This window comes from Pseudomonas sp. FYR_2, from assembly GCF_043106425.1.
GTDB classification, from domain to species: Bacteria; Pseudomonadota; Gammaproteobacteria; order Pseudomonadales; family Pseudomonadaceae; genus Aquipseudomonas; species Aquipseudomonas monteilii.
On sequence record NZ_JBICMM010000048.1, the window covers coordinates 173,015 to 229,503 of the forward strand.

General features: G+C 62.9%; 53 protein-coding genes and 1 pseudogene (2 of these 54 running past the window's edge). 28 read left to right on the forward strand and 26 right to left on the reverse strand.

The genetic code is table 11. The features are described from left to right. From ACF8R4_RS21715 to cobG, 5 genes are all read right to left on the reverse strand, one after another. On the reverse strand, nt 1-19 hold the start of the coding sequence (locus tag ACF8R4_RS21715; protein ID WP_060498538.1) for a hypothetical protein. Its footprint begins 671 nt before the window's first position; 19 of the gene's 690 nt are visible here — the first part of the coding sequence; it begins with the start codon at nt 17-19; the stop codon falls past the left edge of the window. A 99-nt stretch (nt 20-118) separates the two neighbouring features. Further along, nucleotides 119-1,816 (reverse strand): precorrin-3B C(17)-methyltransferase, encoded by a 1,698-nt coding sequence (gene cobJ / locus ACF8R4_RS21720; protein ID WP_164525123.1) that lies wholly within the window; start codon nt 1,814-1,816, stop codon nt 119-121. Then, on the reverse strand, nt 1,804-2,538 hold the full coding sequence (locus ACF8R4_RS21725; RefSeq protein ID WP_177337099.1) for a precorrin-2 C(20)-methyltransferase: 735 nt from the start codon (nt 2,536-2,538) through the stop codon (nt 1,804-1,806). The genes cobJ and ACF8R4_RS21725 overlap by 13 nt, the downstream gene beginning before the upstream one ends. After that, nucleotides 2,535-3,161: a precorrin-8X methylmutase gene (locus ACF8R4_RS21730; protein ID WP_016489386.1), complete on the reverse strand. Its 627-nt coding sequence runs from the start codon at nt 3,159-3,161 to the stop codon at nt 2,535-2,537. The genes ACF8R4_RS21725 and ACF8R4_RS21730 overlap by 4 nt, the downstream gene beginning before the upstream one ends. Beyond that, nucleotides 3,154-4,485 carry a precorrin-3B synthase gene (gene cobG, locus ACF8R4_RS21735; protein WP_392493432.1) on the reverse strand — a complete coding sequence of 444 codons (1,332 nt, stop codon included), beginning with the start codon at nt 4,483-4,485 and terminating at the stop codon, nt 3,154-3,156. The genes ACF8R4_RS21730 and cobG overlap by 8 nt, the downstream gene beginning before the upstream one ends. 180 nt (nt 4,486-4,665) lie before the next feature. On the opposite strand from cobG, the gene cbiE reads away from it, so the two are divergent. The 17 genes from cbiE (at nt 4,666) to ACF8R4_RS21820 (ending at nt 22,473) form a co-directional block, all read left to right on the forward strand. Continuing rightward, a complete protein-coding gene (cbiE, locus tag ACF8R4_RS21740; RefSeq protein WP_164525125.1) occupies nt 4,666-5,877 on the forward strand; it encodes a precorrin-6y C5,15-methyltransferase (decarboxylating) subunit CbiE in 1,212 nt (403 codons plus the stop codon). After that, nucleotides 5,870-6,964: a cobalt-precorrin-5B (C(1))-methyltransferase gene (locus tag ACF8R4_RS21745; RefSeq protein ID WP_060498542.1), complete on the forward strand. Its 1,095-nt coding sequence runs from the start codon at nt 5,870-5,872 to the stop codon at nt 6,962-6,964. The genes cbiE and ACF8R4_RS21745 overlap by 8 nt, the downstream gene beginning before the upstream one ends. Further along, on the forward strand, nt 6,961-7,752 hold the full coding sequence (locus tag ACF8R4_RS21750; protein WP_392493433.1) for a cobalt-precorrin-6A reductase: 792 nt from the start codon (nt 6,961-6,963) through the stop codon (nt 7,750-7,752). The genes ACF8R4_RS21745 and ACF8R4_RS21750 overlap by 4 nt, the downstream gene beginning before the upstream one ends. 440 nt (nt 7,753-8,192) lie before the next feature. After that, nucleotides 8,193-8,630, forward strand: coding sequence for an NfeD family protein (locus ACF8R4_RS21755; RefSeq protein WP_104833875.1), 438 nt, complete (start codon nt 8,193-8,195; stop codon nt 8,628-8,630). Nucleotides 8,631-8,656: 26 nt separating this feature from the next. Next, a complete protein-coding gene (locus ACF8R4_RS21760; protein ID WP_016712216.1) occupies nt 8,657-9,511 on the forward strand; it encodes an SPFH domain-containing protein in 855 nt (284 codons plus the stop codon). A 120-nt stretch (nt 9,512-9,631) separates the two neighbouring features. After that, nucleotides 9,632-10,021, forward strand: a complete 390-nt coding sequence (locus tag ACF8R4_RS21765) for a DUF2946 domain-containing protein (RefSeq protein WP_060498544.1) — start codon at nt 9,632-9,634, stop codon at nt 10,019-10,021. Nucleotides 10,022-10,067: 46 nt separating this feature from the next. Continuing rightward, complete coding sequence (locus ACF8R4_RS21770) at nt 10,068-10,553, forward strand: copper chaperone PCu(A)C (RefSeq protein WP_060498545.1); 486 nt, start codon at nt 10,068-10,070, stop codon at nt 10,551-10,553. A gap of 22 nt (nt 10,554-10,575) precedes the next feature. Further along, a complete protein-coding gene (locus ACF8R4_RS21775) occupies nt 10,576-10,995 on the forward strand; it encodes a DUF2946 domain-containing protein (protein ID WP_060498546.1) in 420 nt (139 codons plus the stop codon). 66 nt (nt 10,996-11,061) lie between these two features. Continuing rightward, nucleotides 11,062-13,128, forward strand: coding sequence for a TonB-dependent copper receptor (locus tag ACF8R4_RS21780; protein ID WP_392493435.1), 2,067 nt, complete (start codon nt 11,062-11,064; stop codon nt 13,126-13,128). Between the two features lie 58 nt (nt 13,129-13,186). After that, complete coding sequence (locus tag ACF8R4_RS21785; RefSeq protein ID WP_392493436.1) at nt 13,187-14,554, forward strand: PepSY-associated TM helix domain-containing protein; 1,368 nt, start codon at nt 13,187-13,189, stop codon at nt 14,552-14,554. Nucleotides 14,555-14,791: 237 nt separating this feature from the next. Continuing rightward, nucleotides 14,792-16,198, forward strand: a complete 1,407-nt coding sequence (gene cycA / locus ACF8R4_RS21790) for a D-serine/D-alanine/glycine transporter (RefSeq protein WP_060498549.1) — start codon at nt 14,792-14,794, stop codon at nt 16,196-16,198. 185 nt (nt 16,199-16,383) lie between these two features. Further along, a complete protein-coding gene (gene urtA / locus ACF8R4_RS21795; RefSeq protein ID WP_392493437.1) occupies nt 16,384-17,649 on the forward strand; it encodes an urea ABC transporter substrate-binding protein in 1,266 nt (421 codons plus the stop codon). 138 nt (nt 17,650-17,787) lie between these two features. Next, nucleotides 17,788-19,275: an urea ABC transporter permease subunit UrtB gene (gene urtB / locus ACF8R4_RS21800; protein ID WP_060498551.1), complete on the forward strand. Its 1,488-nt coding sequence runs from the start codon at nt 17,788-17,790 to the stop codon at nt 19,273-19,275. After that, a complete protein-coding gene (gene urtC, locus ACF8R4_RS21805; RefSeq protein WP_060498552.1) occupies nt 19,275-20,354 on the forward strand; it encodes an urea ABC transporter permease subunit UrtC in 1,080 nt (359 codons plus the stop codon). The genes urtB and urtC overlap by 1 nt, the downstream gene beginning before the upstream one ends. Beyond that, nucleotides 20,351-21,208 carry an urea ABC transporter ATP-binding protein UrtD gene (gene urtD / locus ACF8R4_RS21810; RefSeq protein ID WP_082426368.1) on the forward strand — a complete coding sequence of 286 codons (858 nt, stop codon included), beginning with the start codon at nt 20,351-20,353 and terminating at the stop codon, nt 21,206-21,208. The genes urtC and urtD overlap by 4 nt, the downstream gene beginning before the upstream one ends. Nucleotides 21,209-21,227: 19 nt before the next feature. Continuing rightward, entirely contained in the window at nt 21,228-21,926 is a 699-nt protein-coding gene (gene urtE / locus ACF8R4_RS21815; RefSeq protein ID WP_060498553.1) for an urea ABC transporter ATP-binding subunit UrtE, read from the forward strand. Between the two features lie 31 nt (nt 21,927-21,957). Continuing rightward, complete coding sequence (locus tag ACF8R4_RS21820) at nt 21,958-22,473, forward strand: GNAT family N-acetyltransferase (protein WP_164525127.1); 516 nt, start codon at nt 21,958-21,960, stop codon at nt 22,471-22,473. Nucleotides 22,474-22,603: 130 nt separating this feature from the next. Here ACF8R4_RS21820 and ACF8R4_RS21825 read toward each other — a convergent pair whose 3' ends face one another. Beyond that, nucleotides 22,604-22,909, reverse strand: a complete 306-nt coding sequence (locus ACF8R4_RS21825) for a chaperone modulator CbpM (protein ID WP_060498555.1) — start codon at nt 22,907-22,909, stop codon at nt 22,604-22,606. A gap of 2 nt (nt 22,910-22,911) precedes the next feature. After that, a complete protein-coding gene (gene cbpA, locus ACF8R4_RS21830) occupies nt 22,912-23,868 on the reverse strand; it encodes a curved DNA-binding protein (RefSeq protein ID WP_019098567.1) in 957 nt (318 codons plus the stop codon). A gap of 164 nt (nt 23,869-24,032) precedes the next feature. On the opposite strand from cbpA, the gene ACF8R4_RS21835 reads away from it, so the two are divergent. Continuing rightward, complete coding sequence (locus tag ACF8R4_RS21835; RefSeq protein ID WP_060498557.1) at nt 24,033-25,304, forward strand: Hsp70 family protein; 1,272 nt, start codon at nt 24,033-24,035, stop codon at nt 25,302-25,304. Between the two features lie 133 nt (nt 25,305-25,437). On the opposite strand, the gene ACF8R4_RS21840 is transcribed toward ACF8R4_RS21835, so the two are convergent. Next, complete coding sequence (locus tag ACF8R4_RS21840) at nt 25,438-26,445, reverse strand: AI-2E family transporter (RefSeq protein ID WP_060498558.1); 1,008 nt, start codon at nt 26,443-26,445, stop codon at nt 25,438-25,440. 70 nt (nt 26,446-26,515) lie between these two features. Beyond that, nucleotides 26,516-26,803 (reverse strand): PsiF family protein, encoded by a 288-nt coding sequence (locus tag ACF8R4_RS21845; RefSeq protein ID WP_060498559.1) that lies wholly within the window; start codon nt 26,801-26,803, stop codon nt 26,516-26,518. A gap of 386 nt (nt 26,804-27,189) precedes the next feature. Between ACF8R4_RS21845 and ACF8R4_RS21850 the strand changes: the two genes are divergently transcribed. Beyond that, entirely contained in the window at nt 27,190-27,981 is a 792-nt protein-coding gene (locus ACF8R4_RS21850) for a DMT family transporter (protein WP_392493440.1), read from the forward strand. Here ACF8R4_RS21850 and ACF8R4_RS21855 read toward each other — a convergent pair. After that, on the reverse strand, nt 27,978-28,868 hold the full coding sequence (locus tag ACF8R4_RS21855) for a triacylglycerol lipase (protein ID WP_060498561.1): 891 nt from the start codon (nt 28,866-28,868) through the stop codon (nt 27,978-27,980). The two genes, ACF8R4_RS21850 and ACF8R4_RS21855, sit on opposite strands and share 4 nt — an antisense overlap. 123 nt (nt 28,869-28,991) lie before the next feature. Here ACF8R4_RS21855 and osmE point away from each other — a divergent pair, with 123 nt between their 5' ends. Further along, nucleotides 28,992-29,333 carry an osmotically-inducible lipoprotein OsmE gene (gene osmE, locus ACF8R4_RS21860; RefSeq protein ID WP_016712236.1) on the forward strand — a complete coding sequence of 114 codons (342 nt, stop codon included), beginning with the start codon at nt 28,992-28,994 and terminating at the stop codon, nt 29,331-29,333. 42 nt (nt 29,334-29,375) lie between these two features. Further along, nucleotides 29,376-29,906 (forward strand): bacterioferritin, encoded by a 531-nt coding sequence (locus tag ACF8R4_RS21865; RefSeq protein WP_016712237.1) that lies wholly within the window; start codon nt 29,376-29,378, stop codon nt 29,904-29,906. 111 nt (nt 29,907-30,017) lie between these two features. On the opposite strand, the gene ACF8R4_RS21870 is transcribed toward ACF8R4_RS21865, so the two are convergent. After that, nucleotides 30,018-32,084 (reverse strand): AsmA family protein, encoded by a 2,067-nt coding sequence (locus ACF8R4_RS21870; RefSeq protein WP_164525128.1) that lies wholly within the window; start codon nt 32,082-32,084, stop codon nt 30,018-30,020. 341 nt (nt 32,085-32,425) lie between these two features. Here ACF8R4_RS21870 and ACF8R4_RS21875 point away from each other — a divergent pair. From ACF8R4_RS21875 to ACF8R4_RS21885, 3 genes and pseudogenes are all read left to right on the forward strand, one after another. Continuing rightward, a pseudogene (locus ACF8R4_RS21875) lies at nt 32,426-32,686 on the forward strand (phage infection protein); the annotation flags it as partial. Nucleotides 32,687-32,819: 133 nt separating this feature from the next. Continuing rightward, the gene (locus ACF8R4_RS21880) at nt 32,820-33,455 is read left to right on the forward strand and encodes a TetR family transcriptional regulator (protein ID WP_019098907.1); all 636 of its coding nucleotides are present in this window, start codon (nt 32,820-32,822) and stop codon (nt 33,453-33,455) included. Between the two features lie 43 nt (nt 33,456-33,498). Next, nucleotides 33,499-34,596, forward strand: coding sequence for an AGE family epimerase/isomerase (locus ACF8R4_RS21885; protein ID WP_060498563.1), 1,098 nt, complete (start codon nt 33,499-33,501; stop codon nt 34,594-34,596). A gap of 123 nt (nt 34,597-34,719) precedes the next feature. Here ACF8R4_RS21885 and ACF8R4_RS21890 read toward each other — a convergent pair whose 3' ends face one another. The 6 genes from ACF8R4_RS21890 to ACF8R4_RS21915 form a co-directional block, all read right to left on the reverse strand. Continuing rightward, nucleotides 34,720-35,487, reverse strand: coding sequence for an SDR family oxidoreductase (locus ACF8R4_RS21890; protein ID WP_060498564.1), 768 nt, complete (start codon nt 35,485-35,487; stop codon nt 34,720-34,722). A gap of 593 nt (nt 35,488-36,080) precedes the next feature. Beyond that, nucleotides 36,081-36,797: an ABC transporter ATP-binding protein gene (locus tag ACF8R4_RS21895; protein ID WP_016712243.1), complete on the reverse strand. Its 717-nt coding sequence runs from the start codon at nt 36,795-36,797 to the stop codon at nt 36,081-36,083. Next, entirely contained in the window at nt 36,794-37,669 is an 876-nt protein-coding gene (locus ACF8R4_RS21900) for an ATP-binding cassette domain-containing protein (protein WP_019098909.1), read from the reverse strand. Before ACF8R4_RS21900 ends, ACF8R4_RS21895 begins: the two co-directional genes overlap by 4 nt. Then, the gene (gene livM / locus ACF8R4_RS21905) at nt 37,666-38,967 is read right to left on the reverse strand and encodes a high-affinity branched-chain amino acid ABC transporter permease LivM (protein ID WP_060498566.1); all 1,302 of its coding nucleotides are present in this window, start codon (nt 38,965-38,967) and stop codon (nt 37,666-37,668) included. The genes ACF8R4_RS21900 and livM overlap by 4 nt, the downstream gene beginning before the upstream one ends. Nucleotides 38,968-38,969: 2 nt before the next feature. Further along, on the reverse strand, nt 38,970-39,884 hold the full coding sequence (locus ACF8R4_RS21910) for a branched-chain amino acid ABC transporter permease (protein ID WP_014592581.1): 915 nt from the start codon (nt 39,882-39,884) through the stop codon (nt 38,970-38,972). Nucleotides 39,885-40,038: 154 nt separating this feature from the next. Beyond that, nucleotides 40,039-41,175, reverse strand: coding sequence for a branched-chain amino acid ABC transporter substrate-binding protein (locus tag ACF8R4_RS21915; protein ID WP_060498567.1), 1,137 nt, complete (start codon nt 41,173-41,175; stop codon nt 40,039-40,041). Between the two features lie 448 nt (nt 41,176-41,623). On the opposite strand from ACF8R4_RS21915, the gene pncB reads away from it, so the two are divergent. Then, nucleotides 41,624-42,829: a nicotinate phosphoribosyltransferase gene (gene pncB / locus ACF8R4_RS21920; protein WP_060498568.1), complete on the forward strand. Its 1,206-nt coding sequence runs from the start codon at nt 41,624-41,626 to the stop codon at nt 42,827-42,829. Nucleotides 42,830-42,832: 3 nt separating this feature from the next. Then, nucleotides 42,833-43,660, forward strand: a complete 828-nt coding sequence (nadE, locus tag ACF8R4_RS21925) for an ammonia-dependent NAD(+) synthetase (RefSeq protein ID WP_200928840.1) — start codon at nt 42,833-42,835, stop codon at nt 43,658-43,660. Nucleotides 43,661-43,775: 115 nt separating this feature from the next. On the opposite strand, the gene azu is transcribed toward nadE, so the two are convergent. After that, the gene (gene azu, locus ACF8R4_RS21930) at nt 43,776-44,225 is read right to left on the reverse strand and encodes an azurin (protein ID WP_025752457.1); all 450 of its coding nucleotides are present in this window, start codon (nt 44,223-44,225) and stop codon (nt 43,776-43,778) included. 349 nt (nt 44,226-44,574) lie between these two features. Here azu and ACF8R4_RS21935 point away from each other — a divergent pair, with 349 nt between their 5' ends. After that, the gene (locus ACF8R4_RS21935) at nt 44,575-45,162 is read left to right on the forward strand and encodes a TIGR00730 family Rossman fold protein (RefSeq protein WP_060500400.1); all 588 of its coding nucleotides are present in this window, start codon (nt 44,575-44,577) and stop codon (nt 45,160-45,162) included. A gap of 45 nt (nt 45,163-45,207) precedes the next feature. Here the strand turns inward: ACF8R4_RS21935 and ACF8R4_RS21940 are convergent, their stop codons facing one another. Continuing rightward, nucleotides 45,208-47,508, reverse strand: a complete 2,301-nt coding sequence (locus tag ACF8R4_RS21940; protein WP_392493443.1) for a YgiQ family radical SAM protein — start codon at nt 47,506-47,508, stop codon at nt 45,208-45,210. A 346-nt stretch (nt 47,509-47,854) separates the two neighbouring features. On the opposite strand from ACF8R4_RS21940, the gene ACF8R4_RS21945 reads away from it, so the two are divergent. Beyond that, nucleotides 47,855-49,522, forward strand: coding sequence for an ATP-binding cassette domain-containing protein (locus ACF8R4_RS21945; RefSeq protein ID WP_392493444.1), 1,668 nt, complete (start codon nt 47,855-47,857; stop codon nt 49,520-49,522). Nucleotides 49,523-49,638: 116 nt separating this feature from the next. On the opposite strand, the gene dnaB is transcribed toward ACF8R4_RS21945, so the two are convergent. The 7 genes from dnaB to rnr form a co-directional block, all read right to left on the reverse strand. Beyond that, entirely contained in the window at nt 49,639-51,036 is a 1,398-nt protein-coding gene (gene dnaB / locus ACF8R4_RS21950) for a replicative DNA helicase (protein ID WP_060500398.1), read from the reverse strand. Nucleotides 51,037-51,149: 113 nt separating this feature from the next. Then, a complete protein-coding gene (gene rplI, locus ACF8R4_RS21955; protein WP_003249568.1) occupies nt 51,150-51,596 on the reverse strand; it encodes a 50S ribosomal protein L9 in 447 nt (148 codons plus the stop codon). Nucleotides 51,597-51,616: 20 nt separating this feature from the next. Continuing rightward, complete coding sequence (locus ACF8R4_RS21960; RefSeq protein WP_060500396.1) at nt 51,617-52,480, reverse strand: hypothetical protein; 864 nt, start codon at nt 52,478-52,480, stop codon at nt 51,617-51,619. A gap of 33 nt (nt 52,481-52,513) precedes the next feature. Beyond that, entirely contained in the window at nt 52,514-52,744 is a 231-nt protein-coding gene (rpsR, locus tag ACF8R4_RS21965) for a 30S ribosomal protein S18 (RefSeq protein ID WP_003249563.1), read from the reverse strand. 28 nt (nt 52,745-52,772) lie between these two features. Next, entirely contained in the window at nt 52,773-53,198 is a 426-nt protein-coding gene (gene rpsF, locus ACF8R4_RS21970) for a 30S ribosomal protein S6 (RefSeq protein ID WP_003249557.1), read from the reverse strand. Nucleotides 53,199-53,505: 307 nt separating this feature from the next. Further along, nucleotides 53,506-54,252 carry a 23S rRNA (guanosine(2251)-2'-O)-methyltransferase RlmB gene (gene rlmB, locus ACF8R4_RS21975; protein WP_060500394.1) on the reverse strand — a complete coding sequence of 249 codons (747 nt, stop codon included), beginning with the start codon at nt 54,250-54,252 and terminating at the stop codon, nt 53,506-53,508. Continuing rightward, nucleotides 54,249-56,489, reverse strand: partial view of a ribonuclease R gene (gene rnr, locus ACF8R4_RS21980; RefSeq protein ID WP_060500392.1) — the 3' portion only. 345 nt of this gene lie beyond the right edge of the window; only the last 2,241 of its 2,586 coding nucleotides appear in the window; its start codon lies beyond the right edge, outside the window — the gene reads right to left on this strand; its stop codon occupies nt 54,249-54,251. The genes rlmB and rnr overlap by 4 nt, the downstream gene beginning before the upstream one ends.

Consider the following 56,489-nt stretch of genomic DNA (forward strand, 5'->3'; position numbering starts at 1 on the left):
AAGCGTTGATATCGTTCATGTAAAGGGTCCTTGAATGCCCCGATGGGAATCATCGAGGGGCATTCACCCTATGCCGTAAACGACGAGGGAACAGGCATGAACCGGTTCCCTCGGTACCTCACTCGGCTGCCGGGTACCAGCGAGGGGTATACACCCACTGCTTGCCGTCAGCACTGGGGAATTGGCAGGTCGTGGACGACCCGACCAGAACCATGGTGCGCATGTCGACCATTTCTGGCAGCAATTCGGCCAATTTGACTACCTTCAGCGTCTGCCCCGGCCTACCGATGTCACGGCCAAGGACTACAGGGGTGTTGCCATCGCGATGACGGCGCACGACTTCCAGCGCCACCCCAAGCTGGTGCGGTCGGGACTTGGAAATCGGGTTGTAGAAGGCCAATACCAGGTCAGCCTGGGCCGCCAGGTCCAGGCGCTTCTCGATGATGGACCAGGGTTTCAGGTTGTCCGAGAGCGACATCACGCAGAAGTCATGCCCCAGCGGTGCACCTGCCTGGGCGGCCGTCGCGAGCGAGGCAGATACGCCAGGCAGTATCTCGAGGTCGACACGGTGCCACGCCGGGTCAGTGGACTCATGCAACGCTTCAAGCACCGCAGCAGCCATGGCGAACACACCCGGGTCACCCGACGACACCACCACCACCGAACGGCCCTGAGCCGCCAGCTCGAAGGCATGCCGGGCGCGCTGCATCTCTTCACGGTTGTCGGTGCAGTGCAGCACCTGGTCGTCACGGAACGGCCCGGCCATGCGCACGTAGGTTTCATAGCCGAGTACGTCTTCGGCACGCGCCAGCTCGGCCTTCACCGCCGGCACCATCAGTTCGGCAGCGCCCGGCCCCAGGCCGATCACGGCCAGACGACCACGACGGCGGCCAACCTGCGCCACCTCGACCGGGGCTGGCGCCACGGCAATGGCCACACCCTCAAGCTCGGTCAGCCGGGCATCGGGCAACGCCGCCGCAAGCATGCTGGCCACACCGTCTGGGTTGACAGCGAAACGCAAGGCCACACCCAACGCCTGCGCGGCCTCACGCAAGCCGCTGTCGGCCATGGCCTGCTCGTCCGCCAGCAGGCAAGCCACTGATGGCTCGGCGATGCCGGCCTGCTGCAGTGCGGCACGAATACCGTGCAAGTTACCACCTGCAACAGCCACAACCACCGAACGCGGGTGAATCAGCAGTTCGTCGCGGTTGGCCGGGCGCGCCTGATGCCCCACATGAATGGTGCGCCGAGCCGCCTCGCTGGCCGGTAACTGCGCCTGCTGCAGCCAGGGGGCATCACCTTCGATACGCACCGATTCGCCGGCCAGCAAGTCGGAGACAAAGCGCTTGCCCTGCTCGATATCCGCCAAGGCATAACCCTGCGGCGGGTTCAGCAAGCAGGTACCAAAACGCAGCTCGCCACTGGTGGTAATGGCAGCGGCAACCCCAAGCGCTTCAGCCAGTTCACGCGCCATCACGTTCACGCCGCTCAGGCCACCGAGAAGCGGCACTACCGCGCTGCCATCTTCGGCCACGGCCAGTACAGGCGGCTCGACGCCCTTCTCGCTGAGCAGGCTGGCCAGGCTGCGGATGACGATACCTGCAGCACACAGGGCGATGATCGGCGTGTCCTGCTGGTACAGCCGGCGCAGGGTGTCGCCGAACGCGGCGTAGTGAAGGTCGACACCTTCGACCCGGCCTTCCAGGCCATGGATCGACGCCTGCGGGTAACGCTTCTGGATACGCTGCGCGGTGGCCAGGCTGCCTGGGCCAAGGATGACGATGGCGGGTGCCTTGTGCATGTTCAACCCTGCCATTTTTCACCCGGCACGATGATCAGCGAGAAGTACGGCGACGACTGCGGGTCGACCTGGTCCAGCGGCACGATCTTCTGATTGGCCATGGTGGCCCGCTCCACATACAGCGCACGCCCGTCCAGGCCCAGTTCGGCGAGCACCTCGCGCACCTTGGGGAAGTTGCGGCCAAGCTTCATGATCACCGCAGCATCGGCGTCGGCCAGGCGGCGCTTGAGCTCTTCGGCCGGCAATACACCCGACAACACTGACAGGCTCTGGTTGCGGTACACCAGTGGCGCGCCCAGCACCGAAGCCCCACCCAGCATCGAGCAGACGCCCGGGATCACTTCGGCCTCATACCGCTGCGCCAGGCGATCGTGCAGGTACATGTAGGAGCCGTAGAAGAACGGGTCGCCTTCGCAGATCACCGCCACGTCGCGGCCGGCATCCAGGTGCTCGGCCACCTGCACGCTGGCTTCGTCGTAGAAGTCGCTGATCACCTGCTCATAGGACAGCGGCGCCGGCAGGGCCTCGGTGGTGACCGGGTAGACCAGCGGCAACAGCGTCTGCTCGGCTTGCAGGTGCGCCTCGATGATGCCGAAGGCGTTGCCACGCTTGCCCTTGGCCACGAAGTAGCCCACCACTGGCGCCTCGCGCAGCATGCGCAGGGCCTTGAGGGTGATCAGTTCAGGGTCGCCAGGGCCCACGCCCAGGCCCAGCAGTCGTCCGCGCGGCGCCATCATTCAACCTCCGTGGCCAGGGCGTTGACCGCGGCGGCGGCCATCGCGCTGCCGCCCAGGCGGCCCTGCATGATCACGAACGGCACGCCACGGCTGTCGGCGGCAAGCATGGCCTTGGACTCGGCAGCGCCGACGAAACCGACCGGGAAGCCGAGGATCAATGCCGGCTTGGGCGCGCCAGCGTCAATCATCTCCAGCAGGTAGAACAGCGCGGTTGGCGCGTTGCCAATCACCACCACGCTGCCTTCCAGATAGGGGCGCCACAGCTCAAGGGCTACGGCGGAGCGGGTATTGCCAGCATCCTTCGCTAGGCCCGGCACGCTCGGGTCACGCAGGGTGCAGATAACTTTGTTGTCTGCCGGCAGGCGTGCCCGGGTAATGCCTTCAGCCACCATGTGCGCATCGCACAAAATCGGCGCGCCGTTCAGCAGCGCTTCGCGCCCGGCCCGGCCGGCACCTTCGGAGAACTGCAGGCCGTCGATGGCATCGACCATGCCGCAGGCGTGGATCACGCGCACGGCGAGCTTTTCGAGGTCTGCGGGGATCCGCTCGAGCCGGGCTTCCTCACGGATGATCCGGAAGGAATTGCGATAGATCTCCTGACCATCGCGGATGTAGTCAATCATCAAGGTGCTCCGTCGGCAGGTCGAGCATGGCGCCTGCTTCATTCAAGGTAAGGTCGGTGGCGCGCAGGGCTCCGAAGCCGGGATGGCGCGCATCACGCAGGTACAGGTCATAACGGCCCGGTGAACGGGCCAGCAAAGTGGCCGGGGCTACATGGGCCACGGCGCAGGAACGAGGGCAACCGGACAGGTGCACGCTGGCGGGTACACCAGGGCCCAGCAGCGCGGCCAAGGCAACGGCGTCGGCCTTGGTTTCGCCAAGAGCCTTGGCGCAGCCGCTGGCGCCGGTGCAGGCGCTGATGCGCGCCAGGGGTTCATGGTCGTGGCACAGCAAGCCCAGCGCAGACAGTTCGGCCTGGGCCTGGTCGATGCGTCGTTCTTGCAGATGGGTCAGCACCAGGCTTTGCCAGGGGCTAAGGCGCAGGCTGCCATCGCCCCATTCACGGGCAATACATGCAGCACCGCGCAACATGGCTGGGGTCAGGCGGCCTTGGGGCGGGGCAACGCCGAGGGCAAGGCCTTGAGCCTGGGGCAGCACCCCCAGCCAGGACGCACGGTGTGGTTCGCGTCGCCATGTGAGCACAGCGTCGTCGCGGCGGATATCCAGCCCGAGCCCATCGACGAAATCGCTTGCCGGGTACACCTCAAGCAACTGGCGCATGCGCGACCGCGCAGGGGTTGCCAGGTCGAGAAAACGTTCCAGCACAGCACGCACCAGTGCCAAGCCTTGCTCCAGCGGCACCGCACCGAGCACCTGGCCATCTGCCGGGCAACCCGCCAGGCCGAACGCCAGCCAGGTCTGCTGCTCCAGGCGCAGGGCCGACAGCCACAGGTCGTGAGGGTGTTCGAGCATGGCCAGGCGTTCGCCGGCATCCAGCTGCACGGCGAACTTGGCCGACAGTTGATGGAAGCGCGGCGTGCTTTCCAGCATAAAGAGGATCTGCTCGGCCAACGGCCGCGCATCCAGCAGCATGGCTGGGTCATGCCCGGCCAGCGGGCTGAGCATCAGGTTGCGCACATCGTCACCGGCCGCTTCACGCGGGCCAAGGCCGGCATCGAGCAACGTGTCGATCAGGGCGCGGTGATCGTCGCCGATACCACGGATCTGCAAGTTGCCACGGTTGGTGGCCTCAATTACACCCCCAGCAAACCGCTCGGCTGCCGCCGCCACCGCTTCGGCCTGGTCGGCCAGCAGCAGCCCGCCCGGCAGCTTGATGCGGCAGATGCCGCCATCACGGGCACTGACGATGCGCCAAAACCCCGGGCAGGCCGAGGGGCGGGGCGAAACGTTGGGAGCATGGGCCTGCGTCAAAGGGGCGTCCGGCAATCTGTGAAAATGCGCTTGAGTGTAGAAGGCGCGGTATTATGCCTGCTTTGTCCGGCGGCATGAAAAGCCGGTGGTCGAGCATCCTTAGCGATTAGCAGAAATTAAGCACCGCGTCGCCTTCTTGGCGGGCTCGCCCGCCAAGGGGCGCGAAGCGGCCCCAAAAATGGCGGATTGAAATACATGACCCCTTGGCTGACAGTAGTAGGCATCGGCGAAGACGGCTTCAGTGGCCTGGGCAAACAAGCCCGGCGCGCGCTGCTGGGTGCTGCGCGGATCTTCGGCAGCCCGCGCCAGCTGGCCTTGCTGCCACGCTGCGTGCCCGGCGAACGGCTGGGCTGGCCAAGCCCGTTCTCGCTGGCCCCGGTGCTGGCGTTGCGCGGCGAGCCGGTGTGCGTGCTGGCCAGCGGCGACCCGATGTTCTACGGAGTCGGCGCCAGCCTGGCGCGCCAGGTGCCTGCCGATGAAATGCGCGTGCTGTCGATGCCCTCCTCCTGCGCCCTGGCCGCTGCGCGCCTGGGCTGGCCGCTGCAGGACGTGCAAGTGGTGTCGCTGGTCGCCCGCCCCTTGGCGGCGCTCAATGCCCACCTGCACAGCGGTGTGCGCTTGCTGGTGCTGAGCAACGATGGCGACAGCCCGGCGGCCGTTGCAGCATTGCTTCGCGAACGGGGCTTCGGGCCAAGCCGCCTGCAGGTTTTCGAGCACCTGGGTGGCCAGGAAGAACGCGCATTGGCCGGCACCGCCCAAAACTGGCCGCACGCCGAAGCCGCAGCGCTCAACCTGGTGGCCATCGAATGCCTGGCCTCACCCGAAGCGCCACGCCTGCATCGCCTGGCCGGGCTACCAGACAGTGCCTTCCGGCACGACGGCCAGCTGACCAAGCGCGATGTCCGTGCTATCACGCTGGCGCGCCTGGCGCCCCAGCCCGGCGAACTGCTGTGGGACGTGGGCGCGGGCTGCGGCTCGATCGGCATCGAATGGATGCGTGCCCATCCGGCCTGTCGCGCACTGGCCATCGAGGCCGACGAAGGCCGCCAGGGCTTCATCGAACATAACCGCGATGCGCTGGGTGTACCCGGCCTGCAACTGGTTCGTGGCAAGGCGCCAATGGCACTGCAAGGCCTGGAACAGCCCGATGCCATCTTCATCGGCGGCGGCGTCACCCGTGAAGGCGTGCTGGGCCTGTGCTGGGCGAACCTGCGCCCCGGCGGCCGGTTGGTGGCCAACGCAGTGACCTTGCAAAGCGAACTGGCCCTGGCGCACTTTCGCGATCAGCACGGGGGTGAACTGACCCGCCTGCATGTCGCCCATGCCCAACCCTTGGGCACGTTCGACACCTGGCGCCAGGCGCTGCCGATCACCCTGCTGGAAGTGATGAAGCCCGCCGATGCGTGAAGAAACCCGCGAACAGCCGGCGCCCCTGCGCAGCGGCCTGACCACCGGCAGCTGCGCCACCGCCACCAGCCTGGCAGCGGCCAAGCTGCTGCTCACCGGCCAGCAAGACGATGCAGTGGATATCACCCTGCCCAAGGGCAAGGTGGTACAGATGCGCCTGGAGTTCTGCCGCCTGGTCGGCGAACGCGCCGAAGCCGGCACCCTCAAGGATGCGGGCGACGACCCGGACGTGACACACGGCGCCTTGCTCTACAGCCAGGTGCGTCTGTTGGCCGAGACGGGCATCCGCTTTGTCGCGGGGACCGGCGTCGGCACCGTGACCCGCCCGGGGCTGGTGCTTGCGGTGGGCGAGCCGGCCATCAACCCGGTACCTCGGCGCATGATCACTGAACACCTTCAGCGCCTGGCCGATGAGTGCGGCTATCCCGGCGGTTTCGAGGTCACGGTCAACGTGCAGGGCGGTGAGCAACTGGCCCTGAAAACCATGAACCCGCGCCTGGGCATACTGGGCGGGCTGTCGATCCTCGGCACCAGCGGCATCGTCCGGCCGTTCTCCTGTGCAGCCTATATCGCCTCGATTCATCAAGGCATCGACGTGGCCCACACCAACGGCTACACGCATATCGCCGCCTGCACCGGCAACGCCAGCGAAGACACCATGCGCCGCGTCTACGGCCTGCCAGAAATCGCCCTGATCGAAATGGGCGATTTCGTTGGCGCAGTGCTCAAGCACCTGCGCAAGGTGCCGGTACCACGCCTGAGCCTGTGCGGTGGCTTTGGCAAGATCAGCAAACTGGCGGCCGGGCACATGGACCTGCACAGCCGCCACTCCAGCATCGACCTGCCGCAACTGGCGGGCTGGGCTGCAGACATTGGCGCTGACGAAGCGTTGCAGGCCGCCATCACCGGCGCCAACACCAGCCAGCAAGCACTCGCTCTGGCTCACGCGGCCGGCGTTGCCCTCGGTGACGCAGTGTGTGCCCACGCGCTGGCCTTCGCCCGCAGCGTGGTGCCGGCACAGGTGCAAGTGGAAGTGTTCGCCATCGACCGCCAAGGCGGCATCGTTGGCCGGGCGGGTGTGCAATGACCGCGCGCATTCTGCTGTTGGGCGGCGTCACCGAGGCCTTGGCCATCGCCCGTCGCCTCGGCCCGCAGCACGTCTACAGCCTGGCGGGTATCGGCCGCGTGCCGCAGGACCTGCAATGCCAGGTGCGGGTCGGCGGCTTTGGCGGCGCCGAAGGCCTGGCCAGCTACCTGCGCGAGGCCGGTATCACGCTGCTGATCGATGCCACCCACCCTTATGCCGCGCAGATCAGCCGCAACGCCGCCAGTGCTGCGCGTATTGCCGGCATCCCGTGCTGGGCCTTGCGACGCCCGGTCTGGCAGGCGCAAGCGGGGGACGACTGGCGCGAGGTCGAGGACTGGGCGGGGTTGATCGAGGCGCTCAAGCCGTTCCGCAGGCCGCTGTTCACGCTGGGGCGAGAGCCGCTGCAACATCTGGACGAAATACCGCCGGAGCAGTTCTGGACCTTGCGGGCGTTGGAGACATACGCTGGCAACTCTCGGTGCGAAGTCATTGGTGCGCGGGGACCCTTCAAGATCGAAGACGAACGCAGTCTTTTTGATGAGCGGGGTATTGATGTGCTGATCAGCAAGAACAGTGGCAGCGTGGCGACGGAACCGAAACTGGATGTGGCTCGAGAACGAGGAATTCCGGTTCTGATTCTGAAGCGACCACTTTTACCTGGCGTGGATCGCGATTTCGACTCTCAGGAATTGCTGGTGGCTGCATTGGAAGGCTTCGATGATGATGCCGGCGCGGATTTCATGGTCACCCGGGATCAACCGGAAGATCAAAAACGGGAAGATTTATAGGTCGCTGCACTTTCTGCTCGGTACGACGAAAGTTATTTATCGCCCTCAAGATCGAGCGCCGCCCGCGCGGCGCATCGCGAGCTGCGCTCGCTCCTACGTTTGTTTCGTGCCAGTAACGCCTGTGGCAGGCGCGCGCGACCGCCTTGTTTGTACGACGCAATATCCAGCCATGCGCCAAAGAATTCGCGCGCAATGCCCACTGGAATAATTGGCCCGAAACAAACGTAGGAGCGAGCGCAGCTCGCGATGCGCCGCGCGGGCGGCGCTCGATCTCATAAGCGCTGCATACCTGTCGGCAAGCACCTGTCAGCCTCACATCTTCTCTGTCAGCACACAGCCAATTTCAGAACACTCCTACAGTCCGCTCGGTCTCACCTGAATAGCCTTCGCCCACCCCGCTGAATTAAGCTTTAGCCCCCCCCCCGGAAGGTTTCACCCATATGGAAATGCAATGGTGGATCTGGCTGGTCTTCGGTATCGCGCTGATCCTGCTCGAACTGGTCCTGCCGACGTTCTTCATCCTCTGGTTCGGCATCGGTGCCGTGCTGGTCTCGCTCATCTCGCTGGCCGCCCCCAGCCTGCAACTGGACATGCAGGTACTGCTGTGGGTATTGCTGTCGTCGGTCACCACCGCGTGTTGGTTCAAGCTGTTCCGGCGCAAGCAGCCGGATGTGCGCTGGACCGCCGACAGCGTGATCGGTGAAGTGGGCTTGCTGACCGCTGGCGTTTCGGAATTCCAGAAAGGCCGCGTACGCTTCCAGAAGCCGATTCTGGGTAACGAAGAATGGACCTGCATCGCCGACAGCGAGATCCCTGCTGGCGAGCGGGTGCGCCTTACCGCCATTGAGGGGAACACCGCCCGTGTCATCCGGGCCTGAACCTGCACTAAAAGGGATTTATCATCATGACCAGCCTAATCGTCGTCGCGGCCATCGCCCTGTTCGTCCTGATCACCGTGTTCAAGGGGGTGCGTATCGTGCCTCAGGGCGAGGAATGGATCGTCGAGCGCCTGGGCCGCTACCACAGCACGCTCAAACCCGGCCTGAACATCCTCATCCCCTACATGGATGTGGTCGCCTACCGCCTGCCGACCAAAGACATCATCCTCGATGTGCAGCAACAGGAAATCATCACCAAGGACAACGCAGTCATCGTCGCCAACGCGCTGTGCTTCGCCAAGGTGGTCGACCCGCAGAAGGCCTCCTACGGCGTGCAGAACTTCTCGTTCGCCGTCACCAGCCTGACCATGACCTCGCTGCGTGCCATCGTCGGTGCCATGGACCTGGACGAAGCCTTGTCCAGCCGCGAGCAGATCAAGGCACGTTTGCGCGATGCGATGTCCGAGCAGACCGAAGACTGGGGCGTGACCGTACGCTCGGTGGAGATCCAGGACATCAAGCCTTCGGAAAACATGCAACTGGCCATGGAGCGCCAGGCGGCAGCCGAGCGTGAGCGCAAGGCCGATGTAACCCGTGCCGAAGGGGCCAAGCAGGCGGCGATCCTTGAAGCGGAAGCTCGCTTGCAGGCCGCCAGGCTGGATGCAGAGGCGCAGATCAGCCTGGCCGAGGCCTCGGCGCGGGCGATTTCGCTGGTGAAGGAAGCGGTGGGCAACGAGACCGTGCCGGCCATGTACCTGCTGGGCGAGCGCTATGTCGGGGCCATGGAGAACCTGGCGGGCAGCAGCAATGCCAAGGTGGTGGTGCTGCCGGCAGACCTGCAGGAGACCGTGCGGGGGTTGATGGGCCGTAACAAGGCTTGAGAGTGTCGGGGCGCATTGCGCCCCCATTAACCGGCAACCTGCGGCACTTCACCGCACCCCGCCATTTTTACCTATACTCCGCCTTACAATACCCACCACGATTCCTGACCGGATCTCTCCATGCCCCCACGTCGGCACATTGCCTGGATAGCCTGCCTTGCAGTGCTGTTCAACCTGCTGGCCATGCCGCTGTCTTCTGCTGCGCCCAAGGGCCCGGCCGAGCAGCTGCTGTGGGGGGCTTTCTGTTCCAGCATGGCCAACAAGGCCAAAGTCGACGTCCAGGCCCTGGCCAAGATCGACCTCGGCACGCAAAACGACGACAGCGCCAGCATGATGAACTGCTGGTGCTGCTCGGGCGCCGCACCGCTGCTGGCCCTGCCCGGCTACCCGACACAGTTGCACAACCCGCCGACACTGCTCGCCGGGCTGTTGTCGCCACCCGCTGACTACCAACTCACGCCGCGCCAGCTTTGGCCTGCGCTCAACCCCCGTGCCTCTCCGCTGGCCTGAGTTCATCACGCTGTCTGCCTGAACCTGAACAGAACGGAGATTCACCATGCTCAAGTACGCCCTCGTCATGGCCGCCCTGCTGCTGCCCGGCGCCTTTGCCAATGCCCACGAATACAGCGTGGGCGACCTGCACATCGCCCACCCCTGGTCGCTGCAGTTACCACCCAACGCGCCAAACGTCGCCGCGTATTTCGTGGTGCACAACAACGGCAAGGCCGACGACCGTCTGCTCAGCGTCGACAGCCCCATCACGAATGATGCACAACTGCACGAGCATGCCATGAGCGCCAGCGGCGCCATGAAGATGCAGCAGGTGCCCAACGTGGTGGTACCTGCCGGCAAGGACCTGACCTTCGCCCCCAGCGCCTACCACGTGATGCTGATGCAGCCCAAGGACCGCAGCCTGCTCACCGACGGCAAGCGCTTCCCGTTGACCCTGCACTTCGAAAAAGCCGGCGACATCACGGTTGAAGTGGCCGTGCAGAAGCAGGCGCCAGCGGACCAGCCGCAAGCACACGAACACGCACACTGACACCTGCTGACAGGCACTCGCCATGAGCCTGCCGCGCAACAGCATCAGCCGTACCACCCGCCCTGACCGTAGGCGCGCCGGTGGCGGATGGCTGAGCCTGTTCGCCATGTGGATGATCTTCATCGGCCCGCTGATTTCCCAGTCGATGCCGATGGACCACCATGCCGGCATGAGCATGCCGATGACGGCTGCCCATCAGCATGGCGGCGACACCCATCACGGCCATGGCAACGATGGCCAGCTCCATGTGATGTGGGAAAAGTGTGGTTACTGCAGCCTGTTGTTCAACTGCCCGGCCCTGCCCCAGGCCCTCAGCCCGCTCAGTGCCGGCAGTGTCGTCCCCACCACCCACCTGCTTGCGCCAACGCACCAGGGCCATGCCCGGCAGGCTGTATTCCCCGGTGCGCGCAGCCGCGCCCCACCTTCCTCGATCAGCGTCTGAACCCATATTTTGCGCACGGAGCCAGGAGGCTTCGCGCTAACTCATGACTGATCGACTGGAATCATTATGTCCGGCTGCACCCCTGTTTTTGCCTTGTCCCTGCGTGGGACCATCGCCGCCCTCTGCGGCTCGCTGCTTGCGCCCGTGGCCCTGGCCGCCGACCCTGGCCATGAAGGCCATGTGCACGAAGCGCCCGAGCTGAGCCCGACGGTAATCACCGCCGTGGCCCCGCGTTCGCCGCTGACCGTGGTCACCAACCCGAAAGACCCGCGCCAGCCCGTACCGGCCAGCGACGGCGCCGACTACCTGAAGACCATCCCCGGCTTCTCGGCAATCCGCGCCGGTGGCACCAACGGCGACCCGGTACTGCGCGGCATGTTCGGCTCGCGCCTGAACATCCTCACCAACGGTGGCTTGATGCTGGGCGCCTGCCCCAACCGCATGGACGCACCCACGTCCTACATCTCGCCGGAAACCTACGACCGCCTCACCGTGATCAAAGGCCCGCAAAGCGTGATCTGGGGCCCGGGCGGTTCGGCAGGCACCATCCTTTTCGAACGCGAACCAGAGAAATTCGGCACCCTCGGCAGCCGGGTAAATGCCAGCCTGCTGGCCGGCTCCAACGGCCGCTTCGACAAGGTGCTGGATGCCGCCGCCGGCAACAGCCAGGCCTATGCCCGCTTCGTCGGTAACCAGTCTCGCTCGGACGACTACCACGACGGCAACAACGACACCGTTCCGTCGCGCTGGGAAAAATGGAACGGCGATGTCGCCCTCGGCTGGACGCCCGATCAGGACACCCTGCTGGAGCTGACTGCCGGCAAGGGCGATGGCGAGGCCCGCTATGCCGGGCGTGGCATGGACGGCTCGCAGTTCAAGCGCGAAAGCCTGGGCCTGCGCTTTGAAAAGTCCAACCTCGGCGAAGTGCTCGACAAGGTCGAGGCGCAGGTCTACTACAACTACGCCGACCATGTGATGGACAACTACAGCCTGCGCACCCCTTCGGGCAGCGGCATGATGGGCATGCCGATGGTCAGCAATGTCGACCGTCGCACCATGGGTGCACGTATCAAGGCCACCTGGCGCTGGGCCGACGTGCAACTGATCAGCGGCATCGACGCGCAGACCAACGAACACCGCCAGCGCGGCGGCATGGGCGTGGATGCGCACAAGGGCCAGGCCTGGACCAAGGACGCCGACTTCCATAACTACGGTGCTTTCAGCGAACTGACCTGGTACGTCAGCGGTGAAGACCGGCTGATTACCGGTGCCCGCCTGGACCGCGCCTCGGCCCGTGACTTCCGTAAAGGCAGTGCCACCGAAGGCGACACCCGCGCCGACACGCTGCCCAGCGGCTTCGTCCGCTACGAGCACGACCTGGCAGCCATTCCGGCCACCACCTACATCGGCCTCGGCCACGCCCAGCGCTTCCCCGACTACTGGGAGCTGTTCTCGCCCAAGCTGGCACCACCCGGGGCGGCCAACGCCTTTGACGGTATCAAGCCGGAGAAAACCACCCAGCTCGACTTCGGCATCCAGTACCGCACCGAGCGCCTGGATGCCTGGGCTTCGGGCTATGTCGGGCAGATTCGCGACTACATCCTGTTCGACTACCGCACCGGCATGATGGGCATGAGCACCTCTCAGGCACAGAATATCGACGCCCGCATCATGGGCGGCGAACTGGGCGCGGCCTACCAGCTGACCGAAAACTGGAAGGCTGACGGCACGCTGGCCTACGCTTGGGGCAAGAACAGCAGTGATGGCAAAGCGCTACCTCAAATGCCGCCCCTGGAGAGCCGCCTGGGCCTGACCTACAGCCGTGACGTGTGGAGCGTCGGCGCACTGTGGCGGTTGGTGGCGGCGCAAAACCGCATCGCCGAGAACCAGGGCAACGTGGTCGGCAAGGACTACGACAAGAGCGCCGGCTTCGGCGTGTTCTCGCTCAACGGCGCCTACAAGGTGAACAACAACCTCAAGCTCAGCGCGGGGGTCGACAACCTGTTCGACAAAACCTACGCCGAGCACTTGAACCTGGCCGGGAACGCCGGGTTCGGCTACCCGGCTACAGATCCACAGCCGGTCAATGAGCCAGGCAGGACCTTCTGGACCAAGGTCGATTTCAGCTTCTGATAACAACAACGGGCGCAACTTTGGTTGCGCCCATCAGCTGGTCACACAGGAGGTTCCCATGAGAGGAACACGCATCAATTTCTATAACTTGGCCTGGCGTTGGCACTTCTATGCGGGGCTGTTCGTGGCCCCGTTCATGATCATGCTGGCAATCACCGGGATCATCTACCTGTTCAAGCCGCAGCTCGACCCGCTGCTGTACCGCGACCTGATGGTGGTCGAAGCCGGCCACCATCGACAGAGCGCCGACCTGATGCTGGCCGAAGTGCGCCAGGCCTACCCTAAGGCCCACGTCGGCCAGTACCTGCCGCCGCTGAACGCCGAGCGCAGTGCGCAGTTCGTGGTGCATGACGGCGGGCGTGAACTGAATGTATTTGTCGACCCGTACAGCGGCAAGGTCCTCGGCGAGCAGGACGGCAAGCAAAACCTGCAGGCCATCGCCCGCGCCCTGCATGGCGAACTGATGGTCGGCACGGTCGGTGACCGCCTGGTGGAGCTGGCGGCCGGCTGGGGCATCGTGCTGGTGGTGTCGGGCCTGTATTTGTGGTGGCCGCGCGGGCGCAACGGTGCCGGCGTGCTATGGCCACGGCTGTCGTCACGCGGCAGGCTGTTGTGGCGCGACCTGCATGCGGTAACCGGCTTCTGGGGCTCGGCCTTGCTGTTGCTGATGCTGGTCAGCGGCATGACCTGGACCGGCTTGTGGGGCAAGCAGTACGCCGATGTGTGGAACCGCTTCCCGGCGGCCATGTGGAACGACGTGCCCAAGTCGGACCAGCAGGCGGGTGAATTGAACAGTGCGCACCGCCAGACCGTACCCTGGGCGATGGAGAACACGCCGATGCCGCAGTCCGGCGCGCACGCCGAACACGCCGGGCACCACATGATGTCGGACATGCCCGCAGCACCCCAGGTGAGCTTGCAGCAGGTCGAGGACATCGCCACTGTCCGCCAGGTCGAGCCGGGCTACAGCATCACCCTGCCGACCACGGCAGAGGGCGTGTTCACCATTGCCGTGTTCGCCGACGACCCGCGCAACGACGCCACCCTGCATGTCGACCAGTACACCGGCAAGGTCCTGGCCGATGTGCGCTGGCAGGACTACAGCCCGGTCGCCCGCGCCACCGAGTTGGGGGTCATGCTGCACGAAGGCAAGATGTTCGGCGCCCTCAACCAGATCATCATCCTGCTGGTGTGCCTGATAATCCTGCTGGGCTCGGTGAGCGGCCTGGTGATGTGGTGGAAGCGCCGGCCAACGGGTGGGCTGGGCGTACCGCCGCTGCGCCATGACCTGCCGCGCTGGAAGGCGGCGGTGGGGGTGATGCTGGTGCTGGGGGTGATGTTCCCGCTGGTGGGGGTGTCGATGGTGGTGATGTGGGTTGTCGATAGCCTGGTTGTGAGGCGCCGTCGGGTGCTGGCCAACGCCTGAGCCCTGCATTGCCTGTGTTGGCCTCTTCGCGGGCAAGCCCGCTCCCACAGGTTCTGCGCCAAGCCTGAGGGCAGCGCGGCACCTGTGGGAGCGAGCTTGCCCGCGAAGAGGCCGGCACAGGCAGAAGACTGCTACCCAAAAGTCGAGTCGATCTGTCGCGCCCTGAACTGGAACGCGCGTGTTAGCCTAGCCGGCTACCTCAGACAAGAAGACCGACCTTACAAGGGAATGCAGCCTATGACGCAAACCTCATCCACACCGCCCGAAGAGCAACACCTGCAACGCAACCTGACCAACCGCCACATCCAGCTGATCGCCATCGGTGGCGCCATCGGTACCGGTCTGTTCATGGGCTCGGGCAAAACCATCAGCCTGGCCGGGCCATCGATCATCTTCGTCTACATGATCATCGGCTTCATGCTGTTCTTCGTCATGCGCGCCATGGGCGAACTGCTGCTGTCGAACCTCAACTACAAGTCGTTCATCGACTTCTCGGCCGACCTGCTCGGCCCCTGGGCCGGCTACTTCACCGGCTGGACCTACTGGTTCTGCTGGGTGGTCACCGGTATTGCCGACGTGGTGGCCATCGCGGCGTACACACAGTTCTGGTTCCCGGACCTTCCACAGTGGATACCCGCGCTGACCTGCGTAGGGCTGCTGCTGTCACTGAACCTGGTCACCGTGAAGATGTTCGGCGAGATGGAATTCTGGTTCGCCCTGATCAAGATCGTTGCCATCCTCGGCCTGGTCGCCACCGGGTTGTACATGGTCATCACCGGCTTCACTTCACCCAGCGGGCGCACGGCGCAACTGGCCAACCTGTGGAATGACGGCGGCATGTTCCCTAATGGCCTGATGGGCTTCTTCGCCGGTTTTCAGATTGCCGTGTTCGCGTTCGTCGGTATCGAACTGGTGGGCACCACCGCAGCCGAAGCGAAGAACCCGGAGCGCACCCTGCCACGGGCTATCAATTCGATCCCGGTTCGGATCATCGTTTTCTATGTGTTGGCGCTGATTGCGATCATGGCCGTGACGCCGTGGCGCGACGTGGTGCCGGGCAAGAGCCCGTTCGTGGAACTGTTCGTACTGGCCGGCCTGCCGGCGGCAGCCAGCATCATCAACTTCGTGGTACTGACCTCGGCGGCCTCTTCGGCCAACAGTGGCGTTTTCTCCACCAGCCGCATGCTCTATGGCCTGAGCCAGGAAGGTGACGCCCCCAAGGCGTTCGAAAAACTGTCGAGCCGCTCGGTGCCGGCCAACGGCCTGTACTTCTCCTGCACCTGCCTGTTGCTGGGTGCGGTGCTGATCTACCTGGTACCGAACGTGGTCGAGGCGTTCACCCTCGTGACCACCGTTTCGGCGGTGCTGTTCATGTTCGTGTGGACACTGATCCTGCTGTCGTACCTGAAGTACCGCAAAAACCGTGCGGCACTGCACCAGGCGTCGAAGTACAAGATGCCGGGCGGGCGCTTCATGTGCTACGTGTGCCTGGTGTTCTTTGCTTTCATCCTGGTGTTGCTGAGCCTGGAGGCAGATACGCGTTCAGCGTTGGTGGTGACGCCGATCTGGTTCGTACTGCTGGCGGTGACCTATCAGGGTGTGCGCAGCAGGCGCCACCCACGCTCGGCTGTGCGCAACGGCTGATTTCGCCGGGGCTGCTTTGCAGCCCCAATCCTGTGCACATAAATATCCCAGGCACCAATCTGGATCCAACCAACGCCCCAACACCTCGCACACCCCCTCTATTACGCACCTTTTGCCACTAGGCACACCCCTTGCAACACCCCTCCCCGCTTGCCCAACACATAAAAACTCAGCGGAGAGAGCACATGAAGCGTCGCAGTCTGATCAAGGCCTTTACCCTTAGCGCATCGATTGCCGCAATGGGCCTGAGCTGGAGTATCCAGGCCGCCGAGACCATCAAGGTCGGCATTCTGCATTCGCTGTCCGGGACCATGGCCATTTCCGAGACCTCGCTCAAGGACATGGCGCTGATGACCATCGACGAGATCAACGCCAAGGGTGGTGTGAACGGCAAGATGCTAGAGCCGGTCGTGGTCGACCCGGCCTCCAACTGGCCGCTGTTCGCCGAAAAAAGCCGCCAACTGCTGACACAGGACAAAGTCGCCGTGGTGTTCGGCTGCTGGACCTCGGTGTCGCGCAAGTCGGTACTGCCCGTGTTCGAAGAGCTGAACGGCCTGCTGTTCTACCCAGTGCAGTACGAGGGTGAAGAGATGTCGCCGAACGTGTTCTACACCGGCGCTGCCCCCAACCAGCAAGCCATCCCGACTGTGGAATACCTGATGAGCGAAGACGGCGGCAGCGCCAAGCGCTTCTTCCTGCTGGGCACCGACTACGTCTACCCGCGCACCACCAACAAGATCCTGCGCGCCTTCCTGCACAGCAAGGGTGTGGCCGACAAGGACATCGAAGAGGTGTACACGCCGTTCGGTCACGCCGATTACCAGACCATCGTCGCCAACATCAAGAAGTTCTCCGCTGGCGGCAAGACGGCGGTCATCTCCACGGTCAACGGCGACTCCAACGTGCCGTTCTACAAGGAACTGGCCAACCAGGGCCTGAAGGCCACCGACGTGCCGGTGGTGGCGTTCTCGGTAGGCGAAGAAGAGCTGCGCGGCATCGACACCAAGCCGCTGGTGGGCCACCTGGCCGCCTGGAACTACTTCGAGTCTGTGGATAACCCGGTCAACCAGAAGTTCGTTGCCGACTGGAAGGCCTACGCCAAGGCCAAGGGCCTGCCGGGCGCCGACAAGGCCGTGACCAACGACCCGATGGAGGCCACCTACGTAGGTATCCACATGTGGGCGCAAGCCGTGGAAAAAGCCAAGTCCACCGATGTGGACAAGGTGCGTGAAGCGCTGGCCGGGCAAACCTTCAAGGCGCCATCGGGCTTCACCCTGACCATGGACAAGACCAACCACCACCTGCACAAGCCGGTGATGATCGGCGAGATTCAGGATGACGGGCAGTTCAGCGTGGTGTGGGAAACCGAGCAGCCGCTGCGGGCGCAGCCGTGGAGCCCGTTCATTCCGGGCAATGACAAGCGCCCCGATTACGCAGTGAAAGGTAACTGAGTGTACGGGGCCGCTGTGCGGCCCATTCGCGGGCAAGCCCGCTCCCACAGGGACCGCGCAGTTTTCAAACCGTCCACCGTACCTGTGGGAGCGGGCTTGCCCGCGAAGAATCCAACGCCGATTACCAGGATTACCCGCATGCTCAGACTCCTGCTCACCCTGCTCCTGCTATTGCCCCTGGCAACCCAGGCCAGCGAGGGCGAATTCTTCCTCACCGCCAAGTCCGCCGAGCAGGCCACCCTGCTCGAAGGCTGGGCGGCGCAACCCGATGCCACTCGCCTGCCGCTGCTCGAAAACCTGCGCCAAGGCCGCATCGCCGCTGACGACACCCGCAAAGTACGCCTGAACAACCGCCTGCGCGGCCTGATCGACAACGCCCTGGCCAGCCACCAGTTGCTCAGCGACAACAGCGACACCCGCCTGGCCGCCGCCCAGCAACTGCAAAAAAGCGCACAACCCGCGCAAATGGCCTTCCTCGACCGGCGCTTCGCCAGCGAACCCGACGCCGCGGTGCACGCCGCCCTCGGCCTGGCCCTGGCCAACCTGCAACTGGGCGCCAGCGAGCCGGCAGTACGCCTGGCCGCCGTGCGCCTGCTGGGCGAAACCGGTGACCCGCTGGCCCGCACCCGCCTCGAAGCCCTGCTGCAGCCCGATGCAGAAAGCGACCCAGGGGTGCGCACCGCTGCCGAAACCAGCCTGGCCCAGGTCAAGCGCAAGCTGCTGGTCGGCGAGCTGCTCGGCCAGGCCTTCAGCGGCCTGTCGCTGGGCTCGATCCTGCTGTTGGCCGCGCTTGGCCTGGCCATCACCTTCGGCCTGCTCGGGGTGATCAACATGGCACACGGCGAAATGCTGATGCTGGGCGCCTACAGCACCTACATGGTCCAGGTGCTAGTGCAACGCTACGCCCCGGGCGCCATCGAGTTCTACCCGCTGATTGCCCTGCCGGTGGCCTTCGCGATCAGTGCCGGGGTGGGCATGGCGCTGGAGCGCACGGTCATTCGCCACCTCTACGGCCGCCCGCTGGAAACCCTGCTGGCTACGTGGGGCATCAGCTTGATCCTGATCCAGGCCATCCGCCTGCTGTTCGGCGCGCAGAACGTCGAGGTGAGCAACCCGGCCTGGCTGTCGGGGGGCATCCAGCTGCTGCCCAACCTGGTGCTGCCGTACAACCGCCTGGTCATCATCGGCTTTGCCCTGGCCGTGGTGCTGCTCACCTGGCTGCTGCTCAACCGCACACGGTTGGGCCTGAACGTGCGCGCTGTCACCCAGAACCGCAACATGGCCGCCTGCTGCGGCGTGTCCACCGGGCGCGTCGACATGCTCGCCTTCGGCCTGGGCTCTGGCATTGCCGGGCTCGGCGGCGTGGCCTTGAGCCAGGTCGGCAACGTGGGCCCGGACCTGGGCCAGAGCTACATCATCGACTCGTTCCTGGTGGTGGTGCTGGGCGGCGTCGGCCAACTGGCCGGCAGCCTCTGGGCCGCCTTCGGCCTTGGCATCGCCAACAAGCTGCTGGAGCCGCAGATCGGTGCCGTGCTTGGCAAGATCCTCATCCTTGCGTTGATCATTCTGTTCATCCAGAAGCGCCCGCAAGGCCTGTTCGCCCTCAAGGGACGGGTAATCGACTGATGAACCAGCCACTGCTTGTCACCGCTACGCAAAAGGCCGGCCCGCGCCTGACGCTGGCCATCGGCGCCCTCGTCGTCCTACTGCTGGTCGCCCTGCCGCTGTTGTCACTGCTGCCGGCAGACCATGCCCTGCAAGTGTCGGCCTACACCCTGACCCTGGTCGGCAAGATCCTCTGCTACGCCATCGTCGCCCTGGCCCTGGACCTGGTCTGGGGCTACGCCGGCTTGCTGTCGCTGGGCCACGGCCTGTTCTTCGCCCTGGGCGGCTACGCCATGGGCATGTACCTGATGCGCCAGGCGGCCGGTGACGGCCTGCCGGGGTTCATGACCTTTCTGTCGTGGACCGAGCTGCCGTGGTACTGGGCCGGTACCCAGCATTTCGCCTGGGCCCTGTGCCTGGTGGTGCTGGCGCCGGGGCTGCTGGCGCTGGTGTTCGGCTGGTTTGCCTTCCGCTCGCGGATCAAGGGCGTGTACTTCTCAATCATGACCCAGGCCCTGACGTTCGCCGGCATGCTGCTGTTCTTCCGCAACGAAACCGGCTTTGGCGGCAACAACGGCTTCACCAACTTCCGCACCATTCTCGGTTTCGACATTACCGCGCAAGGCACCCGCGCGGTGCTGTTCCTGCTCACCGTCGGGTTGCTGCTGGCCAGCCTGTACCTGTGCTGGCGCCTGACCCGCAGCAAATTCGGCCGCCTGCTCACCGCCGTGCGCGATGCCGAAAACCGCCTCATGTTCTGCGGCTACGACCCGCGTGGCTTCAAGCTGCTGGTGTGGGTGCTGAGCGCTGTACTGTGCGGCCTGGCGGGTGCGCTGTACGTGCCACAGGTGGGCATCATCAACCCCAGCGAGATGTCGCCGACCAACTCCATCGAAGCCGCCGTGTGGGTGGCCCTGGGCGGGCGCGGCACGCTGATCGGCCCGTTGTTCGGTGCCGGCCTAGTCAATGGCATGAAAAGCTGGTTCACCGTGGCCTTCCCGGAGTTCTGGCTGTTCTTCCTTGGCGCACTGTTCATCCTTGTCACCCTGTACCTGCCCAAGGGCGTGGTCGGCCTGCTGAAGAAAAGGAGCCAGCCATGAGAGGCGTACCCCCGGTCCACCCGGAATTCATGCTGGAACCCGTGTTCGACACCCTCGGCGCCGGGCGTGAGGCCATCGGCCTGGGCCAGAGCCGCAAGGCCGGCCTGGATACCCGCCACGGCACGGTGCTGAGCCTGGAGGACATCAGCGTCAGCTTCGATGGCTTCAAGGCACTCAACGCGCTGAACCTGTACATCGGCGTGGGCGAACTGCGTTGCATCATCGGCCCCAACGGCGCCGGCAAGACCACGATGATGGACGTGATCACCGGCAAGACCCGCCCCGACACCGGCAGCGCCTATTTTGGCGACACCCTCGACCTGACCCGCATGAGCGAATACCAGATCGCCCAGGCCGGCATTGGCCGCAAGTTCCAGAAGCCCACGGTGTTCGAGGCGCTTACGGTATTCGAAAACCTGGAACTGGCGCTGAAGACCGACAAGTCGGTGTGGGCCAGCCTGGCCGCGCGCCTGGGCGGTGAGCAGCGCCAGCGTATCGAAGAGGTGCTGACCACCTTGCGTCTGCTGCCCCTGGCTCAGCGCCAGGCCGGCTTGCTGTCCCATGGGCAGAAGCAGTTCCTGGAGATTGGCATGTTGCTGGTGCAAGAGCCGCAATTGCTACTGCTGGACGAACCGGTGGCCGGCATGACCGATGCCGAAACCGAGTTCACCGCCGAGCTGTTCAAAAGCCTGGCCGGCAAGCACTCGCTGATGGTGGTGGAGCATGACATGGGGTTTGTGGGGAGCATTGCCGACCATGTGACCGTGCTGCACCAGGGCAGTGTGCTGGCAGAAGGGTCGCTGGAGCAGGTGCAGGCGGATGAGCGGGTGGTTGAGGTGTACCTCGGCCGATGATCTATTCCAAGGACATGACATGCTGAAAATCGATACGCTGCACCAGTACTACGGCGGCAGCCACATTCTCCGGGGCCTGTCCTTCGAAGCCAAGGTCGGCGAAGTCACCTGCCTGCTGGGCCGCAATGGTGTGGGTAAGACTACCCTGCTGCGCTGCCTGATGGGCCTGGTACCCGCCCGCGATGGCAGCATCGAATGGGAAGGCAAACCCATCACCCGCCTCAAGCCCCAGCAACGAGTACATGCCGGTATCGCCTATGTACCCCAGGGCCGCGAGATCTTCCCGCGCCTCACCGTCGAGGAAAACCTGCTGATGGGCCTGTCCCGCTTCCCGGCCCGTGAAGCCCGCGAAGTCCCCGCGTTCATCTACGAGCTGTTCCCGGTACTGGAGCAGATGAAGCAACGCCGTGGCGGTGACCTGTCGGGCGGCCAGCAACAACAACTGGCCATCGGCCGCGCCCTGGCCAGCCGCCCGCGCCTGCTGATCCTCGACGAGCCGACCGAAGGCATCCAGCCCTCGGTCATCAAGGAAATCGGCGCAGTCATCCGCCGCCTGGCCGAGCGCGGTGACATGGCGATTCTGCTGGTGGAGCAGTTCTACGACTTTGCCGAAGCACTGGCCGACCAGTACCTGGTCATGGCCCGCGGTGAGATCGTCCAGCGCGGCCGTGGCGAAAACATGCAGGCCGAAGGTGTGCGTGGGCTGGTAACCATTTAATCTGCAAGCAACGACCCTGCGAGACGCTGTCATGAGTTACGAATTACGCGATGCCCTGCCTGCCGACGTGCCAGGCATCCTCAGCATCTACAACGACGCCGTGCGCAACACCACGGCGATCTGGAACGAAACCCCGGTAGACTTGGCCAACCGCCAGGCCTGGTTCGATGCACGCGCGCAGCAGGGGTATCCGATCTTGGTGGCGGTGGATGAGACGGGGGTACTGGGGTATGCCTCGTTTGGCGACTGGCGGCCGTTCGAAGGGTTTCGCCTGACGGTGGAGCACTCGGTGTATGTGCGGGGTGACCAGCGTGGCAAGGGGTTGGGGCCGGCGTTGATGGCGGCGTTGGTCGAGCGGGCACGCGGTTGCGGCAAGCATGTGATGGTCGCAGCCATCGAAAGTGGCAATGCGGCCTCGGTGCGCCTGCATGAGCGGCTGGGGTTTGTAGTGACCGGGCTGATGCCACAGGTGGGGGTGAAGTTTGGCCGGTGGCTGGATTTGACCTTCATGCAGCTGGTGCTGAACCCAGGTGCAGAGCCAACCTGAGATTGATGTTGTCTAAACTGGCCTCTTCGCGGGCACGCCCGCTCCCGCAGGGATCGCACATTCCCCGAGACCTGTGCAGTACCTGTGGGAGCGGGCTTGCCCGCGAAGAGGCCGGTGCAGGCAAACACACTCACATCTGGGTAAACCTGCCCAGCCGCTGGCGCAGCATGCTGTTCTCGCTGCGCAGCGCCTGCACCTCCTGCAACAGCTCCAGCGCCAGCGCCACCCCTTCCCACTCCAGTTCCAGCTCCTGGTGCAGCTTGGCTGCACGCCGGGTCAGCAGCGGCGCCTGATCGTCGAACAACCAGTCCTCAGGCGTTCGCCCGGAGGGTTCGACAATGCCGTGCTCGACGATTTCGATCACGCAGTCCGCCGTGACATCGGCTTCCTGACACAGGGTACGCATGTCCAGTTGAACGATCAGGGTGCTGCTCATGATCACTTACTCCATTGTGCCCTCGGGTTGAACGCGGCCTTTTCGGAAAGCTTGGCCCACAGTTCACGGGTAGATTCGTCAGAAGTCGTCGGCATGACCACCTTGAGCTGCGCGTAAAGGTTGCCGCGCTCGCCCTGCTTGTTCGCCAGGCCTTTGCCCGGTACGCGCAGGCGCTGACCGCTCTGGCTGTCGGGGCGGATGGTCAGGTTGATCTTGCCGTCCAGGGTCGGCACCGCCACCTTGGTGCCCAGTGCCGCCTCCCACGGTGCCAGTGGCACAGTGATGATCAGGTCATGGCCTTCGACATCAAACAGCGGGTGCGGTGCCATGCGGATGGTCAGGAACAGGTCGCCATTGGCCCCGCCACCGCTGCCCGGTGCGCCCTGGCCTTTAAGGCGGATACGCTCGCCGTCGGTCACCCCGGCCGGGATCTTCACGTTCAGCGTCTTGGTGGTGAAGCCGGTGCGCTGGCCCATGGCATTGGTTTGCGGCACCTGGAAGCTGATCTGCTTGGACTCCTTGCTCAGGGTCTCTTCAAGAAACACCGCCAGTTCAAGCTCCACGTCCTGCCCTCGCCTGCCGGCACTGCGTTGTTGCTGACGGGCGCCGCCGAAAGGGTTGCCACCCCCTCGCCCACCGAAGATCGAGCTGAAGAAGTCGGAGAAGTCGCCGCCCTCGAAGCCGCCGCCACCGCCACGGCTTTCCCAGCCCGGTGGTGCCTGGAACGGCCGGCCATGCTGGCCGCCGTACTTGCGGATTTCGTCGAACTCGGCACGTTTCTGCGCGTCGCCCAGCACTTCGTAGGCCTCGTTGGCCTCTTTGAATTTGTCCTCGGCGTCGCGCTCCTTGCTGACATCGGGGTGATACTTACGGGCCAGCTTGCGGTACGCGGCCTTGATCGCCTTGTCGTCCGCCGTGGGCTCTACGCCAAGTATCTTGTAATAGTCTTTGAAGTCCATTTATGGATCACCAATATAAATGTGCGTGTTGCCACTGAAGATAGGGGTCAAGCATAGCCTTTCAAGGCCGCTTTGGGTTTGCCCCATGGCAGACGACTGGTCTTGATTCTGTAGCCAACTGGCATACACTGCGCGGCCGTTTTGCCTCCGGAAGCTCATTCCCCATGTCTGACGTATCCCCGGCCCGCGCCCTGGGCATCGACTTTGGCACCTCCAACTCCACGGTCGGCTGGCATCGCCCTGGCGTGGAATCGCTGATCGCCCTGGAAGACGGCAAGATCACCTTGCCCTCGGTGGTGTTCTTCAACATCGAGGAACGTCGCCCGGTGTATGGCCGCCTGGCACTGCACGAGTACCTGGAAGGCTACGAAGGCCGCCTGATGCGCTCGCTGAAGAGCCTGCTGGGCTCCAAGTTGATCAAGCACGACACCAGTGTGCTGGGCAGCGCCCTGCCGTTCAAGGACCTGCTGGGCATGTTCATCGGCGAGCTGAAAAAGCGCGCCGAAGCTGCCGCTGGCCGCGAATTCGACCAGGTGGTGCTGGGCCGCCCGGTGTTCTTCGTCGACGAAGACCCGGCTGCCGACCAGGAAGCCGAAGACACCCTGGCCGACGTAGCGCGCAAGATCGGTTTCAAGGATGTGTCGTTCCAGTACGAGCCGATTGCCGCAGCCTTCGACTATGAGTCGAGCATCAGCCGCGAAGAACTGGTGCTGATCGTCGACATCGGCGGTGGTACGTCCGACTTCACCCTGATCCGTCTGTCGCCCGAGCGCCACCTGGTCGCCGAGCGCCAGAGCGACATCCTCGCCACCGGCGGTGTGCACATTGGCGGTACCGACTTCGACAAGCAGCTGAGCCTGCAGGGCGTGATGCCGCTGTTCGGCTACGGCAGCCGCATGAAGAGCGGCGCGCTGATGCCCACCAGCTACCACCTCAACCTGGCCACCTGGCACACCATCAACGCCCTGTACTCGCAGAAGTCGCAGCTGGCGCTGGGCAGCATGCGCTATGACATCGAAGACAGTTTCGGCATCGACCGCCTGTTCAAGCTGATCGAACAGCGCGCAGGGCACTGGTTGGCGATGGAAGTCGAGGCCAGCAAGATCGAGCTGACCAACAGTGAAAGCCGCCACATCGACCTTCGCCGTGTCGAGCCTGAGCTGACGGCAGAGTTGACCCGTGTGCTGTTCGAAGAAGCGATCGAAGGGCTGCTGGAGCGAGTGCGGGGTAGCGTGACCGAGCTGCTGGCCAAGGCTGGCGTGAGCGAAGGCCAGGTGGACACGGTGTTCTTCACTGGCGGTTCCAGCGGTATTCCAGCGCTGCGCAACAGCGTTGCGGCGATGCTGCCGAATGCTCGGCATGTGGAAGGCAATATCTTTGGCAGCATTGGTAGTGGGCTGGCCATCGAGGCGCGCAAGCGGTACGGCGCAGCCTGATACATCTCTATGGCATGTACCGGCCTCTTCGCGGGCAAGCCCGCTCCCACAGGGACCGCACAGTACCTGAGACCTGTGCTGTACCTGTGGAGCGGGCTTGCCCGCGAAAGGGCCGGCACAGGTCAGTGAAGAATCAGACCAGCTCGGCCCGCTTCAGCTCACTCTTCAGGTAGGCGTAGTAGATCGGTCCCGCCACCACCCCAGGCAACCCGAATGCCGCCTCGAACACCAGCATCGCCAGCAACAACTCCCACGCCTTGGCACTGATCTGCCCCCCCACGATCCGCGCGTTGAGGAAGTACTCGACCTTGTGGATGACAATCAGGTAGCCCAGCGCCGCCGCCGCCACCCAGATCGACAGCGACAAGCCCACAATGGTGATCAGGGTGTTAGACATCAAGTTGCCGATCACCGGCAGCAAGCCCAGCAGGAAGGTCAGCACGATCAGCGTCTTGGTCAGCGGCAGGTGCACGCCGAACAGCGGCATCACCACCGCCAGGAAGATGCCGGTGAAAACCGTGTTGAGCAGCGAGATCTTGATCTGCGCGAAGACGATGTTGCGAAACGCCTTCACCAGGAGATTGAGGCGCTCGAACAGCGCCGCCGCCAGGGGCTTGCGCCGCGAAACATCAGGGATGCGCTGCAACGCGATGATGGCACCGAGGATCATGCCGATCAGCAGTGTCACGAACATGTGCGCCATGCCCTTGCCCACCAGTTGCAGATCGCTCAGGTGGCTCTTGATCCAGTCACCGATGGCCACCTTGAACTCGGCGGCGCTGGCGGGCAGGTAGCCCTCGATGAAGGGCGGCAGTTGCCCACGGGCGCGCTCGACCAGGGCCATGAACTTGTCCAGCGAGGCGCCGGGGTTTTCTGCCTCGTGCAGCAAGAAGCTGAAGGCACCGGCAATCAGCAGCGTCAGGGTACTGACCACCAGCGTACCGAGTAGCGCCACGGCCAGCCAGCGGGCGCGTTGGCCGGCCAGCAGCGGTTGCAGGCGCGGGGTGAGCATGTTGACCAGCTCGAACACCAGCAGGCCGGCAAGCAGGCTGGGCAGCAACTTCAGGGGCAAGGCCAGCAGCAGCCCGGCCATGACGATGATCAGGCTGGCCAGGGTGATCTGACGGGGGGTAAAGGTCATACAGCCTCGACGGCAGACAGCGGGAATGCCCGCAGTCTGCCAGCCTTGCGCCTGCAGGCATAGGCGCAGGTCATTTCTTCTTCAGGCAGTCGCTCATGAAGGCTTTGCGTTCGTCACCCTTCAGGGCCTTGGTGGTGGCGTCGGCGTTGCAGGTTTTCATCTTCTCTTGCTGGGTTTGCGGCACGTCCTTTTTCAGGCAGGTGCTCATGAAAGCTTTGCGATCATCGCCCTTGAGGGCCTTGGCGGTGGCGTCGGCGTTGCAGGTTTTCATCTTTTCCTGCTGCGCGGTGTTGGCCGCGAAGCCTTGGGCGCTGAACAGCACGGCCAGCACCAGTAATGGAATGTGCAGTACTTTCATGGAGTGGTCTCCTTCGCTCCGCGCCCGATGCACGGGGGTCGAGCTGAGTGTAGCCAAGAGATGCCTGACTTGAGTTTTTAGGTGGTGCAAAGTGGTGCAAAGATCGAGCGCCGCCCGCACGGCGCATCGCGAGCTGCGCTCGCTCCTACGTTTGTTTCGGGCCAGTAACGCCTGTGCCAGGCGCGCGACCGCCTGCTTCGTACAACGCGATATTCAGCCATGCGCCAAAGCGTACGCGCGCAAATCCCGCAGGCATAATTGGCCCGAAACAAACGTAGGAGCGAGCGCAGCTCGCGATGCGCCGCGCGGGCGGCGCTCTATCTCAAAGGCGCCGCCGCTATCGAAGGCGAACGCCTCCAAAATTTGCTTTTCCGAATACCTGTTCCATGAACTACCTGTTCCCCCTCACCGCCATCCTCATCTGGGCCGGCAACACCGTGGTCACCAAGATGTCCGCCGTGTGGCGCAACCGCGCGGCGATCCGCCCGCACCTGGGCAAGGTGTTCGTGCTGGGGGTGCTGGGCATGGCGATGTACCAGAGCCTGGCCTATTTCGCCGCCGGCATTACCAGCGCCACCAACATGGGCATCATCCTCTCGCTGATGCCGCTGATGTCACTGGCACTTTCCATCGCCTGGCTGGGCCAGCGCCTGAGCTACGGTGCCCTGCTGGGCGCAGCGGTGTCGTTCTTTGGCGTACTGGAAGTGGTCAGCGCCGGCCATCCTGCCAGCCTGCTGGCGCACGGCCTGAACAGCGGTGACCTGCTGATGCTGGTGGCCACCCTGGCTTACGCGCTGTACAGCTTCCTGCTGAAGAAATGGCAGCTACGCCTGCCGCCCCTGCAGTTGCTGTACCTGCAGGTGCTGGTGGCCATCGTCGTGCTGCTGCCGTTGTTCCTGCTGTCGGACAAGACCGGCCTGAACAGACACAACATCGGCCTGGTGCTGTACGCCTGCGTGCTGGCCTCGATGATCGCGCCGCTGGTTTGGATGCAAGCGGTGCATCGTCTGGGGCCAAGTCGCACCACGCTGTTCTTCAACCTGCTGCCGGTTGTCACCGCAGTAATCGCCGCCGTGGTGCTTGACGAACAACTGGCCCGCTATCACCTGGTCGGCGGCTTGCCGACCTTGGCCGGGGTGGTGCTGGCCGAGCGATGGACCACGCCCATTCGCCGCTAAAGGCCTGCAGCCTTGAGCCGGGCGGCATGTTCAGTGAACAGCCGCACCGGCTCTGCACCTTTGCCCACGGCGCCGAGCGACTGGTTGACGATATCCAGATGGTCCAACGGGTAGTCGTCGCCAATCACCTGGCCCAGGTGCGAACTGAAACGCCCGACCATGCCGTCACATTGGCCCTTTTCCTTGACGAAACTGCGCGCGAACAGGCGGCAGAATCGGTTGCTGCCGTCTAAGCGGTTGCGCCCCTGGTCGGTCAGGCCGGGCTGCAAGGTGCCGGACCAAGAGTAATAGCGCACACCATCGACTTCATACGCCCCTTCCCCACCCCAGGTCTGCGGCAGGCCCTGTGGATAAACCTGGTTGAACAGCGCCACCCCGGCGCTGGTCAGCGACTGGTGCGAGGCATGCACATCCACCGGCAGCGGGTCGCGGCGCCAGCCGGTTTCCAGCCACACCAGCAACACGGCAAAACCATGCAATACGGCCTTGAGAATACGACCCTGAGGGGAATCGCCCGGTGCCGTGCGTTCCAGGTGGTCAGCCAGCTCGGAACCATGGTTGGGGCCAGCCACCGAGGTGACCGAAGCCACCCGATCCGGCCGCTTGGCCGCAGCGTAGCGCGCACTCAGCGCACCCTGGCTATGGCCGATGAGGTTGACCTTGGCGGCGCCGGTGCGCTGGCAAATGTCTTCGATGATCGCCAGCAACTGATCGCCACGCACTTCACTTGAGTGCAGCGGCGAAACCTGCACCGGAAACACCCGTGCCCCACCCTTGCGCAGGGCCGGCACGATGCCGAACCAGTACGGGTAGAGCACCAACCGGACAAACCCGAGCATGCCCGGCACCAGCACCAACGGGTATCGCGTGGCCAATTCCTGCTGCATTGCCCCAGCCCCTTTCCGTGGACGACCGGCCAACACTACAGCGGCCATCATGACCATCGCAATCGAACTCCGGGCGCGCGCTGTGGTTCCAAACCACACAGACCCTTTGCACGGAGCGGGACCATGTACAAGCAGACCCTGGCAATTCTTCTGGCAAGCGCCACCCTGGCCGCCTGCGGCAGCCGCCCGGAAAACCCGGTGGACTACGTCACCTACCGCGACGAGCCGCTGGTCAAGCAAGTGGAACACGGCATGACCATGCAGAAGGTCATCGCCATCGGCGGCAGCCCGTCGAACGTGATCGACCTGCCGCACGGGGGCACCTGCAACGACTACATCCTCAACCGCGACGGCAAGCAGCAGCCCTACTACGTGCGCTTCGACGCCACCGGCCATGTCGACGCCAAGGGTTTCAAAACCTGCAAACAACGCCAAGAGGACAGCGACGCCTTGCATGGCGCCTGAGTCCCCCCCTCATCTACCGTCCTGACCCGCCTGGAGATAACCATGAGCAACGTTGAACTGACCGATGTGCAAACCCTGCGCGAGCGTGCCCGCCAGCATGTCGAGCAAGGCGCGGTGACCGAAGGCTACAACGCCGACCGCACGGAGATCCTGCGCCTGCTGAACGAGTCACTGGCCACCGAACTGGTCTGCGTGCTGCGCTACAAGCGCCACTACTTCATGGCCAGCGGCATCAAGGCCAGTGTGGCGGCCAGCGAGTTTCTGGAGCATGCCAACCAGGAAGCCGAGCATGCCGACAAACTGGCGGAGCGCATCGTGCAGCTGGGCGGGGAGCCGGATTTCAACCCGGATAACCTGAGCAAGAATTCCCATGCCCAATATGTGGCGGGTAATTCGTTGAAGGAGATGGTGCTGGAGGATCTGGTGGCCGAGCGGATTGCCATTGATAGCTACCGCGAGATCATTCAGTACATCGGCGACAAAGACCCGACTACGCGGCGCATCTTCGAGGACATCCTGGCGCAGGAAGAAGAGCACGCGGACGACATGTCCGATCTGTTACAGGGGCTGTAATCGCAAGGGGCTGCTTTGCAGCCCATCGCGACACAAGGCCGCTCCTACAAGGGATCGCATTCCCCTGTAGGATCGGCCTTGTGTCGCGATAGGCCGCACAGCGGCCCCCTGCTATTTCCGCCCTTTCACCGCCGCCGGCGCCTTGCCCGCCTTCATTTGCTGCAACAACGGCGTGCACTGGTTAGGATCATCCCCGCTGCTAGGCGCAATCAGCGCCAGCAACCCCGCCGCCGGGCCGGCCACGACACCGAGCGCCACCATTCCCGCACCGCGTAGCGCCAACGGCAGCGCCTGTACACCTGCGCTGGGCTTGGCAAACGGCCCGCGCACATACAGCGGCGAGCGCAGCGAGAACAGCCGCAGCCCTTTCGATTCTGGCGTGATTTTCAAGTCCAGCTGCTCGCTGGCGAAATTGGCCGTACCGTTGATGTAGATAATGGCGTTCTCGGTATCGAAGATGAACAGGCGCGTTGTGGCCAGGCCATCTTTAATCCCCACATCCGCCGCCGCACAATTGATTTTCACATCCTCGTCACCAAACAGTTTGCCGACCACGTAGTTGCCCACATTCAAACCGGCAATCTCCATCAGGCTGCGACTGATGGCGCCATCGTTGATCAGCATGCGCAGGTCACCATTGGCCGTGCCCAGCAAAGCCGCTACCGAGTTGCCACGGCCGCGGATGTCAGCATCACCGTTCAGCTCGCCAAAGCTGGTCTGCATCGGTGCAAAGGAAGGGAACAGTTGCTTGAGCTTGAAACCACGTGCAGTCAGCTGGGCATGTCCCTGCAATGGCACGTTGCGCCCGTCCAGGCGGATCTTTGAGGCCAGGTTGCCGCCCGCCACGCCAAACCGCAGGGGCTCCAGGCGCAGCAGGCCGTCCTCCAGAATCACGTGGGCCGACAAGTCATTGAACGGCAGTTGCGCGCTGTGCACGATGCGCTTGCCCGCAAAGGTGACATCCGCGTCCATGGCGCGCCAGCGCTCGGTGCGGAACTCTTCCACCGGCAGCACCTTGCCGGTCGGCTGTTTGCTGGCACCGCCACGGGCCTTCTGTTCGGCGTTGGAGTCGGCACCGATCAGCGGTGCCAGGTCCTTGAACAGCAACTGGTTCGAAACCAGGTTGCCCGACAGCTTGGGCCGTGGCTGGCTGGCGACGAAGGCCAGGTCACCGTGGATATCACTGTCACCGATCTTGCCGTTGAAGCCCCGGTAGTTGAATGTCGCCCCTTGCGCCGCGTGGAGGTTGGCGTTGAGGCGGCCGTCAGTGGAGTAGGCCGGGGTGTCTGGCAGGGTCACGCCGGTCAATGGATAGAGGTTACCCAGGCTGGCGCCGGACAAGCGCAGGCGCAGGTCGAGGGCACCGAGGTTGCGTGGATCGGTCAGGGTACCGGCGAGCACCACATGGGTATCGGCAATCCGCACGTCGGCCTGCAGCGGGAACGGCTGGCTGGCGTCCTGCAAGGCCAACAGGCCGCCGATTTTGCCAGTGCCGGACACCGGCTGGCCCTTGTAGCGGCCCTGGGCCTTTAGCCCGAAGGCGTAGTCCTGGGCACCACCGGCTTTCTCGGCGCTGGCCTTGCCGACGATTTCGCTGAACGGGATCGGCTTGCCCAGCGGGTCGATCTGCACCTTCATGCTGGTATGCAGGGTCTGGTCGTCGAAGCTGACATTGCCCTGGTCGAAACCGATGGCGCCGATGTCCAGCTGCCATTTTGAAGGTTCTGCGTTTTCGTCCTTTGGCCCGAGGTCAAAGGCCCAGTTGGCCCGGCCATCGGCCAGGCGGGTGAGGCTGGCCGTAGGTTTGGTGAGGTTGATGCGCGGGATGCTGATCTGCTGGAACAGCAACGGCAACGGCGCCAGGCGGAACTCGACACGCTCCAGGCCGACCATCTTCGGCTCCTTGAGCCAGTCGGGGTTGCCCAACGTCAGGTCTTCGGCGATGAAGTGCGGCCATGGCACCCAGGCACGCCAGCCACCTTCCTCGGGGTCGGTATGCCACTGCACGTCAAGGTTGCCATTGATCGCAAAAGGCCGGTGCAGGGCCTCGGAAACCTTCTCGTTCAGCAGCGGCTTGACGCGGTTCCAGTCAAAGGTGGCAATCACAACCACCAGGATCGCCAGCAGTGTCAGCAGGCTGGTGAGAGTCCAGACGAGAATTCTGGCGGGACGCGTCATTGCGGGGTTCTCCTTGCGGCATGGCACAAAACGGGCGCAGCGGTGGCACTTAGTATCTGGGACTGATGAAAACCCGCAGGGTTTTATCGATGGCGCCATGATAGCGAAGTTTTTCCTGGCCTTTTGCTCAGCAATTTGTCGCGCCAGGCCCTACCTGTTACCCGCCCGCAGCAGGGGAAATTCGCCCTACCTATCCCTGAAATGTACGGGATAGAGCCTTTTCAAACCTCTATCAATGCGGTCGATTGTTACCATTACCCGTATGAACTTCTCTCTGGCGTTACGCGGCGTAGCATTGGCTTCGTACCCACTTTCCAGCCCCCGAGAGGAGCACCGACATCATGAAACGCCATCTGCTGACCCTGACCCTGTCCATCCTGGCTGCCAACGCTTTTGCCCTGCCCGCCGCCGAACAACACCTGACCGCTGAGTCGCGCTCCAGCGCTGCCGAAATCGCCCAACCGCTGAAAACCGTAGCCGAAGGGGGTTCTGACCGCCTGATCGAACGCAGTGGCCGTGTCGCCGAAGGTGGCTCTGATCGCCTGATCGAACGCAGTGGCCGCGTAGCTGAAGGTGGTTCGGATCGTCTGGTTGAACTCAGCCGTGTGAGCTGATCGCCATGGTCGAAAAGAACAACTCATGTCACAACGCTTGCTCCCCTCCAGGCCCGGTCATTGACCGGGCTTTGTTTTTTTAACTAGAGTGCCCAGCCTTACCGTCACAGAAGCCCGCACCATGCTGCCGCGCGCCGAACAGAAGCTACAGACCCGCCAGGCCCTGCTCGATGCCGCCTGCCTGCTGATGGAGAGCGGCCGGGGGTTCGGCAGTATCAGCCTGCGTGAAGTGGCAAAGACGGCAGGCATCGTGCCCACCGGGTTCTACCGGCATTTTTCCGACATGGACGCCTTGGGCCTGGCCCTGGTGGCCGAAATCGACACAACCTTCCGTCAGACCATCCGCCTGGTACGGCAAAACGAATTCGAACTGGGCGGCATCACCGACGCCTCGGTGCGCATCTTCCTCGATGTGGTGGCCGCCCACCGCGCGCAGTTCCTGTTCCTGGCCCGCGAGCAGTACGGTGGTTCACAAGCCGTGCGCCAGGCCATTGCCCGCCTGCGCCAGGACATCAGCGACGACCTGGCCACCGACCTTGCGCGCATGAAGCGCTGGCAGCACCTGGACAGCGCCGCGCTGGCGGTGATGGCCGACCTGGTGGTGAAAACCGTGTTCGCCACCCTACCAGAGCTTATCGACAGCCCGGAACCGGGTTATCCACAGGCACTGACGCCGCAGGAAAAGATCACCCAGCAACTGCGCTTCATCTTTGTCGGGGCGCGGCATTGGCAAGGGCTGGGCAACCCACAACCCTAGTTCTGCTACCATGGCGCCCTGCCCGACAGCGACGAGCGCCGAAATGTCCAACCCCCGCCTCACCCTGCCCGAACTGGCCCGCTTCAACCAGCACTTCGCCGAACGCATCGTGCCGCTGTGGCAAGGCCCGGGCTGGAATGCCGACATGGCCCTGCCCTACGAAGCCCTGGATGCCCAGCACCAGCCCTTGCCGGTGCAGCGCTACCGGGCGATGGCCTGCGCACGCCAGCTGTACCTGTTCAGCAGCCGCATCGGGCAACCCGGCGCAGCCGAACGCGCGGCCGCCTTGTTCCGCTCGCTGCAAAAGCATTTCCACGACGCCGAGCACGGTGGCTGGTTCTACAGCATCGACGCCCAGGGCAAGCCGCTGGATCGGCGAAAGGACCTGTATACCCACGCCTTCATCGTCTTTGCCTGCGCGCACTATTGGGGCAAGGTGCGCGAAAGCCTGGTCGAGTCCACCTTGAACGCTGCGCTGGATATTATCGACCAGCAGTTCGCCCGTGACGACGGCCTGTACGAAGCCAGCCTGGGCGAAGACTGGGCCGACCTGGGCAGCGGCCCGCTGCAGAACCCGCAGATGCACCTGGCCGAAGCGTTCCTGCAAGTGCTGGCGGTGCGTGATGATGAACATACCCAACAGTCGCTGCTGCAATTGTGCGAAGCACTGCAAACACACTTCATCGAACCGGCCCACGGCTTGATGCTGGAAAAGCCACGCGGGGCTGTGGATAACTGGTTTGAGCCGGGGCACCAGTTCGAGTGGTTCTACCTGCTGCATACCTCACCGCTGCTGTGTGACACGCCACTGCATGCGTCCCTCGACCGGGCATTCGGCTTTGCCGAGCAGTACGGGGTGAAAGATGCGGCAGTGCTGGCAATGCTGGATGTGGATGGCAAGGTGATCGACGCCACCCAGCGGATCTGGGCGCAGGCGGAGTACCTGCGGGCGCTGGTGCTACGTGAGGCGGGTGAGGCGAAATTGGCCAGCCAGATGCAGGCGCTGGAAGCGCGGTTCCTGCGGGAAGCGGGCTGGTATGAATGCCGGGATGGGGAAGGTAATGTCAGCCGGCATGATATGCCTTCGACTACGCCCTACCACTTGGCGACCTGCCTGGAAGGGTTGCAGCGCCTGGGCTGACGCCATCGCCGGCAAGCCAGCTCCCACAGGTACAGCGCAGCTCCTGAGGATTGCACAATCCTGTGGGAGCTGGCTTGCAGGCGATGGCCCGCAACGCGGCCCCAGTCGTTTAACCGACTGACATTAACCTTTGACCGACCGGTCGATGGAGAACCCTGCCCAATCCTGGCTCACCGGCATCAGCTCCAGGCTATTGATGTTGATGTGAGCTGGCTGGTTGAGGATCCAGAAGATGGTCTCGGCAATGTCCTGCGGCTGGATCGGCTCGGCACCCGCGTAGGTCGCGTCGTACTTGGCCTGGTCCCCCCCGAAGCGCACCAGCGAGAACTCGCTCTCGCACAGGCCCGGCTCGATGTTGCTCACCCGCACGCCAGTCCCGCGCAGGTCGCAGCGCAGGCTCAGCGAGAACTGGCCAACGAAAGCCTTGGTGCCGCCGTACACATTGCTGCCCGGGTACGGGTAGTTGCCCGCCACCGACCCCACGTTGAGGATCGACGCCCCACGGCCGTGGGCGATCAGGCGTGGCAGCAGCAGCCGGGTGGTGTACATCAGGCCCTTGATGTTGGTGTCGACCATGGTTTCCCAGTCGTCCAGGCTGCAGTTCTGCGCCGCATCCACGCCCAGCGCCAGGCCGGCGTTGTTCACCAGGCCGCGCAGCTTGTCGAAGCCGGCCGGCAGGGTGGCGATGGCCTGTTCCATGGCCTTGCGGTCACGTACGTCCAGCACCAGGCCATGCACTTCGGTCTTGGCCGACAGTTCCGCGCACAGGGCGTCCAGGCGCTCCTTGCGACGGCCAGTGAGCACCAGTTTCCAGCCGGCCTCGGCAAAGCGGCGGGCGGTGGCCTCGCCGAAACCGGACGTGGCGCCAGTGATGAATACGGTGGACGTCATGCTCTGTTCCTCACGGTAGGTTGTCATGGCAGCTTTGCAGCATGCCCGCGCCGGGCGCTGGCAGCAAGCCGGTCAGGCGGCTGTTCATTTTTTGTTCATCTGCGGCAAACCCTTGCAGCAGAGGGCCCGGCGCCAGCTATGCGCATGTTATCCACAAGGCTTTCCCCACGGATTGGGGGCAACTTGTCCACGGTGCGGAACCCTTTCAGCGCTGCGTGGTCAGTGGATATCTTTTCGATGATGACGCAAGGCTTTCAAGCATGCCGCCTGCAGCGCTCTATCCAAGGTTTTTTCACAGACTTATCCACAAGGCATGCACTGTCATCGAAGTGCTTGCAGGGCTTTGAAAAAACGCGAAAAATCATCCACAAGCACGACATGATCAAAAAATGATCAGACCTCTACAGAGCCTGATATTAAAGGGCTTGAGCGAGATGCCACCATGTTTTCCACAGGCGGTTCCACATTATCCGTGGAAAAGATCCGGCCTGTGGAAAGATGGGCTCGGGAAGGAAAACCGGGGTATGAGGAAACAGGCCCACGGCAAGTTGTCCACATTGAGAATGGGGCCGCTCAGCGGCCCCGAATGAAACTCAGTGCCCGCCAAGGTAGGCGTTGCGCACCTCTTCGTTGACCAGCAACTCCTGCCCGGTCCCGGTCATGCGGATCTGCCCGTTGACCATCACATACGCCCGGTCCGACAGCTTCAGCGCATGGTTGGCGTTCTGCTCCACCAGAAAGATGGTCATCCCGCTCTTGGCCAGCTCGCGCAAGGTCGAGAAGATCTGCTTGACCACAATCGGCGCCAGCCCCAGCGACGGCTCGTCCAGCAGCAGCAACTTCGGCCGGCTCATCAGCGCCCGGGCAATCGCCAACATCTGCTGCTCACCCCCGGACATGGTCATGGCCCGCTGGTTACGCCGCTCCTTCAAGCGCGGGAACAGCTCGTACATACGCTGCATGTCTTCGTCGGCATGCTTGTCGCCGATGGGAATGGTGCCCATCATCAGGTTCTCCTCGACGGTCATGTCGGGAAACACCCGGCGCCCTTCCGGCGACTGAGCGATGCCGTTGGAGGCGATGTAGTGCGACGACTTGCGGGTGATGTCGGTGCCGCGATAAACGATGTGCCCCGACGCTGCCCGAGGCTGGCCGAAAATAGACATCAATAGGGTCGACTTGCCCGCACCGTTGGCACCAATCAGGCTGACCGTCTCGCCTTCATTGATGTGCATCGACACCTTTTTCAGCGCCTGGATCGGCCCATAAAACACGTCCAGGTCCTTCAGTTCGAGAATGGGCGCACTCATACCAGTTCCTCTTCGTCTGCACCCAGGTAGGCGGCGATCACCGTCGGGTTGTGGCGGATGTCTTGCGGGGCGCCTTCGGCAATCACGTTGCCGTGGTCCAGCACCACGATATGGTCGGAAATGCTCATGACCATGCCCATGTCGTGCTCGATCAGCACCACGGTGATGTCGTGCTCGTCCCGCAACACACGGATCATGCGGCTGAGGGCTTCGGTTTCCTGCGGGTTCAGGCCTGCTGCCGGTTCGTCCAGGCAGATGATCTTTGGCCGCGTGCACATGGCCCGGGCAATTTCCAGGCGGCGCTGCTGGCCGTAAGACAACTCGCCGGCCAGGCGGTTGGCGCAGTCCACCAGGTCGACCACTTCCAGCCAGTAGAAGGCGTGGTCCAGCGCATCGCTCTCGGCCTTGCGGTAGGCCTTGGTGTTGAGCACACCGGCCAGCAGGTTGCGGTTGACCCACATGTGCTGGGCCACCAGCAGGTTTTCCACCACCGACATTTCCTTGAACAGGCGAATGTTCTGGAAGGTACGGGCCAGGCCTGCGCGGTTGACCAGGTGGGTGCCGCCGAACATTTTGTAGTACAGGCGGTTGGCAAAGCGCGCCGGCGACACGAAGTCCGCCGCCTGGAAGCGCTCGCCAAGCAGCTGGATGACGTTGGTGTGGCTGCCACGCACGTTCAGCTCGATGCGCCCACCGCTGGCCTTGTAGAAGCCGGTCAGGCAGTTGAACACCGTGGTCTTGCCCGCGCCATTGGGGCCGATCAGGGCGAAGATCTGGTTGCGCTTGACCTTGAGGCTGACGTCGCTGAGCGCCTTGATGCCACCGAACTGCATCATCAGGTTGTCGACCGAGAGAATGATATCGTCGCTCATGGCGCCACTCCTTTACGCGGGGTCACACCGGTACGGCTGATGCGGATCAGCCCACGCGGTCGCCAGATCATCATCAGCACCATCAGCACGCCGAACAGCAGTACCCGGTATTCGGAGAAGCTGCGCAGCAACTCGGGCGCCACGGTCAGCACGAACGCTGCGATCACCACGCCTACCGTCGAGCCCATGCCACCCAGTACGACGATGGCGAGGATCAGCGCCGACTCGAAGAAGGTGAACGACGACGGGTTGACGAAGCCTTGGTAAGTGGCAAAGAACACCCCGGCCAGGCCGGCAGTGGAAGCACCCAGGGTAAAGGCCGAGAGCTTGACCAGTACGTGGTTCAGGCCCATCGAACGGCAGGCGATCTCGTCTTCGCGCAGCGCTTCCCACGCCCGGCCGACCGGCATGCGGGTCAGGCGGTGCTTGATGTACAGCACAGCCAGCACAACGATGAACAGCACCGCGTAGATGAACACGAACTTGAGGTTGGCGTTGTAATCGAAGCCGAAGAACTCGTGAATCGGTACGCCGCCGTCCTTGGCCCGACGGCCAAACTCCAGGCCGAAGAAGGTTGGCGGCGGGGCCGGCATGCCGTTGGGGCCACCGGTGAACGACAGCCAGTTGTTCAGCACCAGGCGGATGATTTCGCCAAAGCCCAGGGTCACGATCGCCAGGTAGTCACCGTGCATCCTTAGCACCGGGAAACCGAGAATACATCCCGCCAGCGCTGCGGCGATGGCCGCCAGCGGCAGTACGCTCCAGAAGCCCAGGCCCAAATACTGGTAACCCAGCGCCAACCCGTAGGCACCAATGGCATAGAACGCCACATAACCCAGGTCGAGCAGGCCGGCCAGGCCGACCACGATGTTAAGGCCAAGGCCCAGCAACACGTAGATCAGGCCGAGGATGACCACGGTCAGCAGGTACTTGTTGGCAAACACCGGGAACACAATGGCAATCACGATCAGCGCGGGGATGATGTAACGCAAGCGCGACTTGTAGTCCGGTGCGTTCACATGCACGCCCGAGCCACCGCTTTCAAAGCCCTGGAGCATGCGCGTGCCTGCAGCGGTCTGCAGGTACAGGCTGAGCAGGAAGCGCCCCAGCATCACCCCGCCCACCAGCCAGGCCACGCGCCGCGGCTCGGCATTGAAGCTGTAGCCGTCGAGCACCACGCCGACGACCGGGCCAAACACTATGAGTGCCAGCAGGCCGGCGACGATGGTCTCCAGCAGGCTGCGTTTAAGGTCGAAACCCTTGGTTTCGGTAACAGCGGCAGTTTTGGCAACGGACATGTTCACACCTTAGCCACGAGCGGGCGACCCAGCAGGCCTTGTGGGCGGAAGATAAGGATCATCACCAGCAGCGAGAAGCTGAACACGTCCTTGTAGTCGGAGTTGATCAGGCCAGAGAACAGCGACTCGGAAATACCCAGGATGATCCCGCCGAGCATGGCGCCAGGCAGCGAGCCGATACCACCGAGCACAGCGGCGGTGAACGCCTTGATGCCGATGATGAAGCCGGCGTAGAAGTCGAAGGTGCCGTAGTTCATGGTGATCAGCACGCCGGCCAGCGCGGCCATGACTGCACCGATAACGAACACATAGGAAATCACCCGGTCGGTGTTGATGCCCAGGATCGAGGCCATCTTGCGGTCTTGCTGGGTGGCGCGGCACATGCGGCCGAGCTTGGTGTACTTGATCACGTAGGTGAGCAGGCCCATGCCGACGAAGGCTGCCACCAGAATGAAGATCTTGGTGTAGGTCAGTTGCACGAAGCCGGTGCCGACTTCGACACGCATGGCACCTTCAAGCAAGGTCGGAACACCTTGCTGGCGGGCACCCTGGCTGATCTGTGCATAGTTTTGCAGGATCAGCGAAATACCGATGGCGCTGATCAGCGGTGCCAGGCGGGTAGAGTTACGCAGGGGTTTGTAAGCGATGCGCTCGATGGTGAAGCCGTATACGCCCGTAACGACGATGGTGAACAACAGCGTGCCCAGCATCAGCAGGGGGAACGACTCGACACCGAAGTAAGCCAGCAATGCCAGGCTGATCGCCGCGAGGTACGCGGAGATCATGTACACCTCGCCGTGCGCGAAGTTGATCATGCCGATAATGCCATAGACCATTGTGTAGCCGATGGCGATCAGGCCATAGACCGACCCGAGGGTCAGGCCGTTGACCAGTTGCTGCAGGAAAATACCATCCATAACGCAATCTCACCTGATTGAGATTGCACGAGCGCCGACCACGGCGCGGGCCACCGGTGCGGGGCCCTCGCAGCGCAGAACTGTGCAGATCTACGAATAAAGACAGGTACCGCGGGGCTTGGGCCCGAGCATCAGCCCGGGCCGTGGGCCGTTGTTATTTTTGTTTTTCCAGCTGGTGGTATTTACCGTCTTTGTCCCACTGGTAGACCACGTAGTCGGACACGGTCAGGTCACCCTTGCTGTCCCACTTCTTCTCGCCCATCACCGTCTTGACCGGGTTGGCCTTGAGCCACTTGGCGGCGTCTTCGCCCTTGTTCGACTTGGCGCCATTGAAACCGGCGGCCAGGGCTTCCAGGGAGGCGTAGGCATACAGGGTGTAGCCTTCAGGTTCGGTGCCGTTCTTGCGGAACTCTTCAACCACCGCCTTGCTGTCTGGCAGCAGGCGCGGGTCGGCGCCGAAGGTCATGTACACGCCATCGACGTATTGCGCACCGCCAGCGGTGGCCACCAGTTCGTCGGTGACGATGCCGTCATCGGACATGAACTTGACGTCCTTCAGGCCCTGCTCACGCAGCTGGCGTACCAGCGGGCCAGCCTCCGGGTGCAGGCCGCCGAAGTAGACCACGTCGGCACCGGTGGAGCGGATCTTGGTCACCACGGCGCTGAAGTCTTTCTCGCCACGGGTCAGGCCTTCGTACAGCACAGGCTTCACGCCACGTTTTTCCAGCTGCGCCTTGGTGGCATCGGCCAGGCCTTGGCCGTAGGTGTCCTTGTCGTGCAGCACCGCGACTTTCTTGCCCTTGAGTACATCGACGATGTAGTCGCCGGCCACGATGCCCTGCTGGTCGTCGCGGCCGCACATGCGGAACATGGCGCTCAGGCCGCGTTCGGTCACCTGCGGGTTGGTGGAGCCCGGGGTGATGGCGATAACGCCGGCTTCGTCATACACCTCGGAGGCCGGGATGGTGTTGGAGGAACAGAAGTGGCCGACCACGCCGATCACCTTGTCCTGGTCGACCAGGCGGTTGGCCACGGCTACGGCCTGCTTGGGCTCGCAGGCGTCATCGCCTTTTACCAGGACGATTTTTTCGCCATTCACGCCGCCGGCGGCGTTGATCTTGTCGGCCGCTGCCTGCGCACCTTTCATGTACTGCTCGCCAAACGCTGCGTTCGCCCCGGTCATCGGGCCCGCTACACCGATCTTGACGTCGGCCTGAACATACGAAGAAACACCCAGTGCTGTAGCCACGGCCAGAGCCAGGAAACCTTTCTTGTAAAACGTCTGCGACATGAGGTGGTGCTCCTAGAGTTTTTTTGGTTGGCACTACAACTTCTCAACCCTGTGCTCAGAGCAAGGGCCGTGCCATAGGGTTTGTCTTCCGGGAAAACAGACTGTGCTGGGCGCCAGCAGGCGACCGGCGGCCTTTTCTTTATTGAGCGTGCAACCGTCTGCCACGCGGCAGGCGCCACCACACGTACAGACAAGGAGCAACCGCCATGTGCCATCATTGCAACCCTGGCAAGTGTTTACGTGCAACCGCCCTGTAACAGCGGACGTCACCGAAGTGCACACCGCTGGTGCGCGACTGCTACAGGCGGCACCGTTTGAAGGCTAGCCGGTGCACGGAAAAACACCTCTGTTTTGGCTGTTCCGGCCTCTTCGCGGGCAAGCACGGACACAACAAGCCCCAAAAGGCTGGCACAATGTCCGCCATTCGCCGCTTCCGGAGCCCCCCTTGATGAGCGAGAGCGCATTCGCCGAGCGCATCGTGCACAACCTGCTCGACACCGACTTCTACAAACTCACCATGATGCAGGGCGTGCTGCACAACTACCCGGACGCCGACGTCGAATGGGAATTCCGCTGCCGCAACGGCGAGGACCTGCGCCCGTATCTTGGCGAGATCCGCCACCAACTCGAACTGCTCAGCGACCTCACCCTGGATGATGGCCAGCCGGCCTTCCTCGAGCGCATCAGCTTCCTCAAGCCCGACTTCCTGCGTTTTCTGCGGCTGTTTCGCTTCAACCTGCGCTACGTGCGCATCGGCATCGAAAACGACCAGCTGTTCCTGCGCCTGAAAGGCCCGTGGCTGCATGTGATCCTGTTCGAAGTACCACTGCTGGCCATCATCAGCGAAGTGCGCAACCGCCACCTGCACCCACGCATGCGCCTGGCGGAGGCCCGCGACCAGCTGTACCGCAAGTTCGACTGGCTGCGCGCGCATGCCAGTGACGATGAACTGGCCGAACTGCAGGTAGCCGACTTCGGCACCCGGCGGCGCTTTTCCAGCCGTGTGCAGGAAGACGTGGTGCGGGTACTGCGCGACGACTTCCCGGGCCGCTTCGTCGGCACCAGCAACGTCGACCTGGCATGGAAACTGGATATCAAGCCACTGGGCACCATGGCCCATGAATGGATCATGGCCCACCAGCAACTCGGCCCGCGCCTGATCGACAGCCAGATCGCCGCGCTGGACTGCTGGGTGCGCGAATACCGCGGGCTGCTCGGCATCGCCCTGACCGACTGCATCACCATGGATGCCTTCCTTGGCGATTTCGACCTGTACTTTGCCAAGCTGTTCGACGGCCTGCGCCACGACTCCGGTGAACCGGTGGCCTGGGCCGAGAAGGCCATTGCCCACTACCAGAAACTGGGTATCGACCCGATGACCAAGACCCTGGTGTTTTCCGATGGCCTCAACCTCACCCGTTCGCTGGAAATATTCCGTGCCCTGCGCGGTCGCATCAACGTCAGTTTTGGCATCGGCACCAACCTGACCTGCGACATCCCGGGTGTGGCCCCGATGAGCATCGTGCTTAAAATGACCGACTGCAACGGCGCGCCAGTGGCCAAGATCTCGGACGAAGCCGCCAAGACCCAATGCCGCGACGAGAACTTCGTCGCCTACCTGCGCCACGTATTCAAAGTCCCCAGCAAGGAGTAACCCATGCAAGCGGTTCAGCAAGAGATTGCCCAGGCGCTGAAGGTACAGCCGCCGTTCGCCGACACTGCCGCACTTGAGGCCGAAGTCGCCCGGCGCGTGGCGTTCATCAAGGACTGCCTGGCCAACGCCCGGCTCAAGACCCTGGTGCTGGGCATCAGCGGTGGCGTCGACTCGCTGACCGCCGCCCTGCTCGCCCAGCGCGCCATCAACGAGCTGCGCGCCGAGACCGGCGACAAGGCCTACACCTTCATTGCCGTGCGCTTGCCGTACCAGGTGCAACATGACGAGCATGACGCCCAGGCCTGCCTGGACGTGATCAAGGCCGATGAAGTGCACACCGTCGACATTGCCCCGGCAGTGAGGGCGCTGGCCGCTGAGGTTGTAGAACTGAAGAATGGCTCGCCAACCCTGGTGGACTTCGTGGTGGGCAACGTCAAGGCGCGTACGCGCATGGTCGCCCAGTACACCATTGCCGGCGCACGTGCGGGCCTGGTGATCGGTACCGACCACGCCGCCGAGGCGGTGATGGGCTTCTTTACCAAGTTTGGTGATGGTGCCTGCGACCTGGCGCCGCTGAGCGGGCTGGTGAAGAGCCAGGTACGGGCCATTGCGCGCAGCTTTGGTGCGCCGGAGTCACTGGTGGAGAAGGTGCCGACTGCAGACCTTGAGGACCTGGCACCGGGCAAGCCGGACGAAGCGTCCCATGGCGTGACCTACCAGCAGATCGATGCCTTCCTGCATGGTCAGCCGGTTGATCAGGCGGCGTTCGACATCATCGTTGCCACCTACCGCAAGACCCAGCACAAGCGCGAACTGCCGTTCGCCCCTTGAAAAGCTTCGCGGGCACGCCCGCTCTCACAGGTACTACACAGCCTTCAGAGTGTGTGGTGATCCTGTGGGAGCGGGCGTGCCCGCGAATAGGCCCGATAGGCCTACTCAGCTGTCATTACTTGACGACAACCTTGCCCTTCATCATCGAGATGTGGCCCGGGAAGGTGCAGAAGAAGCTGTAGTCACCACCGGCTTCCAGCTTGGTAGCGTCGAACTTCACTTCGGTTTCTTTCTCAGGCGCACCGATCATCTTGGTGTGAGCGATGATCGCGGCGTTGTCAGCCTTGATGTAGTCCTTGTCCAGGCCCTGGCTCATGCCTTCGGTAGCAATGCCCTGCATGTCGGCAGTCTTGCTGATCACCAGGTTGTGGCCCATCACGTTTTTCGGCAGGTTGCCCGAGTGGGTCAGTTTGACGGTGAATTCCTTGCAGCTCTTGTCGACGGTGATTTCCTTGGTGTTGAAGGACATCTGGTCGGTCGAGTCGACAGTTACCGAGCACTCGGCGGCGAAGACAGAGGCGCTGGCGAGGGTCAGCAGGGATACCGCTACAGCTTTCGCAAACATCATGAATCTCCTTGGCAGGGTTTTATCAATTGCGAGACTGCCTGAAACCGTTCAGCCCCTTGCTGATATGGGTCAAGGGGGTGTCAAGAGGCCAGCCAGTAGAATTGTTCAATGGATTGTATACAACCAATCTAAGGGCACATCATGCCCTTTTATTAGACGATGGGACAACCTCTCATTTAGGAGCAATACCAAATGCCCATCTCTGCCTTCATCAATAGCCTGCTCGCCGCCTATGCCCACGGGGCTACCGGCGCCATCTGCGAATTCTCCCGCCCGGAATGAACGCGGCCTTGGAAGCAACGGGCATGCGCCGTACCCTGTGCACCTGAGTGACAGGAGATGAGCAATGCCCGTACGTTCCGTTTGTGTGTTCTGTGGTGCCAGCATTGGCGCCAACCCTGCTTACCGTGAAGCTGCCGTCGCGCTCGGCCAGGCCATTGCCCGCCGTGGCCTGACCCTGGTGTATGGCGGCGGCGCCGTGGGCCTAATGGGCGTGGTGGCCGACGCGGCCATGGCAGCAGGTGGCGAAGTGGTCGGCATCATCCCGCAAAGCCTGCTGGACGCTGAAGTCGGCCACAAAGGCCTGACGCGCCTGGAAGTGGTCGATGGCATGCACGCGCGCAAGGCACGCATGGCCGAGCTGAGCGATGCCTTCATCGCCCTGCCGGGTGGGCTGGGTACGCTGGAAGAGTTGTTCGAGGTTTGGACCTGGGGGCAACTGGGCTATCACGCCAAGCCGCTGGGGCTGCTCGATGTGAACGGCTTCTACGACAAGCTGGGCGGGTTCCTCGACCATATCGTCGAAGAAGGCTTTGTGCGGCCGCAACATCGGGCAATGTTGTTGCTGGCGCAGCAGCCGGATGCGCTGCTGGACGGGATGGACAGCTTTGTTGCGCCAGTGGCGCCAAAGTGGGTCGACAAGCAGCCTGATTGAAGCTGAGATTTTTGGGACCGCTTTGCAGCCCCAAAAATCGATCAGTTAACGCGGAATGACTGGCTGGCGCGGCTTCTTGTTGCCCTTGCCACCCTTGGCCGCTTCCTTGCGCTCTTTGGCCGCCTTCTCGTTACGTGCAAACGCCTCGGCCTTGGCCTTCTCGCGCTTGTCCCACGGCTTGCTGCCATCGCTGGAACGCGGTGGCAGGCCGGTGTGCTGGGTCAGGATCTTCTGATCCTTGCCCACCTTGTGGCTGCCCGCCGGCGTCGAGTTCTTGCGGCGTGCGCTCTGGTAGGTATCGGTCTGCGGCTGGTGCAGCGGGATCAACTGGTGCTTGCCCGGGCCAATCAGGTCGGCACGGCCCATACGCTGCAGTGCTTCACGCAGCATCGGCCAGCCTTTCGGGTCGTGGTAGCGCAAGAACGCCTTGTGCAGGCGGCGCTGCTCGTCGCTCTTGACGATCTCCACCCCTTCGCTCTTGTAGGTCACCTTGCGCAGCGGGTTCTTGCCCGAGTGGTACATGGCCGTGGCCGAAGCCATCGGCGACGGGTAGAACGCCTGTACCTGGTCGGCGCGGAAGCCGTTGCCCTTCAGCCACAGGGCCAGGTTCATCATGTCTTCGTCAGTGGTGCCCGGGTGCGCGGCGATGAAGTACGGAATCAGGTACTGTTCCTTGCCCGCCTCTTTCGAGAACTTCTCGAACATGCGCTTGAAGCGGTCGTAGGTGCCGATGCCCGGCTTCATCATCTTGTCCAGCGGGCCACGCTCGGTGTGCTCCGGGGCAATCTTCAGGTAACCGCCCACATGGTGGGTGACCAGCTCTTTCACGTACTCCGGCGACTCAACGGCCAGGTCGTAACGCAGGCCCGAGGCGATCAGGATCTTCTTCACGCCCGGCAAGGCACGGGCCTTGCGGTACAGCTCGATCAACGAGCTGTGGTCGGTGTTGAGGTTTTCGCAGATGCCGGGGAACACGCACGACGGCTTGCGACAGTGCTTCTCGATGTCGTGGCTCTTGCAGGCGATGCGGTACATGTTGGCGGTCGGGCCGCCAAGGTCGGAGACCACGCCGGTGAAGCCCGGCACCTTGTCGCGCATCTCTTCGATCTCGTTCAGGATCGACTCGTGCGAGCGGTTCTGGATGATGCGGCCTTCGTGCTCGGTGATCGAGCAGAAGGTGCAGCCACCGAAGCAGCCACGCATGATGTTTACCGAGAAACGGATCATCTCGTAGGCCGGGATGCGCTCCTTGCCATAGGCCGGGTGCGGCACACGGGCGTACGGCATGCCAAACACGTAGTCCATTTCTTCGGTGCTCATGGGGATGGGCGGCGGGTTGAACCACACATCCACTTCGCCATGCTTCTGCACGAGGGCGCGGGCGTTGCCCGGGTTGGTCTCCAGGTGCAGCACGCGGTTGGCGTGGGCGTAGAGAACCGGGTCGTTACGCACCTTTTCGAACGACGGCAGGCGGATCACCGATTTTTCACGGGTCACGCTCGGGCTGTCGAGGATCTGCACCACTTTGGCTTCGTTCGGGTCTTCCTGGTCGCCCTTGGCCTGCTCGATCGCGCAGGCCTGGGTGTCCTGGGTGTTCACGTACGGGTTGATGATCTTGTCCACGCGACCAGGGCGGTCGATGCGGGTCGAGTCGATCTCGTACCAGCCTTGCGGGGTATCACGGCGCACGAAGGCCGTGCCGCGCACGTCAGTGATGCTCTCGATCTTCTCGCCGTTGGACAGGCGCTGGGCCACTTCGACCACCGCACGCTCGGCGTTGCCGAACAGCAGGATGTCGGCACTGGCGTCGATCAGGATCGAGTGGCGGACCTTGTCCTGCCAGTAGTCGTAGTGGGCGATGCGGCGCAGCGACGCCTCGATGCCGCCGAGTACGATCGGCACATGCTTGTAGGCTTCCTTGCAGCGCTGGCTGTACACCAGGCTGGCGCGGTCCGGACGGCTGCCGGCCAGGCCACCAGGGGTGTAGGCATCGTCCGAACGCATCTTCTTGTCTGCGGTGTAGCGGTTGATCATCGAGTCCATGTTGCCGGCGGCCACACCGAAGAACAGGTTCGGCTCGCCGAGCTTCATGAAGTCGTCTTTCGACTGCCAGTTCGGCTGGGCAATGATGCCCACGCGGAAGCCCTGGGCCTCCAGCAGGCGGCCGATGATGGCCATGCCGAACGACGGATGGTCGACGTAGGCATCACCGGTCACGATGATGATGTCGCAGGAATCCCAGCCGAGCAGATCCATCTCCTCCCTGCTCATCGGCAGGAAAGGTGCTGGCCCGAAGCATTCGGCCCAGTACTTGGGATAGTCGTAGAGTGGTTTGGCTGCTTGCATGTCAGTGACCGGTTCTGGTGTGCAGGGAAATCGCGGGCGCGGAATATAGCACAAATTTTGACCAAATCCGACTGTCTTCGTGGGGATTGGTGGGGTGGGCGATGATTGGATGTGGGCTGCCAGGTGCCTGGCTTGAGGTTTGCGGTGGGGCATATATCGATCTCATAGGCGCTGAATTCGTTGCGGGCACGCCCGCTCCCTCTACCGGATACATTTCCAAACTCTTGTCAGGCAGACAACCAGCCGAACCTGTTGAAAGATACGACCCTCCAGCACCACTCCGTTCCAGGCCCTCTCCAGCCAATCAGGCCCGGCATCCACTTTCTGTATAACGGGCGCGAGGCATATGCATATCTATCCAGGCATCTTCGCAGCCCTGAGCGCGACATTGGTACTGAAAATCGCAACCGTCGTACCAGCCCTGATCCTGGCTGACATCATCGACAACCTGTCCACTTCAGCCTCGTCTTCCCTGTTTCTGCTCGGTGCCTTCGCAAGTCTGATCGCACTGCAAGCCTCGCTGACCCCTTTGCAAGCCTGGTGCCTTGCGCGCCTCTGCCAGGAACGCGTGAAACAACTCTCTATCCGCTGGTGTCGAGCATTGCTGGACAAACGCTTCGAAGCCTATGGACAACTCCATGGCGGAACGCTGGTAAAGGTACTGGATAGAGGGATAACGGCACAGGAGCGATGGCTGGGCTTTCTGATTGGTTCGGCATGGCCGGTACTGGCAGAAGCTGCAGTGTTGATTACGCTCTTCGCCTACTTGGATGCTACTTCGGTACTGATCGGCCTCGTACCCTTGAGCCTGGCATATCTGTGGGCCAATGATCGTCTGGTGCGCTGGCGTCGGCGACATATCGAAGCAGTCAACTCACGAGAAGACGAACTGGCGGAACAATGGGTGGATACCTTCGCCAGCGCATCAACGGTCAAGCTGGAGAGGGCCGAAGATGCAGCAATGATTCCCGTCAACCAGACACTCTCGGGCTATGCCGACTCAGCGGTACGGGTTGCCCACAGTGGCGGATGGCTCCAGGGCCTGCGTACGTTGTTCATTGGCCTGGGCAGTGGCGGATTGCTCATGTGGGGCATCCATGATCAATCTCAGGCAACACCGCACCTGAGCCTAGGCGAGCTTGTTGCGCTCTTCACGCTGGTGAGTGGACTGCTCACAGGCGTTGCACAACTGGCGGAAGCCTGGCGATTGCTCGATCAGTTCCGGCTCGACAAACGCAAGCTCGAACACTGGCTGCAACTTCCGGTGTTCGGCCCGACAGAATCCATAAAGGCAGAGCCCTCAGATGAAAACGCAGGGCTTTGCATTACCCCCTGCCAACTCAGCGCCCGAAACGCGCTGCAACTGCTGATCGATGAGCCTTTGGTAATTCGTGCAGGAGAACGGGTTGCGCTGGTTGGGCCCAGCGGGTGCGGCAAGTCCACACTTCTGCATGCGCTGGCAGGAACGGTATTCCAGTTGCGCAGGCATGTTCACTTGCACGGTAGGTGCCTAGCTGCACTCGACGGGCGTGAGCAGTTCAATAGTTTACGACTCTGCCCTCAGGATGCGCACTTCATACCCGGTTCGATGCCCCGGGCGGTATTGTTCGAGCATGCTCATGATCGCGCTCAAATCGAACGATGGCTTGAGTGCCTGGGGCTAAGCAAAGACTGGTACGAGCTTGAACTGGACGCACGCGCAGAATCCATTTCGGGTGGAGAAGCACGCAGGCTGACGTTGCTACGCTTGCTTAACCGGCCCGGCGAATTCAACTTCTTTGACGAGCCCACAGCTGGGCTTGATGCCGGATCGTCAGAGCGCACCTGGGACCTGTTATTCGAAACATTCCAAGGGAAGGGATTGATCTGCGTGACGCATGATCAGAGCGCGTTGTCGCGGTTTGACCGGGTTATCACCCTGAGCGAGGGGCGCATCGTCAGTCAAGCAAGAACGAAGATCGCTCAGAACGCTGAGCCAGCAGGCGCACCGCACACCCCGTGGGAGCGGCTTTAGCCGCGAACACTGGCATAGCCGGTGCCATCCTCCGCGATGGATTCTTCGCGGCTGAAGCCGCTCCCACAGAGTTCCTGTTAAGCCGGTAGATATTCGCAGCCTAATTAAACCGCGCTTTATTCATCATCATCGAAGTTGTACATACCCGGCGCGAGGTTCTCGAAGCGGGTGTACTTGCCGATGAACGCCAGGCGCACAAAGCCGATGGGGCCGTTACGCTGCTTACCGATGATGATTTCCGCCACGCCCTTGTGCTCGGTCTCGGGGTGGTACACCTCGTCGCGGTACACGAACATGATCACGTCGGCGTCCTGCTCGATAGCACCGGATTCACGCAAGTCGGAGTTCACCGGGCGTTTGTTCGGGCGCTGTTCCAGGGAGCGGTTCAGCTGCGACAAGGCGATGACCGGGCAGTTGAATTCCTTGGCCAGGGCCTTGAGCGAGCGGGAGATTTCGGAAATTTCGTTTGTCCGGTTGTCGCCAGCCGACCCCGGAATCTGCATCAACTGCAGGTAGTCGACCATGATCATGGCGATTTCGCCGTGCTCACGGGCCAGCCGACGGGTACGGGCGCGCATTTCCGAGGGGCTGATGCCAGCGGTATCGTCGATGAACAGCTTGCGGTCGTTGAGCAGGTTCACCGCCGAGGTCAGGCGCGGCCAGTCATCGTCGTCCAGCTGACCGGAACGCACCTTGGTCTGGTCGATACGGCCCAGCGACGAAAGCATACGCATGATCAGCGATTCGCCTGGCATCTCGAGGGAGAACACCAGCACTGCCTTGTCGGTACGCAGCACGGCGTTTTCCACCAGGTTCATGGCGAAGGTGGTCTTACCCATCGACGGACGGCCCGCGACGATGATCAGGTCGGCAGCCTGCAAGCCACTGGTTTTTTCATCCAGGTCGGTAAAGCCGGTGGACACGCCAGTGATATCGCTGTCGGAGTTGAACAGCGTATCGATGCGGTCGATGGCCATGGTCAACAGCTCGTTGACGCCTACCGGGCCACCGGTTTTCGGCCGCGCCTCGGCGATCTGGAAGATCTGCCGTTCGGCATCGTCGAGGATTTCTTCGGCGTTACGCCCCTGCGGGTTGAAGGCGTTGTCAGCGATGTCGGTACTGATGCTGATCAGTTGGCGCAATGTGGCCCGCTCGCGAATGATCGCGGCATAGGCCTTGATGTTGGCCACCGACGGGGTGTTCTTGGCCAGCTCGGCCAGGTACGCCAGGCCGCCGATTTGCGAAGAGAGGCCTTCTTTATCCAGCTGCTCGTGCAGGGTTACCACGTCGAATGGCTGGTTGGCGTCGGCCAACTTGTGCACGGCACGGAAGATCAGGCGGTGGTCATGCCGGTAGAAGTCGCCATCCGACACCTGATCCAGCACTCGCTCCCAGGCGTTATTGTCCAGCATCAGGCCACCGAGCACGGCCTGTTCGGCCTCGATGGAATGCGGCGGCACCTTCAGGGCTGCGGTTTGCAGGTCTAGCTGTTCGGAGTTGGTGATCTCGTTCATGGCCACGAAAGAATTCTGGAGGATGAAAAAGACAAAGGGCACGGCCTGTCGAAAACAGGACCGTGCCCGATGTTAACCGCCTGGCTCGCAAGGAGCCAGCCAGTCAGCGCAGCTTAGGCAGCTACGACAACCACGCGTACGGTGGCTTCAACGTCGCTGTGCAGGTGCACGGCTACGTCGTATTCGCCAACCTGACGGATGGTGCCGTTCGGCAGACGAACTTCAGCTTTAGCCACTTCAACGCCGGAGGCGGTCAGGGCGTCAGCGATGTCGTGGGTGCCGATCGAACCGAACAGCTTGCCTTCGTCGCCAGCGGTGGCAGTGATGGTCACTTCCAGCTCGGCCAGTTGGGCAGCGCGGCTTTCAGCCGAAGCTTTCTTGTCAGCGGCTGCTTTTTCCAGCTCGGCGCGACGCTCTTCGAACGCAGCCAGGTTGGCGGCGTTGGCAACGGTGGCCTTGCCGAATGGCAGCAGGAAGTTACGGCCGTAACCAGCCTTAACTTTTACTTTGTCGCCCAGGTTGCCCAGGTTAGCGACTTTTTCCAGCAGGATCAGTTCCATTTGGTAAAACCTCTTAACTTTTAACCTTCACCGTTCGCGGAGTCATTCCCCTTGGGGGACTTGCGACCGCGAAAATCAATCAGGCTGTCGACAATGGCCAAAACCACCAGCAACGGATAAATCAGCTGCATGATCAGCGGCAGCGTCACGTACATGCCTACCAGCCAGAAACCGGCCAGTCGACCCTGTGCCACCAGCCCGTGCATCAAGGCGATGCCGGCCAGCACCAGAACCAGGCTGGAAGCCGATGCCAGGATGATGAACTGCGGGCCGATAAACGGCGCCACCACCATCACTGCCACCAAGACCGCCATGGTCTGTTTCGGCAACTTCAGTTCGCGAAACTCGCGACCGAAGCCTCCAGGGTTGTACAACGCTGCCTGCCAGTAGCGCGCCAGCATTAACGCCAACACACTGAACAATTGCACCGTCACTGCTGTGGAAGCGACCAGCACAGGGCGGATCAGCTCACCGGAGAGCACCGGTTGCCCCTCGATTTTCGGCATGGCTTCGGCAAACGCCTTGGCCAGCACATCGAAGGTTTGCGCCAGCGCCAGATCAAGCACGAGGCTAAACGCCACGGCGAACACGGCACTGGCCAGCAACACCCGGCTCCAGGGATGCTCGGCACGCAGCATGGCGGCCAGGGCCAGGGCACCCGCAATCACCAGAAAGGTGATGGGATCACCCATGACCCACACGGCCAGCCCGGCCAGCAGGCCGCCGACGATGACCGTTGTAGCATCCTTGAACCCACGCCGCAGCAGCACAAGGCTGCCGGCAGCGGCACTCAACCAGAACAGCAGCGGCAGTACCGCGCTGATGACCACCACCAGGGTGGCCTGCACACGACCGCGCATGATGAAACTTGCTAACGCTCGCATGCTAATCCCTTACTGCTTGTCGACGACCCGGTCTCAGCGGCCGTGGCTGTCGGTGTAGGGCAGCAGGGCCAGGAAGCGGGCGCGCTTGATAGCGGTAGCCAGCTGACGCTGATAACGAGCTTTGGTACCGGTGATACGGCTTGGAACGATCTTGCCGGTTTCGGATACGTAAGCTTTCAGGGTGTTGAGATCTTTGAAGTCGATCTCTTTCACGTCTTCAGCAGTGAAGCGGCAGAATTTACGACGACGGAAGAAACGTGCCATTTAATAGGCTCCTCTAAAGGTCCGTGGATTACTCGTCAGCGTTATCGCTGGAGTCGCTGTCATTGCTGTCGTCGCCTTCGGCGGAGTCAGCATGCTCAGGACGCTCGCGACGCTCACGGCGCTCGCTGCGGTTCTCTTCAGCCTTCAGCATCTCGGACTGGCCGGTAACGGCTTCGTCGCGACGGATGACCAGGTTACGGATAACGGCATCGTTGTAGCGGAAGTTGTCTTCCAGCTCGGCCAGGGCCTTGCCGGTGCACTCAACGTTCAGCATCACGTAGTGAGCCTTGTGAACATTGTTGATTGCGTAGGCCAGTTGACGACGGCCCCAGTCTTCCAGGCGGTGGATTTTGCCACCATCTTCTTCGATCAGCTTGGTGTAACGCTCAACCATGCCGCCGACTTGTTCGCTCTGGTCCGGGTGAACCAGGAAGATGATTTCGTAATGACGCATGAATGCTCCTTACGGGTTAGTAGTCTGCCAGTGAATCTGGTCAGACAAGGAGTGAATGACACTGTATGTCTTGCACGGAGGGGAGGCACATGAGCGCCTGCCAGCTCGGCAAGGGGCGCAATTGTAGAGAAGGCGTAGCGCACAAGCAAGGCAATTGGCGAATATTTGAACAGTCAGAAACATATTCACAGGCTATCGGCCTCTTCGCGGGCAAGGCCGCTCCCACAGGCGCGCACCACACTCGAATCAGGTGCGGATCCTGTGGGAGCGGGCTTGCCCGCGAAGAGGCCGGAACAGGCTTACGCGATCAGCGCTTGGCCTGACGCTGGCGCACGGCTTCGAACAGGCAAACGCCGGTCGCCACCGAAACGTTCAGGCTGCTGACGCTGCCGCCCATCGGCAACTTCACCAGGAAGTCGCAATGTTCGCGGGTCAGCCGACGCATGCCCTTGCCTTCCGCGCCCATGATCATCACCAGTGGCCCGGTCAGGTCCTGCTGGTAGATCTCCTGCTCGGCCTCGCCGGCAGTGCCCACCACCCACAGGCCGCGCTGCTGCAGCTTCTCCAGCGTACGCGCCAGGTTAGTCACGGCCACCAGCGGGATCACCTCTGCCGCACCGCAGGCCACCTTGCGCACAACCGGCGTTAGCGTGGCCGATTTATCCTTGGGCACGATCACGGCCGTGGCACCCGCCGCATCGGCCGTACGCAGGCAGGCGCCCAGGTTGTGCGGGTCGGTCACACCGTCCAGCACCAGGATCAGCGGCGGGGTTTCGGTGCGCTCAAGCAACTCTTCGAGCATCAACTCACCCCACACCTGGCTTGGGCTGACCTCGGCGACCACGCCCTGGTGCACGCCCTCTACCCAGGCATCAAGCTCACGGCGCTCGGCCTGGCCGACCGGCACGCGGTTTTCCGCCGCTAGCGCCAGCAAGGTTTCCAGGCGTGGCTCGCTGCGCCCTTCCGACAGCCAGATCTGCTTGACCCGCTTCGGATGGTGCTGCAGCAATGCCTGCACGGCGTGCACGCCGTAGATCTTTTCCAGCTGACTCATGACTTGCTCTTGCTCTTGCGTGGCGCACCGGACTTCGGCGGGCCTTTACGGTGCTTGGTTGGCTTGCCGGAACCGGAGGACTTGCCACCTTTGTCCGACTTGCTGCTGGCATGGCCGCCACTGCGTGCCTCGCTCATCAGCGCCTTTTTCATTTCGCGGCTCTTGCGCACTTCGGCGTTACGCTGCACGGCGTCTTTCGGGAAGTACGCCTCGGCGGTTTCGCTCTTGCGGCTACGCGGTTTAGGCGTGGCTTTCGCTTCGGTCACCGGCTGCTGCTCAACCTTGTCGGCTGCTGGCGCGGCGCCGCGCTGCTTGCGGCCGATCGGTGCGGCGAGGGTCTTTTCCGACACTTCGAAGTCGATCTTGCGCTCGTCCAGGTCAACACGCATGACCTTGACTTCGATGGTGTCGCCCAAGCGGAAGCTGCGCCCGGTGCGCTCGCCCGACAGACGGTGGTGCACAGGGTCGAAGTGGTAGTAGTCGCCCGGCAGCGCACTGACGTGCACTAGGCCCTCTACGTAAATGTCGGTCAGTTCGACGAACAGGCCGAAACCGGTCACGGCAGTGATGACACCCGGGAAGGTCTCGCCCACGCGATCCTTCATGAACTCGCACTTGAGCCAGTTCACCACGTCACGGGTGGCTTCGTCGGCCCGGCGCTCGGTCATCGAGCACTGCTCGCCGAGTTGCTCCAGGGTGTTCTCGTCGTACGGGTAGATACGCGCCTTGGGAATGCTCATGGCGCCGGCACGCTTGACGTGCGGGGTATCGACCTTGGAACGGATGATACTGCGGATGGCGCGGTGCACCAGCAGGTCCGGGTAACGGCGGATCGGCGAGGTGAAGTGGGTGTACGCCTCGTAGTTCAGGCCGAAGTGGCCATTGTTCTCGGTGCTGTAAACGGCCTGGCTCAGCGAACGCAGCATCACGGTCTGGATCAGGTGGAAGTCCGGGCGCCCGGCGATGCTCGCCAGCAGGGCCTGGTAATCCTTCGGTGAAGGGTCCTTGCCTTTGTGCAGGCTCAGGCCCAGCTCACCGAGGAAGGCGCGCAGCTTTTCCAGGCGCTCCGGCGGCGGGCCGTCGTGCACGCGGTACAGGGCTGGCACGCCGTGCTTTTGCAGGAACTCGGCGGTGGCCACGTTGGCCGCCAGCATGCATTCCTCGATCAGCTTGTGGGCATCGTTGCGCACGGTCGGGCGGATTTCCGCGATCTTGCGCTGGTCGCCGAAGATGATGCGGGTTTCCTGGGTTTCGAAGTCGATGGCGCCTCGGGTGTGACGGGCATCTACCAGCACCTTGTACAGGTTGTACAGGTTCTTCAGGTCTGGCACGACGTCCTTGTATTCCTCGCGCAGTGCCTTGCCTTCGCGGGTGCGGGCGTGCTCGAGCATGCTGCTGACCTTGTTGTAGGTCAGGCGGGCGTGGGAGTGGATAACGCCTTCGTAGAACTGGTAGTCGACCATCTGGCCGGCTTTGTTCATGGTCATTTCGCAGACCATGGCCAGGCGGTCGACGTGCGGGTTCAGCGAGCACAGGCCGTTGGAAAGCTCTTCAGGCAGCATCGGCACTACACGCTCGGGGAAGTACACCGAGTTGCCGCGCTGCTGGGCTTCGACGTCCAGGGCCGAGCCCAGGCGCACGTAGCTGGACACATCGGCAATGGCCACGTACAGGCGCCAGCCACCGGAGAACAGGCGCAGCTTGCCCAGCGGTTCGCAATAGACAGCATCGTCGAAGTCGCGCGCATCTTCGCCGTCGATGGTGACGAACGGCAGATGGCGCAGGTCGACGCGCTTCTCTTTGTCCTTCTCTTCGACTTCGGAGCGGAACTTGCGCGCTTCCTTGATCACGTCCTTGGGCCAGACGTGCGGGATATCGTAGCTGCGCAAGGCAACGTCGATTTCCATGCCCGGCGCCATGTAGTTGCCGATGACCTCGACCACGTCGCCTTGCGGCTGGAAGCGCGGGGTTGGCCAGTGGGTGATCTTGATCTCGACGAACTGGCCGATCTTCGCGCCGCCATTACGCCCGGCGGTCACCAGCACTTCCTGCTGGATCTTCGGGTTGTCCGGGGTTACGTAGCCAATGCCGCCTTCTTCGAAGTAACGGCCGACCACGCTTTCGTGGGCACGGGAGATGACCTCGACCAGCACACCTTCGCGGCGGCCACGGCGGTCGACGCCAGAGACACGGGCCAGGCCGCGGTCACCGTCAAACACCAGGCGCATCTGCGACGG

Coding starts and splice junctions, on each gene's coding strand:
- cobJ (WP_164525123.1), bottom strand. CDS start 1,816: ATGGCAGGGTTGAACATGCACAAGGCACCCGCCATCGTCATCCTTGGC.
- ACF8R4_RS21725 (WP_177337099.1), bottom strand. CDS start 2,538: ATGATGGCGCCGCGCGGACGACTGCTGGGCCTGGGCGTGGGCCCTGGC.
- ACF8R4_RS21730 (WP_016489386.1), bottom strand. CDS start 3,161: ATGATTGACTACATCCGCGATGGTCAGGAGATCTATCGCAATTCCTTC.
- cbiE (WP_164525125.1), top strand. CDS start 4,666: ATGACCCCTTGGCTGACAGTAGTAGGCATCGGCGAAGACGGCTTCAGT.
- ACF8R4_RS21745 (WP_060498542.1), top strand. CDS start 5,870: ATGCGTGAAGAAACCCGCGAACAGCCGGCGCCCCTGCGCAGCGGCCTG.
- ACF8R4_RS21750 (WP_392493433.1), top strand. CDS start 6,961: ATGACCGCGCGCATTCTGCTGTTGGGCGGCGTCACCGAGGCCTTGGCC.
- ACF8R4_RS21755 (WP_104833875.1), top strand. CDS start 8,193: ATGGAAATGCAATGGTGGATCTGGCTGGTCTTCGGTATCGCGCTGATC.
- ACF8R4_RS21760 (WP_016712216.1), top strand. CDS start 8,657: ATGACCAGCCTAATCGTCGTCGCGGCCATCGCCCTGTTCGTCCTGATC.
- ACF8R4_RS21765 (WP_060498544.1), top strand. CDS start 9,632: ATGCCCCCACGTCGGCACATTGCCTGGATAGCCTGCCTTGCAGTGCTG.
- ACF8R4_RS21770 (WP_060498545.1), top strand. CDS start 10,068: ATGCTCAAGTACGCCCTCGTCATGGCCGCCCTGCTGCTGCCCGGCGCC.
- ACF8R4_RS21775 (WP_060498546.1), top strand. CDS start 10,576: ATGAGCCTGCCGCGCAACAGCATCAGCCGTACCACCCGCCCTGACCGT.
- ACF8R4_RS21780 (WP_392493435.1), top strand. CDS start 11,062: ATGTCCGGCTGCACCCCTGTTTTTGCCTTGTCCCTGCGTGGGACCATC.
- ACF8R4_RS21785 (WP_392493436.1), top strand. CDS start 13,187: ATGAGAGGAACACGCATCAATTTCTATAACTTGGCCTGGCGTTGGCAC.
- cycA (WP_060498549.1), top strand. CDS start 14,792: ATGACGCAAACCTCATCCACACCGCCCGAAGAGCAACACCTGCAACGC.
- urtA (WP_392493437.1), top strand. CDS start 16,384: ATGAAGCGTCGCAGTCTGATCAAGGCCTTTACCCTTAGCGCATCGATT.
- urtB (WP_060498551.1), top strand. CDS start 17,788: ATGCTCAGACTCCTGCTCACCCTGCTCCTGCTATTGCCCCTGGCAACC.
- urtC (WP_060498552.1), top strand. CDS start 19,275: ATGAACCAGCCACTGCTTGTCACCGCTACGCAAAAGGCCGGCCCGCGC.
- urtD (WP_082426368.1), top strand. CDS start 20,351: ATGAGAGGCGTACCCCCGGTCCACCCGGAATTCATGCTGGAACCCGTG.
- urtE (WP_060498553.1), top strand. CDS start 21,228: ATGCTGAAAATCGATACGCTGCACCAGTACTACGGCGGCAGCCACATT.
- ACF8R4_RS21820 (WP_164525127.1), top strand. CDS start 21,958: ATGAGTTACGAATTACGCGATGCCCTGCCTGCCGACGTGCCAGGCATC.
- ACF8R4_RS21825 (WP_060498555.1), bottom strand. CDS start 22,909: ATGAGCAGCACCCTGATCGTTCAACTGGACATGCGTACCCTGTGTCAG.
- cbpA (WP_019098567.1), bottom strand. CDS start 23,868: ATGGACTTCAAAGACTATTACAAGATACTTGGCGTAGAGCCCACGGCG.
- ACF8R4_RS21835 (WP_060498557.1), top strand. CDS start 24,033: ATGTCTGACGTATCCCCGGCCCGCGCCCTGGGCATCGACTTTGGCACC.
- ACF8R4_RS21840 (WP_060498558.1), bottom strand. CDS start 26,445: ATGACCTTTACCCCCCGTCAGATCACCCTGGCCAGCCTGATCATCGTC.
- ACF8R4_RS21845 (WP_060498559.1), bottom strand. CDS start 26,803: ATGAAAGTACTGCACATTCCATTACTGGTGCTGGCCGTGCTGTTCAGC.
- ACF8R4_RS21850 (WP_392493440.1), top strand. CDS start 27,190: ATGAACTACCTGTTCCCCCTCACCGCCATCCTCATCTGGGCCGGCAAC.
- ACF8R4_RS21855 (WP_060498561.1), bottom strand. CDS start 28,868: ATGCAGCAGGAATTGGCCACGCGATACCCGTTGGTGCTGGTGCCGGGC.
- osmE (WP_016712236.1), top strand. CDS start 28,992: ATGTACAAGCAGACCCTGGCAATTCTTCTGGCAAGCGCCACCCTGGCC.
- ACF8R4_RS21865 (WP_016712237.1), top strand. CDS start 29,376: ATGAGCAACGTTGAACTGACCGATGTGCAAACCCTGCGCGAGCGTGCC.
- ACF8R4_RS21870 (WP_164525128.1), bottom strand. CDS start 32,084: ATGACGCGTCCCGCCAGAATTCTCGTCTGGACTCTCACCAGCCTGCTG.
- ACF8R4_RS21880 (WP_019098907.1), top strand. CDS start 32,820: ATGCTGCCGCGCGCCGAACAGAAGCTACAGACCCGCCAGGCCCTGCTC.
- ACF8R4_RS21885 (WP_060498563.1), top strand. CDS start 33,499: ATGTCCAACCCCCGCCTCACCCTGCCCGAACTGGCCCGCTTCAACCAG.
- ACF8R4_RS21890 (WP_060498564.1), bottom strand. CDS start 35,487: ATGACGTCCACCGTATTCATCACTGGCGCCACGTCCGGTTTCGGCGAG.
- ACF8R4_RS21895 (WP_016712243.1), bottom strand. CDS start 36,797: ATGAGTGCGCCCATTCTCGAACTGAAGGACCTGGACGTGTTTTATGGG.
- ACF8R4_RS21900 (WP_019098909.1), bottom strand. CDS start 37,669: ATGAGCGACGATATCATTCTCTCGGTCGACAACCTGATGATGCAGTTC.
- livM (WP_060498566.1), bottom strand. CDS start 38,967: ATGTCCGTTGCCAAAACTGCCGCTGTTACCGAAACCAAGGGTTTCGAC.
- ACF8R4_RS21910 (WP_014592581.1), bottom strand. CDS start 39,884: ATGGATGGTATTTTCCTGCAGCAACTGGTCAACGGCCTGACCCTCGGG.
- ACF8R4_RS21915 (WP_060498567.1), bottom strand. CDS start 41,175: ATGTCGCAGACGTTTTACAAGAAAGGTTTCCTGGCTCTGGCCGTGGCT.
- pncB (WP_060498568.1), top strand. CDS start 41,624: ATGAGCGAGAGCGCATTCGCCGAGCGCATCGTGCACAACCTGCTCGAC.
- nadE (WP_200928840.1), top strand. CDS start 42,833: ATGCAAGCGGTTCAGCAAGAGATTGCCCAGGCGCTGAAGGTACAGCCG.
- azu (WP_025752457.1), bottom strand. CDS start 44,225: ATGTTTGCGAAAGCTGTAGCGGTATCCCTGCTGACCCTCGCCAGCGCC.
- ACF8R4_RS21935 (WP_060500400.1), top strand. CDS start 44,575: ATGCCCGTACGTTCCGTTTGTGTGTTCTGTGGTGCCAGCATTGGCGCC.
- ACF8R4_RS21940 (WP_392493443.1), bottom strand. CDS start 47,508: ATGCAAGCAGCCAAACCACTCTACGACTATCCCAAGTACTGGGCCGAA.
- ACF8R4_RS21945 (WP_392493444.1), top strand. CDS start 47,855: ATGCATATCTATCCAGGCATCTTCGCAGCCCTGAGCGCGACATTGGTA.
- dnaB (WP_060500398.1), bottom strand. CDS start 51,036: ATGAACGAGATCACCAACTCCGAACAGCTAGACCTGCAAACCGCAGCC.
- rplI (WP_003249568.1), bottom strand. CDS start 51,596: ATGGAACTGATCCTGCTGGAAAAAGTCGCTAACCTGGGCAACCTGGGC.
- ACF8R4_RS21960 (WP_060500396.1), bottom strand. CDS start 52,480: ATGCGAGCGTTAGCAAGTTTCATCATGCGCGGTCGTGTGCAGGCCACC.
- rpsR (WP_003249563.1), bottom strand. CDS start 52,744: ATGGCACGTTTCTTCCGTCGTCGTAAATTCTGCCGCTTCACTGCTGAA.
- rpsF (WP_003249557.1), bottom strand. CDS start 53,198: ATGCGTCATTACGAAATCATCTTCCTGGTTCACCCGGACCAGAGCGAA.
- rlmB (WP_060500394.1), bottom strand. CDS start 54,252: ATGAGTCAGCTGGAAAAGATCTACGGCGTGCACGCCGTGCAGGCATTG.